This window comes from Streptomyces sp. MI02-7b (genome assembly GCF_033793585.1).
GTDB lineage: Bacteria > Actinomycetota > Actinomycetes > Streptomycetales > Streptomycetaceae > Actinacidiphila.
Genome location: NZ_JARAWX010000027.1, coordinates 1 through 56011 on the forward strand (window position 1 = coordinate 1; position 56011 = coordinate 56011).

Annotated in this window: 56 protein-coding genes, 1 pseudogene and 1 riboswitch (1 of these 58 cut by a window edge); of the genes and pseudogenes, 11 read left to right on the forward strand and 46 right to left on the reverse strand. The window is 72.6% G+C overall.

Going from position 1 to position 56011, the window contains the following annotated elements:
• The 3 genes and pseudogenes from PV364_RS33080 to PV364_RS33090 all read right to left on the reverse strand — a co-directional run.
• Window positions 1–99, reverse strand: a pseudogene (locus PV364_RS33080) (electron transfer flavoprotein subunit beta); the annotation flags it as partial.
• A 200-nt stretch (window positions 100–299) separates the two neighbouring features.
• Complete coding sequence (locus tag PV364_RS33085) at window positions 300–923, reverse strand: flavin reductase family protein (protein ID WP_319664269.1); 624 nt, start codon at window positions 921–923, stop codon at window positions 300–302.
• Window positions 924–1118: 195 nt separating this feature from the next.
• Window positions 1119–1532: a thioredoxin family protein gene (locus tag PV364_RS33090; RefSeq protein WP_319664271.1), complete on the reverse strand. Its 414-nt coding sequence runs from the start codon at window positions 1530–1532 to the stop codon at window positions 1119–1121.
• An 87-nt stretch (window positions 1533–1619) separates the two neighbouring features.
• Between PV364_RS33090 and PV364_RS33095 the strand changes: the two genes are divergently transcribed.
• Together PV364_RS33095 and PV364_RS33100 are read left to right on the forward strand one after the other, a co-directional pair.
• A complete protein-coding gene (locus tag PV364_RS33095; RefSeq protein WP_319664272.1) occupies window positions 1620–2036 on the forward strand; it encodes a DUF4395 domain-containing protein in 417 nt (138 codons plus the stop codon).
• 140 nt (window positions 2037–2176) lie between these two features.
• Window positions 2177–2917, forward strand: coding sequence for a lysophospholipid acyltransferase family protein (locus tag PV364_RS33100; protein ID WP_319664273.1), 741 nt, complete (start codon window positions 2177–2179; stop codon window positions 2915–2917).
• 36 nt (window positions 2918–2953) lie between these two features.
• Here the strand turns inward: PV364_RS33100 and PV364_RS33105 are convergent, their stop codons facing one another.
• The gene (locus PV364_RS33105) at window positions 2954–3553 is read right to left on the reverse strand and encodes a transglutaminase family protein (protein WP_319664275.1); all 600 of its coding nucleotides are present in this window, start codon (window positions 3551–3553) and stop codon (window positions 2954–2956) included.
• A gap of 85 nt (window positions 3554–3638) precedes the next feature.
• On the opposite strand from PV364_RS33105, the gene PV364_RS33110 reads away from it, so the two are divergent.
• A complete protein-coding gene (locus PV364_RS33110) occupies window positions 3639–4697 on the forward strand; it encodes a DUF3048 domain-containing protein (RefSeq protein ID WP_319664276.1) in 1059 nt (352 codons plus the stop codon).
• A gap of 3 nt (window positions 4698–4700) precedes the next feature.
• Here PV364_RS33110 and PV364_RS33115 read toward each other — a convergent pair whose 3' ends face one another.
• Both PV364_RS33115 and PV364_RS33120 read right to left on the reverse strand, forming a co-directional pair.
• Entirely contained in the window at window positions 4701–5096 is a 396-nt protein-coding gene (locus PV364_RS33115) for an STAS domain-containing protein (protein ID WP_319664277.1), read from the reverse strand.
• 134 nt (window positions 5097–5230) lie between these two features.
• The gene (locus PV364_RS33120; RefSeq protein ID WP_319664279.1) at window positions 5231–6397 is read right to left on the reverse strand and encodes a Xaa-Pro peptidase family protein; all 1167 of its coding nucleotides are present in this window, start codon (window positions 6395–6397) and stop codon (window positions 5231–5233) included.
• Window positions 6398–6460: 63 nt separating this feature from the next.
• Between PV364_RS33120 and PV364_RS33125 the strand changes: the two genes are divergently transcribed.
• The gene (locus PV364_RS33125; protein ID WP_319664280.1) at window positions 6461–7087 is read left to right on the forward strand and encodes a hypothetical protein; all 627 of its coding nucleotides are present in this window, start codon (window positions 6461–6463) and stop codon (window positions 7085–7087) included.
• Window positions 7088–7467: 380 nt separating this feature from the next.
• Window positions 7468–9372: an AAA family ATPase gene (locus PV364_RS33130; protein WP_319664282.1), complete on the forward strand. Its 1905-nt coding sequence runs from the start codon at window positions 7468–7470 to the stop codon at window positions 9370–9372.
• A 125-nt stretch (window positions 9373–9497) separates the two neighbouring features.
• On the opposite strand, the gene PV364_RS33135 is transcribed toward PV364_RS33130, so the two are convergent.
• The 11 genes from PV364_RS33135 to PV364_RS33185 all read right to left on the reverse strand — a co-directional run bounded on the left by PV364_RS33135 (window position 9498) and on the right by PV364_RS33185 (window position 19880).
• Window positions 9498–10592 carry a hemolysin family protein gene (locus tag PV364_RS33135; protein ID WP_319664284.1) on the reverse strand — a complete coding sequence of 365 codons (1095 nt, stop codon included), beginning with the start codon at window positions 10590–10592 and terminating at the stop codon, window positions 9498–9500.
• The gene (locus PV364_RS33140) at window positions 10589–11929 is read right to left on the reverse strand and encodes a hemolysin family protein (protein ID WP_319664285.1); all 1341 of its coding nucleotides are present in this window, start codon (window positions 11927–11929) and stop codon (window positions 10589–10591) included. The genes PV364_RS33135 and PV364_RS33140 overlap by 4 nt, the downstream gene beginning before the upstream one ends.
• A 136-nt stretch (window positions 11930–12065) precedes the next feature.
• Window positions 12066–12533, reverse strand: a complete 468-nt coding sequence (locus PV364_RS33145) for a PH domain-containing protein (protein WP_319664286.1) — start codon at window positions 12531–12533, stop codon at window positions 12066–12068.
• Between the two features lie 35 nt (window positions 12534–12568).
• Entirely contained in the window at window positions 12569–13423 is an 855-nt protein-coding gene (hisG, locus tag PV364_RS33150; RefSeq protein WP_319664287.1) for an ATP phosphoribosyltransferase, read from the reverse strand.
• A gap of 120 nt (window positions 13424–13543) precedes the next feature.
• Complete coding sequence (locus tag PV364_RS33155) at window positions 13544–13816, reverse strand: phosphoribosyl-ATP diphosphatase (RefSeq protein ID WP_319664288.1); 273 nt, start codon at window positions 13814–13816, stop codon at window positions 13544–13546.
• 33 nt (window positions 13817–13849) lie between these two features.
• Window positions 13850–14335, reverse strand: coding sequence for a 6,7-dimethyl-8-ribityllumazine synthase (gene ribH / locus PV364_RS33160; RefSeq protein WP_319664289.1), 486 nt, complete (start codon window positions 14333–14335; stop codon window positions 13850–13852).
• A gap of 75 nt (window positions 14336–14410) precedes the next feature.
• Window positions 14411–15700: a bifunctional 3,4-dihydroxy-2-butanone-4-phosphate synthase/GTP cyclohydrolase II gene (locus PV364_RS33165; RefSeq protein ID WP_319664290.1), complete on the reverse strand. Its 1290-nt coding sequence runs from the start codon at window positions 15698–15700 to the stop codon at window positions 14411–14413.
• Entirely contained in the window at window positions 15697–16353 is a 657-nt protein-coding gene (locus PV364_RS33170) for a nicotinamide mononucleotide transporter family protein (RefSeq protein ID WP_319664291.1), read from the reverse strand. The genes PV364_RS33165 and PV364_RS33170 overlap by 4 nt, the downstream gene beginning before the upstream one ends.
• Complete coding sequence (locus PV364_RS33175) at window positions 16350–16967, reverse strand: riboflavin synthase (protein WP_319664292.1); 618 nt, start codon at window positions 16965–16967, stop codon at window positions 16350–16352. The genes PV364_RS33170 and PV364_RS33175 overlap by 4 nt, the downstream gene beginning before the upstream one ends.
• Entirely contained in the window at window positions 16968–18059 is a 1092-nt protein-coding gene (gene ribD / locus PV364_RS33180) for a bifunctional diaminohydroxyphosphoribosylaminopyrimidine deaminase/5-amino-6-(5-phosphoribosylamino)uracil reductase RibD (RefSeq protein WP_319664293.1), read from the reverse strand. It abuts the gene before it with no gap.
• Window positions 18060–18230: 171 nt separating this feature from the next.
• Window positions 18231–18361: riboswitch (FMN riboswitch) on the reverse strand.
• Window positions 18362–18671: 310 nt separating this feature from the next.
• On the reverse strand, window positions 18672–19880 hold the full coding sequence (locus tag PV364_RS33185; protein ID WP_319664294.1) for an ROK family transcriptional regulator: 1209 nt from the start codon (window positions 19878–19880) through the stop codon (window positions 18672–18674).
• A 128-nt stretch (window positions 19881–20008) separates the two neighbouring features.
• Between PV364_RS33185 and PV364_RS33190 the strand changes: the two genes are divergently transcribed.
• The 3 genes from PV364_RS33190 to PV364_RS33200 all read left to right on the forward strand — a co-directional run bounded on the left by PV364_RS33190 (window position 20009) and on the right by PV364_RS33200 (window position 23209).
• A complete protein-coding gene (locus PV364_RS33190) occupies window positions 20009–21226 on the forward strand; it encodes an MFS transporter (protein WP_319664295.1) in 1218 nt (405 codons plus the stop codon).
• Between the two features lie 10 nt (window positions 21227–21236).
• Window positions 21237–21773 carry a GNAT family N-acetyltransferase gene (locus tag PV364_RS33195; RefSeq protein WP_319664296.1) on the forward strand — a complete coding sequence of 179 codons (537 nt, stop codon included), beginning with the start codon at window positions 21237–21239 and terminating at the stop codon, window positions 21771–21773.
• 746 nt (window positions 21774–22519) lie between these two features.
• Window positions 22520–23209: a DUF5995 family protein gene (locus PV364_RS33200; RefSeq protein ID WP_319664297.1), complete on the forward strand. Its 690-nt coding sequence runs from the start codon at window positions 22520–22522 to the stop codon at window positions 23207–23209.
• 13 nt (window positions 23210–23222) lie between these two features.
• Here PV364_RS33200 and PV364_RS33205 read toward each other — a convergent pair whose 3' ends face one another.
• The 5 genes from PV364_RS33205 to PV364_RS33230 all read right to left on the reverse strand — a co-directional run bounded on the left by PV364_RS33205 (window position 23223) and on the right by PV364_RS33230 (window position 28783).
• Window positions 23223–24929, reverse strand: coding sequence for a flavin monoamine oxidase family protein (locus tag PV364_RS33205; RefSeq protein WP_319664299.1), 1707 nt, complete (start codon window positions 24927–24929; stop codon window positions 23223–23225).
• Window positions 24930–24980: 51 nt separating this feature from the next.
• Window positions 24981–25781, reverse strand: coding sequence for a carbon-nitrogen hydrolase family protein (locus tag PV364_RS33210; protein WP_319664300.1), 801 nt, complete (start codon window positions 25779–25781; stop codon window positions 24981–24983).
• Window positions 25782–25933: 152 nt separating this feature from the next.
• The gene (locus tag PV364_RS33215) at window positions 25934–26389 is read right to left on the reverse strand and encodes an Lrp/AsnC family transcriptional regulator (RefSeq protein ID WP_319664301.1); all 456 of its coding nucleotides are present in this window, start codon (window positions 26387–26389) and stop codon (window positions 25934–25936) included.
• 240 nt (window positions 26390–26629) lie between these two features.
• Entirely contained in the window at window positions 26630–28078 is a 1449-nt protein-coding gene (locus tag PV364_RS33220) for a GuaB1 family IMP dehydrogenase-related protein (RefSeq protein ID WP_319664405.1), read from the reverse strand.
• Between the two features lie 576 nt (window positions 28079–28654).
• A complete protein-coding gene (locus tag PV364_RS33230) occupies window positions 28655–28783 on the reverse strand; it encodes a GMC family oxidoreductase N-terminal domain-containing protein (RefSeq protein WP_319664303.1) in 129 nt (42 codons plus the stop codon).
• 128 nt (window positions 28784–28911) lie between these two features.
• On the opposite strand from PV364_RS33230, the gene PV364_RS33235 reads away from it, so the two are divergent.
• Window positions 28912–29640 carry a helix-turn-helix domain-containing protein gene (locus PV364_RS33235; RefSeq protein WP_319664304.1) on the forward strand — a complete coding sequence of 243 codons (729 nt, stop codon included), beginning with the start codon at window positions 28912–28914 and terminating at the stop codon, window positions 29638–29640.
• 12 nt (window positions 29641–29652) lie between these two features.
• Here the strand turns inward: PV364_RS33235 and PV364_RS33240 are convergent, their stop codons facing one another.
• From PV364_RS33240 to def, 6 genes are all read right to left on the reverse strand, one after another.
• Window positions 29653–30687, reverse strand: coding sequence for a sugar-binding transcriptional regulator (locus PV364_RS33240; protein ID WP_415924636.1), 1035 nt, complete (start codon window positions 30685–30687; stop codon window positions 29653–29655).
• Between the two features lie 65 nt (window positions 30688–30752).
• A complete protein-coding gene (gene rpe / locus PV364_RS33245) occupies window positions 30753–31418 on the reverse strand; it encodes a ribulose-phosphate 3-epimerase (protein WP_319664306.1) in 666 nt (221 codons plus the stop codon).
• Window positions 31419–31678: 260 nt separating this feature from the next.
• Window positions 31679–31753, reverse strand: a complete 75-nt coding sequence (locus PV364_RS41395; protein ID WP_373297613.1) for a 50S ribosomal protein bL37 — start codon at window positions 31751–31753, stop codon at window positions 31679–31681.
• Between the two features lie 80 nt (window positions 31754–31833).
• Window positions 31834–33219: an RsmB/NOP family class I SAM-dependent RNA methyltransferase gene (locus PV364_RS33250; RefSeq protein ID WP_319664407.1), complete on the reverse strand. Its 1386-nt coding sequence runs from the start codon at window positions 33217–33219 to the stop codon at window positions 31834–31836.
• A gap of 184 nt (window positions 33220–33403) precedes the next feature.
• Window positions 33404–34336: a methionyl-tRNA formyltransferase gene (fmt, locus tag PV364_RS33255; RefSeq protein WP_319664307.1), complete on the reverse strand. Its 933-nt coding sequence runs from the start codon at window positions 34334–34336 to the stop codon at window positions 33404–33406.
• A 32-nt stretch (window positions 34337–34368) separates the two neighbouring features.
• Window positions 34369–34914: a peptide deformylase gene (def, locus tag PV364_RS33260; protein WP_319664308.1), complete on the reverse strand. Its 546-nt coding sequence runs from the start codon at window positions 34912–34914 to the stop codon at window positions 34369–34371.
• A 189-nt stretch (window positions 34915–35103) separates the two neighbouring features.
• Between def and PV364_RS33265 the strand changes: the two genes are divergently transcribed.
• Window positions 35104–35613, forward strand: coding sequence for a hypothetical protein (locus PV364_RS33265; protein WP_319664309.1), 510 nt, complete (start codon window positions 35104–35106; stop codon window positions 35611–35613).
• Between the two features lie 134 nt (window positions 35614–35747).
• On the opposite strand, the gene PV364_RS33270 is transcribed toward PV364_RS33265, so the two are convergent.
• From PV364_RS33270 to pyrR, 14 genes are all read right to left on the reverse strand, one after another.
• The gene (locus PV364_RS33270) at window positions 35748–37892 is read right to left on the reverse strand and encodes a primosomal protein N' (protein ID WP_319664310.1); all 2145 of its coding nucleotides are present in this window, start codon (window positions 37890–37892) and stop codon (window positions 35748–35750) included.
• A 172-nt stretch (window positions 37893–38064) separates the two neighbouring features.
• Entirely contained in the window at window positions 38065–39273 is a 1209-nt protein-coding gene (metK, locus tag PV364_RS33275) for a methionine adenosyltransferase (protein WP_319664311.1), read from the reverse strand.
• Between the two features lie 223 nt (window positions 39274–39496).
• Window positions 39497–40705: a bifunctional phosphopantothenoylcysteine decarboxylase/phosphopantothenate--cysteine ligase CoaBC gene (gene coaBC, locus PV364_RS33280; RefSeq protein ID WP_319664312.1), complete on the reverse strand. Its 1209-nt coding sequence runs from the start codon at window positions 40703–40705 to the stop codon at window positions 39497–39499.
• A gap of 101 nt (window positions 40706–40806) precedes the next feature.
• The gene (rpoZ, locus tag PV364_RS33285) at window positions 40807–41079 is read right to left on the reverse strand and encodes a DNA-directed RNA polymerase subunit omega (protein ID WP_005319902.1); all 273 of its coding nucleotides are present in this window, start codon (window positions 41077–41079) and stop codon (window positions 40807–40809) included.
• Between the two features lie 126 nt (window positions 41080–41205).
• Window positions 41206–41763, reverse strand: coding sequence for a guanylate kinase (gmk, locus tag PV364_RS33290; RefSeq protein WP_319664324.1), 558 nt, complete (start codon window positions 41761–41763; stop codon window positions 41206–41208).
• Between the two features lie 38 nt (window positions 41764–41801).
• A complete protein-coding gene (locus tag PV364_RS33295) occupies window positions 41802–42125 on the reverse strand; it encodes an integration host factor (RefSeq protein WP_018564176.1) in 324 nt (107 codons plus the stop codon).
• 224 nt (window positions 42126–42349) lie between these two features.
• Window positions 42350–43186 carry an orotidine-5'-phosphate decarboxylase gene (pyrF, locus tag PV364_RS33300; protein ID WP_319664325.1) on the reverse strand — a complete coding sequence of 279 codons (837 nt, stop codon included), beginning with the start codon at window positions 43184–43186 and terminating at the stop codon, window positions 42350–42352.
• Window positions 43183–44295 (reverse strand): quinone-dependent dihydroorotate dehydrogenase, encoded by a 1113-nt coding sequence (locus PV364_RS33305; protein WP_319664327.1) that lies wholly within the window; start codon window positions 44293–44295, stop codon window positions 43183–43185. Before PV364_RS33305 ends, pyrF begins: the two co-directional genes overlap by 4 nt.
• 77 nt (window positions 44296–44372) lie before the next feature.
• The gene (gene carB, locus PV364_RS33310) at window positions 44373–47684 is read right to left on the reverse strand and encodes a carbamoyl-phosphate synthase large subunit (RefSeq protein ID WP_319664329.1); all 3312 of its coding nucleotides are present in this window, start codon (window positions 47682–47684) and stop codon (window positions 44373–44375) included.
• Complete coding sequence (gene carA / locus PV364_RS33315) at window positions 47677–48816, reverse strand: glutamine-hydrolyzing carbamoyl-phosphate synthase small subunit (RefSeq protein WP_319664330.1); 1140 nt, start codon at window positions 48814–48816, stop codon at window positions 47677–47679. Before carA ends, carB begins: the two co-directional genes overlap by 8 nt.
• Window positions 48813–49385: a hypothetical protein gene (locus tag PV364_RS33320; protein ID WP_319664332.1), complete on the reverse strand. Its 573-nt coding sequence runs from the start codon at window positions 49383–49385 to the stop codon at window positions 48813–48815. Before PV364_RS33320 ends, carA begins: the two co-directional genes overlap by 4 nt.
• Complete coding sequence (locus tag PV364_RS33325) at window positions 49382–50680, reverse strand: dihydroorotase (protein WP_319664334.1); 1299 nt, start codon at window positions 50678–50680, stop codon at window positions 49382–49384. The genes PV364_RS33320 and PV364_RS33325 overlap by 4 nt, the downstream gene beginning before the upstream one ends.
• Window positions 50681–50682: 2 nt before the next feature.
• On the reverse strand, window positions 50683–51663 hold the full coding sequence (locus PV364_RS33330; RefSeq protein WP_319664335.1) for an aspartate carbamoyltransferase catalytic subunit: 981 nt from the start codon (window positions 51661–51663) through the stop codon (window positions 50683–50685).
• 121 nt (window positions 51664–51784) lie between these two features.
• A complete protein-coding gene (pyrR, locus tag PV364_RS33335; RefSeq protein WP_319664336.1) occupies window positions 51785–52366 on the reverse strand; it encodes a bifunctional pyr operon transcriptional regulator/uracil phosphoribosyltransferase PyrR in 582 nt (193 codons plus the stop codon).
• A 217-nt stretch (window positions 52367–52583) separates the two neighbouring features.
• On the opposite strand from pyrR, the gene PV364_RS33340 reads away from it, so the two are divergent.
• The gene (locus PV364_RS33340) at window positions 52584–53084 is read left to right on the forward strand and encodes a transcriptional regulator (protein WP_319134973.1); all 501 of its coding nucleotides are present in this window, start codon (window positions 52584–52586) and stop codon (window positions 53082–53084) included.
• Between the two features lie 153 nt (window positions 53085–53237).
• Here the strand turns inward: PV364_RS33340 and nusB are convergent, their stop codons facing one another.
• The 4 genes in view from nusB to PV364_RS33360 are tightly spaced (at most 58 nt apart) and all read right to left on the reverse strand, a layout consistent with a single transcriptional unit that may run on beyond the window.
• Complete coding sequence (nusB, locus tag PV364_RS33345; RefSeq protein WP_319664337.1) at window positions 53238–53684, reverse strand: transcription antitermination factor NusB; 447 nt, start codon at window positions 53682–53684, stop codon at window positions 53238–53240.
• Window positions 53685–53686: 2 nt separating this feature from the next.
• Window positions 53687–54253 (reverse strand): elongation factor P, encoded by a 567-nt coding sequence (efp, locus tag PV364_RS33350; protein ID WP_319664338.1) that lies wholly within the window; start codon window positions 54251–54253, stop codon window positions 53687–53689.
• Between the two features lie 53 nt (window positions 54254–54306).
• On the reverse strand, window positions 54307–55416 hold the full coding sequence (locus PV364_RS33355) for an aminopeptidase P family protein (protein WP_319664339.1): 1110 nt from the start codon (window positions 55414–55416) through the stop codon (window positions 54307–54309).
• Between the two features lie 58 nt (window positions 55417–55474).
• Window positions 55475–56011, reverse strand: the 3' portion of a protein-coding gene (locus PV364_RS33360; RefSeq protein ID WP_319664341.1) for an AAA family ATPase. Its footprint extends 240 nt past the window's final position; 537 of the gene's 777 nt are visible here — the last part of the coding sequence; its start codon lies off the right edge, out of view; its stop codon occupies window positions 55475–55477.

The window sequence follows — 56011 nt, forward strand, 5'->3', positions numbered from 1 at the left end:
GTCCACCGCATCACGATCCGTCGTCAGATCCCCCGCGAAGTGACGATCACCCGTGGCATCAGGCACGTACTTCACCGCTACAACGATCCTCAAGCTCACGCGTGCTCTCCTACTTCTGCGTCGGGTACGTCAACTGCCCAGTGAAAGGCAGCATAGGCGCCGTGGACGGCCGCTCCCCGCCGGGACGCTGCGGCGCTCCGGCAGAAATATTACTCGCCAGTACAGTCCGCTGCTTCCCCGTGCGCAAGGACGGTGAACTGTGACGTTCCCGACGTGGCCGGGCGGCTCCGCACCGGTATTCAGTGGCGCAGCGCGTTGAATCGTCCCTGGTGGTAGAGGAGTGGGCGGGCGGGGCCATCCGGGGCGCCGGCGACGGCCTGCGCGATGACGACCCGGTGGTCGCCGGCGGGTATGCGGGCCACCACGCGGGCGACGAGCCAGGCCGAGACGTCCTCCAGCAGGGGAACGCCGTAGGGACCGGGGCCCCAGGCCGTGGGCGGGGCGAAGCGGTCGGCGCCGCTGCGGGCGAAGGTTGCCGCGAGGTCCTCCTGGTGCTCGCCGAGGATGTGGATGCCGACGTACGCGACGTCGGCGACCGTCGGCCAGGTCGAACCCGTGGTGCTGATGCCGAACGACACCATCGGGGGTTCGGCGGAGACGGAGGTGAGCGAGGTGGCGGTGAAGCCGACGGGGCGCGCGCCCGGTGCGGTGATGACGGCGACGCCGGCTGCGTGGCGGCGGAAGACCGAGCGGAAGGCCGTGGTGTCGAAGGCGTCGGACACAGGCGCCGCGGAGGAGGCGGACGGCGGGAATCCCGCATCGGCGGCGGATCCGAGGAAAGCGGCGCCGGCCGGGTAGGGCGCCGCGGGCAACTGGGTGGGAGCGGGGCTCGCCGGGGTGCCGAAGTCAGGGGACATGGTCATGGAGTTGTCCTCTTGGTGCTGTCGAGCCGGAGGCCTACGGACTTCTGGACGCTCAGCGGCAATGACAGCGGGCGCTCGCGTGCCGACCGAGGTCGACGTCGAAGCGGGCGAAAAGAAGCAGGTCTCGCGACATAACGTCAGACTGACGATCAGGACGCCGCGCCGTCAAGGGCGCCTGGGCGGGCGGGACCGGCCTCATACCGCCGCGCCGAGGGCCGCGATGACGTCGGCCTTGCGGGGCTGCCCCGCCGCGCGCCGGACGATCGCGCCGTCCGCGTCGAGCACCAGGACGGTGGGGGTCTTCAGGATGCCGAGCCGCCGGACCAGGTCGAGGTGCGCCTCCGCGTCGATCTCGACGTGCGCGACGCCGTCGACCATCCGGACCACGTCCTCCAAGGTGCGGCGCGTCGCGCGGCAGGGGGCGCAGAACGCGCTGGAGAACTGGACGAGCGTGGCCCGCTCGCCGAGCTCCGCGCCGATCTCACCGGCCGTCAGCAGTTCGGCCGTGTCCTTGTCCCGCACACGTATCCTTCCGTCGCGCCGCCGGTGCACCAGTCCGAAGACCGCCGCCGCGGCGAGCACCGCGACGCATACCGCCACTCCGGTCATGTCCGCCCTCCCGGCGATTGCAGCGTTCACAGGACTGCCATCATTCCCGGGGTTCCGACCGGGCCGGCGTCCGGAATCATGACTGCCATGAGCACTCACGCCATTGATGCCCGAGGACCGCGCTTCGCCGCAAGCCTGACGACGGTCGTGCTGGCCGTCGTCCTCATCACCGGCAGCGGCTGGCTGCTCGCCGTCCAGGCGCTCGTATTCGCGGTGGGCGCCGCGGTGGGGGTGCAGCACTCACCCTATGGGCTGCTGTTCCGCACGGTGGTGCGCCCCCGGCTGGGCCCTCCGACCGAAACCGAGGACCCGGCGCCCCCGCGCTTCGCGCAGGCAGTGGGGCTGGTGTTCGCGCTGATCGGGCTGGTCGGCTGGTTCGCGGGCCCGCAGTGGCTGGGGCTGGCGGCGACCGGCTGCGCGCTGGCGGCGGCGTTCCTCAACGCGGTGTTCGCCTACTGCCTCGGCTGCGAAATGTACCTGCTGATGCGTCGTACGACCGGGTGACGTGATGAGAATCTCGCCCGGGGACGGGCACGCGGGATGACACGGCACCCGTTTACGGTGCACGATCAGCCCGCGGTCGCAAACCTACGGCCGCGTAACTTCCACCGGGGGCCAGCCCCTACGAAGAAGGGGCCCCACGCATGGCCGAACTCGTCTACCCACCCGTCATCGGCTTCGCCCGCACGATGTTCCGGGTGCAGGGTCTGCGCTTCGACATCTCCGGCACGGAGCACGTGCCGCGGAGCGGCGGCGCGCTGCTCGTCAGCAACCACATCGGCTACCTGGACTTCGTCTTCGCGGGTCTCACGGTGCTCCCGGCCAAGCGCCTGGTGCGCTTCATGGCCAAGGAGTCGGTGTTCCGGCACAAGGTGTCCGGGCCGCTGATGCGGGCGATGAAGCACATCCCGGTGGACCGCTCGGAGGGCATGCACGCGTACAAGCACGCCCTGTCCGCGCTGCGCTCCGGTGAGATCATCGGCGTCTTCCCCGAAGCCACGATCTCGCAGTCCTTCACGCTCAAGTCCTTCAAGTCCGGTGCGGCGCGCCTGGCGATGGAGGCCGGGGTGCCGCTGCTGCCGGTCGCCCTGTGGGGCACCCAGCGCATGTGGACCAAGGGGCAGCCGCGCCAGCTCGGCCGCAACCGCTTCCCGATCTCGATCCGCGTCGGCGAGCAGATGCAGGCCGGCGAGAACGAGAAGCCGGGAGCGCTGACCCGCCGTCTGCGCCTGCGCGTACAGGAGTTGCTGGAGGACGCGCAGCGCGCGTACACCGGCCGCCCGTCCGGTCCGGACGACCACTGGTGGCTGCCCGCGCATCTCGGCGGCTCGGCACCCACCCCGGAGGACGTCGCCGCCCAGGAGCGGTCCGCCACGGACAGCTGACGGCACGCGCCCGCGTGTCGGCGTCCCGACATCCGCTCACAGTTCGGTGGGCAGCAGCTGCCACAGGTGGGCCCGGTCGGCCGCGGTCCGCAGGGCACGGAGCACGGCCCGCGGCGGCCCGGGGTAGAGGCCCGGGTAGTCGCACTCGCCCCGTTCCGGCCGCGGCACCCAGGCGAGCCGTTCCTCCCGGAGCGAGAAACGGGCGTCGACCCCGGGCTTGTTGCCGCGCGGGTCCTGTCGGGCCCAGCGGTCATGGCCGGCGAGCCGGAGCGCGATGAGGCCGTGCACGAGCGGGTTGCTCCCGTCGTCGTCGGTGAGCCGCTGGTAGCACAGGCCCGCCGGGATGCCCTCGGCCCGCAGCAGCGCGACGAGGGCATGGGACTTGGCGTGGCAGATGCCGGTGCGCCGGTCCAGGACGTCGGACGCGCGCCAAGTGACGCGCGGGTCCCCGGAGTCGGCGGAGTGCGGGATGGTGTCCCGCACGAAGACGTAGGCGGCCCGGGCATAGTCATGCGGAGTCGGGGCCGCCGCTCGCAGCCGGGCGGCGGTCTCACGCACCAACGGGTGGCCGTGGTCGATCACCTCGTCAGCCGCGAGGTAATCGGCCGACGCGGCGCTCTGGGGTACCGGCTCCATGTGACGGATACTAGGAAGAAGCGAGCTACTTCCGCAATTGATTTTCCTGTAACGGTATATCTATGCAGTCCGAGAGGTGGCTGTGGTGGACCGTGGAGGAAGACGCGCCACGAACACGACCGTCGTGGCGGTGCTGGCCGCACTGGCCGTGCTGGTCGCGGGCCTGCTCTTCGCGCGCAACGGCGGCGCGGACCGCACGTCGAACGCGCCGCGCCCCAGCACGCCCCCGGCGGCCGCGCCGTCCGTGTCGCCCGCACCGTCGGCATCACCCCTGGGTGAGCGTTCACCGTTCACCGGGCTGCCCCAGGACCGGCCGCGTCCGGTGCTCGCCGTGAAGATCGACAACGTCGGCCCGGCCCGGCCGCAGACCGGGATCGACCGGGCCGACCTGGTCTACGTGGAGCAGGTCGAGGCGGGGCTCACCCGGATCCTCGCGGTGTTCTCCTCGTCCCCCTCCCATCTGCCGGACCGTGTCGGCCCGGTGCGCAGCGCCCGCGAGTCGGACCTGGAGCTGCTGCGCCAGTTCGGCCGGCCCGCGCTCGCCTTCTCGGGCGCGCAGACCAGGCTGCTGCCGGTGATCGCGGCCGCGCCCCTGTACGACGTCTCCCCCGGGCGCGCGGGCGGGGGCTACACACGGGACGGTTCCCGTCCGGCGCCGCACAATCTGTACGCCTCGCCGGCACGCCTGCTGGCCGCCGCCCCGGACGCCTCGGCGAGCCGTGACATCGGCTTCCGCTTCGGCCCCGCACCCTCCGGGGGCACCGCCGCGGCCACTCGCACCGTCCGTTTCCCGTCCGCCTCGGTCGGCCTGCGCTGGTCGGCCGAACAGCGGCGCTGGCTGGTCTCGTTCGACGGCAGGCCGGCCACCGCGACCGGCTCCGGGCGGCTCGGCGCGCCGACGGTGGTCATCCAGTACGTGACCGTGCGCGCCTCGCGGTACCACGACCGGTGGGGCAGCATCTCGCCGTACAGCGAGACCGTCGGCTCGGGCGAGGCGGAGGTGCTGCGCGACGGCGCGGCCTACCGGGCGCACTGGTCGCGCCCGGACGCGAGCAGGGGAACGCGGTTCACCACCGCGCAGGGGGCTCCGATGACCTTCGCGCCCGGCCAGGTGTGGATCGTGCTGGCGCCGCGGCCCGCGTAGGGCTCAGGCGATCGCGCCGCCGGTGGCCGCCGACGGGCCGGTGGTGCCGCGGGCGGCAAGGGCCGAGGCGAGGTCGCCGTGCACGGCGAAGACCCCGGTGGTGCGGGTCAGCCGTAACAGCCGCAGCACGGGAGGATGGTCGGCGACGAGGCCGAAACGCCCGCCGCGCTCCAGGGTGCGCCGGCGCGCGCGGATCAGCACCGACAGGCCGCTGCAGTCGAGGAAGCTGAGCCCCCGCAGGTCCACCACCACCTCGGGCTGCGGCCCGGCGCATGCCTCGTCCAGTCGTGCGCCGGCGCTCTCACCGGCATACAGATCGAGCTCCCCCGACAGCTCCATCACGGTGGTCCCGCCCACCACCCACTGCCGTACCCCGAAGTCGTGCTCGTTGTCGATCAAAGCCGGCCCCCCGACTCCCGCACCCTGCTGGGCCCCAGACGCTCCGGCGTACGCCGCGCGCATTTCAGCGCGCCGCGCACACCCCCGTGGGTCCGGAATACCCCCCAGCGGTACCCGGAGTCAACACATCGGGACTAACCCGGCAGGACGACGAGTTCGCGGGCTGTCTGGTTGAGTCGCTCCCCGCCGTCGGCGGTGCACACCGCGATGTCCTCGATGCGGGCGCCGAAGCGGCCGGGCAGGTAGATCCCGGGCTCGATGGAGAAGGCCATGCCGGGCTCCAGCGGCCGGGTGCTGCCCGCCACGATGTACGGCTCCTCGTGCGTCTCCAGGCCGATGCCGTGCCCGGTGCGGTGGATGAAGTGCTCCCCGTACCCGGCCGCGGCGATGATGTCCCGCCCCACCGCGTCCAGTTGCTCCGCCGTGACGCCCGGGCGCACGGCCAGCGTCTGGGCGTGCTGGGCGCTGAGCAGCACCTCGTACATCTCCCGGAACTCCGCGGGGGGCTCGCCCACGGAGTAGGTGCGGGTGGAGTCGGAGCAGTAGCCCTCCTGCGTGGTGCCGCCGATGTCGACCACGACGGGGTCGCCGGTGCGGATGACGCGGTCGGAGACCTCGTGGTGCGGGCTCGCCCCGTTGGGTCCGGACGCCACGATGACGAAGTCGACCGTGGTGTGGCCCGCTTCGAGCACCGCCTCGGCGATGTCGCGGGCGGCCTCCCGCTCGGTGCGCCCCGCGGTGACCCACTCGCCGATGCGCCGGTGCACCCGGTCGATGGCGGCGGCGGCCCGGCGCAGCGCGTCGATCTCGGCGGGGGTCTTGCGCATGCGCAGCTCGCGCAGCACCTCCCCGGCCAGGCTCTGCTCGGCGTCGGGCAGCGCCGCGCGCAGGGCGAGCACCTTCTCCGCCCACATGTGGTTGTCGACGGCGACACGGCCGCCGCCCCCCGTGCGGGGCAGACGGCGGGCGACGAGTGCGTACGGGTCCTCGGTCTCGGCCCAGCCGACGATCTCGACGCCGAGCCCGCCGAGCGGCGAGATCTCCGCTCCCGGCTTCTCCAGTTCGGGCACGACGAGGAAGGGCTCGCCGAGCACCGGCAGCACGAGGCAGACCAGGCGCTCGGTGAGGTGGGCGTGGTAGCCGGTCAGGTAGCGCAGATCGGGTCCGGGGGACACGAGGAGCGCGTCGAGTCCGGCGTCGGCTGCGGCCTTGCGGGCCAGATCGAGGCGTTCGGCCGGATAGAGGGCTGCCGAGGGGGCACCACGGCCGGGGGCAAGGGGGGTGTCGGTCACGACTCTCACCGTAGACGCCGCCGGCGCCCACCGCAGGCCGCCCGCGTCGACGCAGGTCGTAGGCTTGCACCGATGGACGAGCACACCGCCCCCGATCCCCTCCCGGCACTCGCCGCCCTGCTGCGCTCGCTGCCGCCCTCGTGCGGAGCGGTGCGCCTGGTCGCGGTCGACGGGCACGCCGGCGCCGGGAAGACGACCTTCGCCGGCGCGCTGGCCCGGGCACTCGGCGGGGCGCCTGTGCTGCACCTGGACGATCTGGCCACCCACGACGAGTTGTTCGCCTGGACCGGCCGGCTCCGCGAGCAGGTGCTGGAGCCGCTGAGCCGGGGCGGGACGGCACGGCCCGCGAAGTACGACTGGGTGGCCCGGTCCTTCGGCCCACTGCTGGAGGTGCCCCCGGCGCCGGTCGTCCTGATCGAGGGCGTGGGCGCGGGACGGCGGGTGGTGCGGCCGTGGCTGGCGCGCACCCTGTGGCTGGACGTTCCCCGCGACACGGCCCGGGAGCGCGGCGAACGGCGGGACGGCCCCCAGCTCGCCGCGTTCTGGACCGGTTGGATGCGCGCGCAGGACGCCCATTTCGCCGCCGACCCCACCCGACCCTTCGCCGAACTGCTGGTGCGGCAGGTGCCGAATGGGTACGAGGTACGCGAAATGCCCAACGGAACGGCCCTGGCGCACACGGTCACTCACCCAGCGTGACGACTGATTGCCGGTGTGCCCACGCCTCAGTCGGGCCCCCGGACGGGGCTCCGGGGTGGCTTGACCAAGGGGCCGTACAGGACTTACGTTCTGAATGCGCGGTCCTGTACGACCGCCCCTCGACGCGAAGCCCCCGGTTGTTCCCCCGTGACCGGGGGCTTCGTTCTGCCCTGGACGGGTGATCCGACCCCGTACGGCAGCGATTTGCTCACCCAACGTCACGGCCCGCGTGGCTCTACGGCACACCCCGCCTGCACGGGTACCATGCGATCGGGGTGCGAGGAGATGCGTTCGCGGCACGCACCCTGTATCAACTCCCGCTCCGGGTCGTGTGGTTGGGGCGGTGGGCGACACCGGGGGGAACGGTTGGTGGGGACCTGATGGATTTCGGCACGGAACATCCCGGCTCCCCTGCCGATCTCGCCTGGGTGCGGGCGGTGGACGCCTACACCATGGGCGCGTACACCCAGGCCGAGGAGGAGTTCCGGGTCGCGGTGCGGCTGGACCCCGGCATGGCCGACGCCTGGCTCGGCCTGCACGCCCTGCGCGCGGACACCGCCACCGCCCTGCTGCAGATGTACCGGCACCGCGACCGCTTCGGCGAGCAGCGGCGGGCCCGCCGCCGCTCCATGAACTCCTGGTACTGGCTGGGCTGGTGGGTGCAGCCCGTCCTGGAGACCCGTCGCGACCTGCTGCTGGCCCACGCCTCGCACTGGCTCGACGGACGCCATATCGCGGAACTGGACCGGGCGTTGGCAGAGTGCCCACCGGTCGACACCGACCCGCACGTCCGCTTCCTGCACGCCTGCCGGGCCTACCTGGTCAAGGACTGGGACCAACTCGTCCGGCACACCGAGCCGTTGCTCGGCGACCCGGTCCTCGGCATCGAGGCGGGCCTGTTCGGCGGCATGGCCCGGGTGCGTCTGGAGCTGTACGGGCAGGCCGAACCGCTGCTGGTCACCGCCCTGATGCGGTGCCGCAGCGAGCAGCCGCAGCGCAAGGAACTGCGCTACTGGCTGGCGCGCGCCTACGAGGGCACCGGCCGCACCGCGGCCGCGCTGCCGCTGTACCGGGCCGTGCACCGCGTCGACCCCGGGTTCATGGACACCTCCGCCCGCCTCACCGCCATCGACGAGTCGGACGGCCTGGGCGACGAGGCCGTCGACTACGCCTCCGTCGCCATGCCGGGCTTCGGGCAGACCGCCCCCGAGGGACTGTCGCCCGATCCCGATCCCCTGGACGTGCGCGGGGGTGCGATGGGCGTCGCGGGGGGCGGTACGGGCGGCTCCGTGCTGGACGACCCGCTCGGCGGCGCCGGCCCGATCGACGACGACATCCGGGAGAAGGCGATCCTGCCGGTCTCCCCCATCGCGCCGCAGGTGCCGGTGATCGCGCCGGACCCGGTGCTGCTCGCCCAGGCGCTGGCCGAGCTGGACCGCATGGTGGGCCTCGAACCGGTGAAGCGCCAGGTCCGCGCACTGTCGGCGCAACTGCGCATGGCCCGGCTGCGGGCCGGCCAGGGACTGCCGGTGCAGCCCCCGAAGCGGCACTTCGTCTTCTCCGGACCGTCGGGCACCGGGAAGACCACCGTCGCACGCATCCTCGGCCGGGTCTTCTACGCCCTGGGACTGCTCGGCGGCGATCATCTGGTGGAGGCCCAACGAGCCGATCTCGTCGGGGAGTTCCTCGGCCAGACAGCGGTGAAGGCCAACGAGCTGATCGATTCCGCCCTCGGCGGGGTGCTGTTCGTGGACGAGGCGTACGCCCTGTCGAACTCCGGCTACAGCAAGGGCGACGCCTACGGCGACGAGGCACTGCAGGTGCTCCTCAAGCGCGCCGAGGACAACCGCGACCGGCTCGTGGTGATCCTGGCCGGCTACCCCGAGGGCATGGACCGTCTGCTCGCGGCCAACCCCGGGCTCGGTTCGCGCTTCACCACCCGCGTCGACTTCCCGAGTTACCGCCCGCAGGAGCTCACGAGCATCGGCGAGGTCCTGGCCGCCGACAACGGCGACCGCTGGGACGAGGAGGCGCTGGAGGAACTGCTGGCGATCAGCGGCCACGTCGTCGACCAGGGCTGGATCGACGAACTCGGCAACGGGCGCTTCCTGCGCACGCTCTACGAGAAGAGCTGCGCCTACCGGGATCTGCGGCTGTCCGGCTACGCGGGCCCGCCGTCGCGCGACGACTTGTCGACATTGCGGCTGCCCGATCTGATGCAGGCGTACGGCGAGGTCCTGTCGGGCCGCGGTCCCGGGCTGTCACCGCCGGAGCCCCTGGACTGACGGGCCGGGCGGCGCCGGGGGCCGGGGGGACCGCGAGGACCGTCGGGACCGCGCCGGCCCCGGGGCACGCTCGCGCGCCGCGCACGAAGAAGGGCCCGGGCGATCGTCGCCCGGGCCCTTCCGCGTCAGCTCGCCAGCGCCTGCGGCGCGTGAACGCTCTCCCGTTCGGGTGCCGGTTCCCGCTCGGGGGCCGTCTCCCGGTGAGCCGGGTCGCGCACCTCGCCCACCAGCATCTCCAGCACGTCCTCCAGGGCGACCAGCCCCAGCACCCGCCCGCCGGCGTCCGCGACCGCCGCGAGGTGCGACGCGGCGCGCCGCATCTGCGTCAGCGCGTCGTCCAGCGGCAGCTCGGCCCGCAGGGTGGCCATCGGCCGCCAGAGCCGGGAGGGCACCGGACGGTCGGGATCGTCCAGGTCGAGGACGTCCTTGACATGCAGGTAGCCGAGGTAGACCCCGTCCGGTCCGGCCACCGGGTAGCGGGAGTAGCCGGTACGGACGGTCAGTTCCTCGATCTCCGCGGAGGTGACCGTCGCGTCGACCGTGACCAGCTCCTCCGGCGCGAGCAGGACGTCGGTGACCGGGCGGCTGCCCAGTTCGAGCGCGTCCTCCAGGCGTTCCTGCGCGTCGTCGTCCAGGAGGCCGGCCTGCCGGGCGTCCTCGACGAGCGCGGTGAGCTCCTCGCTGGTGAAGACCGCGTCGATCTCGTCCTTGGGCTCGACCCGGAACAGCCGCAGGATGATCTTCGCGCTCCAGCCGAGCACCGCGATGACCGGCCTGAACAGCCGGGCGAAGCCGACCAGTCCGGGGCTCAGCCAGAGCGCGGTCTTCTCGGGCGCGGCCATGGCCAGGTTCTTCGGGACCATCTCGCCGATGACCAGGTGGAGGAAGACCACCACGGCCAGCGCGATGACGTAGCCCGCCGGGTGGACCAGGCCCTCCGGGAGGTGGACGGCCAGGAAGAGCGGTTCCAGCAGATGGGCCACGGTCGGCTCGGCGACCGCGCCCAGCGTCAGGGAGCACACCGTGATGCCGAACTGGGCGGCCGCCATCATCTGCGGCAGGTTCTCCAGGCCGTGCAGCACGGTTCTGGCCCGCCGGTGGGTTCCGGCCAAAGGCTCGATCTGGCTGCGCCGTACGGAGACCAGCGCGAACTCGGCGCCGACGAAGAAGCCGTTGCCCAGCACCAGCAGGGCGGCGAGGAACAGTTGCAGGAAGCTCATCGGTCCCGCTCCTGCCCCGCCTGCGGCTCGTCGAACCCGACGCGCACCAGGCGAACCCTTTCCGCACGGTGGTGCGCCACTTCGCGCACCCGCAGCTCCCAGCCGGGCAGCACTGCCGTGTCACCGGGTTCGGGGATGCGCTCCAGCAGGTCGGCGACGAGGCCGGCCACGGTCTCGTAGGGACCTTCGGGCGCCTCGAGCCCTATGCGCTCCAGCAGGTCGATGCGGCAGCCGCCGTCGGCGTCCCAGGCGGGCCTGCCGCCTTCGGCGGGGACCTGGGCCAGCTCCGGCAGGTCGGCCGAGTCGTGCTCGTCGCGGACCTCGCCGACGAGCTCCTCGACGATGTCCTCCAGGGTCACCACGCCGGCCGTGCCGCCGTACTCGTCGACCACGACGGCGATCGGCTGCTCGCGCCGCAGCCGCTCCAGCAGCGGCTGGACGGGCAGCGTCTCGGGGACGAGCAGCGGCGCCACCGTGATCCGCCCGACCGGGGTGCGGTCGCGCTCGTGGGCGGGGACGGCGAGGGCGTCCTTGAGGCTCGCCATGCCGACGATGTCGTCCAGCCGCTCCCGGTAGACCGGGAAGCGGGACAGCCCGGTGGCCCGGGTCAGGTTGAGCACGTCGGCGGCGGTGGCGGTGTCCTGCAGGGCGCTGACCCGCACGCGCGGGGTCATCACGTTCTCCGTCGTCAGGTCGCCGAGCGAGATGGTGCGGACGAACAGGTCCGCGGTGTCCTGCTCGATCACGCCGGCCTGAGCGGAGTGCCGGGCGAGCGAGACCAGCTCGGTCGGGGTGCGGGCGGAGGCGAGCTCCTCGGCCGGTTCCACGCCGAGGGCGCGCACCAGGCGGTTGGCCGCGGTGTTGAGCAGTTCGATCACCGGGCGGAAGGCGGCGGAGAAGACCCGCTGCGGTCCGGCCACGAAACGTGCCACCTGCAGCGGGCGGGAGACCGCCCAGTTCTTGGGGACCAGCTCGCCGACGACCATCTGGACGGCCGACGCGAGGATCATGCCGATGACCACGGCGATGGCGGGCGCCGCCCCGGAGGGGACGCCGGTCGCGGTGAGCGGTCCGGACAGCAGGTCGGCCAGAGCGGGCTCGGCGAGCATGCCCACGACCAGCGAGGTGATCGTGATGCCGAGCTGGGTGCCGGAGAGCTGGAAGGAGAGCTTGCGCAGCGACTCGACGACGCTGCGTGCCCGACGATCACCCGCGGCGGCCGCACGTTCGGCGGCCGGTCGCTCCACGGTCACCAGGCCGAATTCGGCGGCGACGAAGAAGCCGTTCGCGAGGATCAGGACAAAGGCCGCCCCGAGGAGCAGCAACGAGGTGTTCATGCCGCCGCTCCGGGATGTCGGTGCGGAGGGGCGGCGCAGGTACTACCGGACGGTCCGTCCATCGTGGCTTGGGTGTCACTCCTCGGGTCGTTGCGGAGGTTCCAGAGTAATGAAGAAACGGGGCGCGGCGGCAGGTCTACCGTCCCGCGATCCTGCCCGAGCCGTGGACCTCGGCGAGAGCACGCAGTCCCCGCGCGTCGCGCAGTGCGCGGGCGCGGCCGATACCGGGCTGAATGCCCATGGCGGCCAGGCTTGTTCCGTCCGCCAGGTCGAGGAAGACCCAGGGATCGCCGGGGCGCAGGTTCACCCGGATCACCTGCGCCCATTCCAGGCGGCGCCGGGTGGTGAGATTGACCACGGTGACGCCGTCCCGGTCGGCGACGACCTTGGGCCGGCTGAGCAGCACGAGGACCGCGGCGATGAGCACTCCGGTGAGGACCATCCAGAGGCGGTCCGTGGTGTGCCAGGGGCGGGCCCCGTCGGCGGGCAGCATGACGGCGATCGCGACGAAGGCCGCGAGCAGCCCGACACCGAGGGTCAGCAGCACCGCGCGGGTACGCGTGGGCCGGAAGGTGACGGGCAGCTCGGGGAGGTCCGCGGGCACGGCGGGAGCGGCGGGCGGGGTCGGATGGGCGGGGATCACAGGCGGCAGGCGTGGATGCCGGTGGTGAGGATCGCCCGGGCACCCAGGTCGTAGAGCTCGTCCATGATCCGCTGGGCGTCCTTGCTGGGGACCATGGCGCGCACGGCGACCCAGCCCTCGTGGTGCAGCGGGGAGACGGTGGGCGACTCCAGGCCGGGCGTCAGGGCGATGGCCCGCTCGACGTGCTCGACCCGGATGTCGTAGTCCATCATCACGTAGCGGCGGGCCACCAGGACGCCCTGGAGGCGGCGCAGGAACTGCCGCACCTTCGGTTCGGCGGTCTCGTCGGTCTCCCCGGTTCGGCGGATGACGACGGCCTCGGAGTCGAGGATGGGCTCGCCGATGACCTCCAGGCCCGCGTTCCGCAGCGAGGTGCCGGTCTCCACCACGTCGGCGATGACCTGCGCGACACCGAGCTGGATGGCGGTCTCGACGGCGCCGTCCAGCCGGACGACGGAGGCGTCGACCGAGTGGTCGGCCAGGTGCCGCTGGACGACCGTCGGGTAGGAGGTGGCGATCGTCAGGCCCCCGAACTCCTTCACGTCCGTCACCGTGCCCGGCACGGTGGCGTAGCGGAAGGTGGAACGGGCGAAGCCGAGCTGCAGGATCTCCTCGGCGCCTGCGGCGGAGTCCAGCAGCAGGTCACGGCCGGTGATGCCGATGTCGAGGCGGCCGGAGCCGACGTACACGGCGATGTCGCGCGGGCGCAGGTAGAAGAACTCGACGTCGTTCTCGCCGTCGACGAGGACGAGTTCCTTGGTGTCCTTGCGCTGCCGGTAGCCGGCCTCATGCAGCATCGCCGACGCAGGTCCGGACAGTGAACCCTTGTTGGGAACGGCGATGCGAAGCATGGGAGCGATCCTTTGCGGCTCGGTCGTACGGCGGGAGGGGACGTCGTGTGTCGGGCTGTCGGGCTGTCGGGCTGTCGGGCTGTCAGGAACAGCAACGGGGCGTGCGCAGGGTGGCGCTGCTCACAGATGAGCGTATACGTCGTCGAGGCCGATGCCCCGGGCGACCATCATCACCTGCAGGTGGTACAGCAGCTGGGAGATCTCCTCCGCGGTGCGGTCGGCGCCCTCGTACTCGGCGGCCATCCACACCTCGGCGGCTTCCTCCACCACCTTCTTGCCGATCGCATGCACGCCCTTGCCGACCAGTTCGGCGGTGCGGGACGTGCTGGGGTCGCCGGTGGCGGCCTTCTGCTGGAGCTCGGTGAAGAGCTCCTCGAATGTCTTCTTGGCCATGGTGGTCCCACCCTACGCGGAAGAGCCCCTACCTCACCGCCACGGCTCGGACACCGAACGCAGGATGGTCGCGGTGGCGACCGCGGCGGTGACCGCCTCGTGCCCCTTGTCCTCGTTGGAACCGGGCAGGCCCGCCCGGTCCAGCGCCTGGTCCTCGGTGTCGCACGTCAGTACGCCGAAGCCGATGGGCACTCCGGTGTCGACCGAGACCTGCGTCAGCCCCTGGGTGACGCCTTGGCAGACGTACTCGAAGTGCGGAGTGCCGCCGCGGATCACGACGCCGAGCGCGACGATCGCGTCGTAGCCGCGGTCGGCCATCGCCTTCGCGGCGACCGGCAGTTCGAAACTGCCGGGCACTCGCAGCAGGGTGGGCTCGTCGATGCCCAGGTCGCTCAGCGCGCGCACGGCGCCGTCGACCAGCCCGTCCATCACCTGCTCGTGCCACTGGGCCGCGATCACGGCCACACGCAGGTCGCCGCAGTTCTTCACGGACAGTTCGGGGGCGCCCTTACCGCTCACGTGCTTGTTCTCCTTGTTCGTCGGTGGTTCGGTGGTTCGGTGGTGCTGTGCCGGGTGTCGCTCTACGGGACCGGACTACTGGTTGTGGTAGCCGGCGCTCGGGGCCGGGTCGAGCCACGGCAGGTCGTGGCCCATCCGGTCCCGCTTGGTGCGCAGGTAGCGCAGGTTGTGCTCGCCGGCCGCGATCGGCATGGCCACCCGTTCGGTGACCTTCAGGCCATGGCGCGTCAGTGCGTCGGTCTTGTCGGGGTTGTTGGTCATCAGGCGCACGGAGACCACGCCGAGGTCGACGAGCATCGCGGCGGCGGCGCCGTAGTCGCGGGCGTCGGCGGGCAGGCCGAGCTCCAGGTTGGCGTCGAGGGTGTCGCGGCCGCGCTCCTGGAGTTCGTACGCGCGCAGCTTGGACAGCAGCCCGATGCCGCGGCCTTCGTGCCCGCGGAGGTAGACCACGACGCCGCGGCCCTCGGTCGCCACTCGTTCGAGTGAGGCCTGGAGCTGCGGGCCGCAGTCGCACCGCTGGGAGCCGAACACGTCGCCGGTCAGGCACTCGGAGTGGACACGGGCCAGCACGTCCTCCCCGTCGCCGATCTCGCCCGCCACGAGCGCGATGTGCTCGATCCCGTCGGCGGTGTCACGGTAGCCGTAGGCCCGGAAGTCACCGTGGGCGGTGGGCAGGCGGGTCTCCGCCTCGCGGCGGACGGTGGGCTCGGCGGAGCGTCGGTGGTCGATGAGATCCTCGATCGAGATGATGGCAAGACCGTGCTTGCGGGCGAACGTCATCAGGTCGGGAAGACGGGCCATGGTGCCGTCCTCGTTGGCGATCTCCACGATCGCCGCGGCGGGGCGCAGACCGGCCAGCCGGGCCAGGTCGACACCGGCCTCGGTGTGGCCGTTGCGGGTGAGCACACCGCCGGCGCGGGCGCGCAGCGGGAAGACATGGCCGGGCCGGACGAAGTCCCCGGGCACGGTGCCTCCCGTGGCGAGCAGCCGGATGGTGGTCGCCCGGTCGGCGGCCGAGATGCCGGTGGTGACGCCGTGTGCGGCGCTCGCGTCGACGGAGACGGTGAAAGCGGTCTTCATGGACTCGGTGTTGGAGGCCACCATCTGCGGCAGCTCCAGCCGGTCCAGGTCGGACTCCTCCATCGGCACGCAGATCAGACCGCGGCACTCGGACATCATGAAGGCGACGATCTCGGGCGTGGCCTTCTCGGCCGCGATGACGAGGTCGCCCTCGTTCTCGCGGTCCTCGTCGTCGACGACGACGACCGGGCGGCCCGCCGCGATGTCGGCGATGGCGCGCTCGACGGTGTCCAGGACGATCGGCTCGTCCTTCACCTCGTACAGGCCGTGCAGTGCGGTGCTCATGCTGCTGCCGCTCCTTCCAGGGCAGGCGCCTTGGGGCGCGGGACGCGGGTCTGCTGCCACCAGGCGTGCATGCCGGCGATCACCAGGACGAAGTAGAGGACGTAGACGAAGGCCGAGAACTTCAGGCCGCTGTTCCAGGCCAGCGGGACGCCGACGACGTCGACGGCGAGCCAGGCGAACCAGAACTCCACCCAGCCGCGGGCCATGGCGACCATCGCGGCGACGGTGCCGACGAAGATGTAGGCGTCGGGCCAGGGGTTCCAGGACAGCGAGGGGTAGAGGGTGAACAGCCCCACGACCCCGAGCAGTCCGACGACGGTTCCGCCGGCGAGCAGGCCGCGCTCCCGCCACGTGGCGAAGCGGATCGCGATCCCGCCGGACGCCCGGGCGCCGCGCCGCCACTGCGCCCAGCCCCACACGGCGACACCGATCACCAGGAGCTGCTTGCCGACGCCACCGGTGAGGTGGGCGGACCAGTTGGCCGCCACCAGGACGACCCCGGACAGCAGTTGGACGGGCCAGGCCCACACCGAGCGGCGCCAGCCGAACGCGAGTCCCGCCAGGCCCAGGCCGTTGCCCACCACGTCGGTCCACAGGAACTGCTGGCCGAACGCGGAGAACGCGGACCCGTTCAGGGTGTCCAGGGCGCTCATTGCCCCGCCGCCCTCGGTGCCGTGACCCGGTCTCCGTAGAGCCGCTCGACGTACTTGGCGATGACGTCGACCTCGAGGTTCACCGGGTCGCCGGACTGCTTGAAGCCCAGCGTGGTGAGACCGAGGGTGGTGGGGATGAGGCTGACCGTGAAGGAGTCGCTGCCGGCCTCGACCACCGTGAGGCTGATGCCGTCGACCGTGATGGAGCCCTTCTCGACCACGTAGCGGGACAGCTCCGCGGGCAGCGAGATCCGGACGATCTCCCAGTGCTCGGCGGGGACGCGCTCCACGATCGCGCCGGTGCCGTCCACGTGGCCCTGGACGAGGTGACCGCCGAGGCGGCCGCCGAGGGCCATGGGACGCTCCAGGTTGACCTTGCTGCCTCCGCGCAGTGCGCCGAGGCTGGACCGCTTGAGGGTCTCGGCCATGACGTCGGCGGTGAACTCCCCCTCGCCGGTCTCGACGACGGTGAGGCACACGCCGTTGACCGCGATGGAGTCACCGTGCTTGGCGCCCTCGGTGACGAGCGGGCCGCGCAGACGGAAACGGGAGGCGTCGCCCAGGTCCTCGATGGCGACGACGTCGCCCAGCTCTTCGACGATTCCGGTGAACACTCAGTTCTCCTCAATTCGGCTCGGGTATGCGGTAATACGCAGGTCGGGGCCGATGTGTTCGGTCTCGGCGACGTCGAGCCGCAACGCCTGCGAGATGGTCGTGATTCCCGCGTCGCCGAGAGCGGCCGCTCCGGCGCCGAGCAGGACGGGGGCGAGGTAGCCGACGACCTTGTCGATCGCCCCCGCGGCGAGGAAGGCGCCGGCCATCGTGGGGCCGCCCTCGAGGAGTACCGAACGGACGCCGCGGCCGTACAGCTCGCCGAGCAGCGCGTGCACGGCGATGCCGTTGCCGGTGCGCGGGAGCCGCACGACGTCGACGCCGGGCAGGTGGTCGGTGTCGGCGTCCTCGGCGACGGCGATCAGGGTGGGCGCGGCGTCGTCCAGGACGCGGGCGCCGGGCCGGATCTTGGCGTTGGTGTCGACCACGACGCGCAGCGGCTGCGTGAAGGAGCCCGCGACGCCGCGTACGGCCAGATGGGGGTCGTCGGCGCGCAGGGTGCCGGAACCGACGACGACGGCGTCGGCCTCGGCGCGCAGCCGGTGGACGTCGGCACGGGAGGCCGCGGAGGTGATCCAGCGGCTGGTGCCGTCGGCGGCGGCGATCCGGCCGTCGAGGGTGCTCGCGTACTTCCAGACCACGAAGGGGCGCCGTTCACGGGCGGCGGTGAGCCACACCTCGTTGCCCCGGGCGGCCTCGGCGGCCAGCAGGCCGCTCTCCACGTCGATCCCGGCGGCGGTCAGGGTGACGCCTCCCCCGGTGGCCGCGGGGGTGGGGTCGCCGACGGCGTAGACGACGCGGGAGACCCCGGCGGCGATCAGCGCCTGGGCGCAGGGGCCGGTACGGCCGGTGTGGTTGCACGGTTCCAGGGTGACGACGGCGGTGCCTCCGCGGGCGGCGTCCCCGGCCGCGCGGAGCGCGTGGACCTCCGCGTGCGGGCCTCCGGCCCGCTGGTGCCAGCCTTCTCCCACCACCTGTCCGCGGGCGTCGAGGATCACGGCGCCGACGACGGGGTTGGGGCTGGTGGAGCCCAGACCGCGGGCGGCGAGCTCCACGGCCCGGCGCATCGCGTCGACTTCACCTGGTGTGGCCACCGGGTCCTCCTGCCTCTTCGGGCACGGACTCCGGGGCTGCGCGGGAATCAGAGCGGACGTACGGATCCGGGAGACGCCGGAGTCGGAGGGGTGGCCGCGCCAGTCCGTATCGTCGTATCCGGGGATACGCACTCGCGCTGCCGCCGACGGCGGCGTACCGGTTCCTGCCCGCCGCGCACTGCCTCCCATCCGGACTTTAACCGTCGGTCCAGGAATCTCACCTGGTCAACCGGCCGCTGGATGCGGACGGGTCGCGGACTGTAACCGCCGGTTCGGAGTTTCACCGACCCCGGAGTGCGCTGAACGTCACTGGTACTGCACTCAGTCTGCCACGAACGATCGATGCGTATGCAATAGGTTTCCTGTGGGGTCTCTCACAGGCGAGTGCTCCGCACCCATTGACGCCACTGGTCTAGTCCTCTTAGTCTGCCGCCAACGCCCTTGCCCGGCAGGCTCTTCCGGAGGTCCGACGTGCCCCCACGCACCCGCGCCGCCACCGCCGGGCCCCAGGGCGGTGCTTTCCCCGCACGCCAACTCCGCCCCAACCGCTGACACATCCCCCCACAAACGCCCGGCGGCGGTAGAACGCCTCCCCCGCCGTCGGGCCGGACCTCAGACGTCCGGCGTGAACAGCGCGTCCTGCGCGGCGTCCATCGCCGACAGCAGGGCGCCGCGGAGCACGGCACTGCCCGCGACCGTCCCCGCCCGCACCTCCGTCGGCAGCGGGGACATCCGCGCGAGCCGCTCGGCGACCCGTACGGACAGGTCCCCCGCGCCGGCCCGGCCGACCTCCCCGCCCAGCACGACGCAGCCCGGGTCGAGCACCGCGCACACCGCCGCCGCCCCTATCGCCACCCGGTCCGCCAGCGCGTCGAGGAACAGCTCGCCCCGCTTGCCGCCCGCCCGCGCCCGCGTGACCACCGCCTCCGCCGCCAGGGCGTCGTCCTCGTCCCCCGGGACCGGCAGCCCGTGCGCACGGGCCAGCGCGCACACGGCCGCGCTCCCCGCGAGCGAGTGGAACCCGCCCCCGCACCCGCTCGCCGTGGGCAGCTCGAACGTCCCCGGAACCGGCAGGAAGCCGATCTCGCCGGTACCGCCCGAGGCGCCGCGGCGCAGCACACCGCCCAGCACCACCGCGGCGCCGACGCCGTGGCCGAGCCACAGCAGCACGAACGTCTCCCGGTCGCGGACCGAGCCGAGGCGCTGCTCGGCGACGGCGGCGAGATTGACCTCGTTCTCCAGCAGCACCGGCACATCGAGCCGCTTGCGCAACTCGGCTACCAGGGCGGAGTGCCAGGCCGGCAGCTGACCGGTGGCGCGCAGCTCGCCGGTGGCCGGGTCGACCAGGCCCGGGGCGCCGACCGCGATCGTGTGCAGCGCCGCCGCGCCCGCGCGGCGCGCGGTGCGCTCCAGCAGGGCGACCGAACGGGAGACCGTCCGCTTGGGGTCGCCCAGCGGGTCGACGGGCAGCACGGTGCTGCCGATCGTGACGCCCAGCAGGTCGGCGACCTCGATGGCGACGCTGTGCGTACGCACGTCGAACGCGGCCAGGTGGGCCCGGTCGGCCACGATGCCGTACAACCGCGCGTTGGGGCCGCGGCGGTCGGCGCCGGTCTCCCCCACCACCGCCACCAGGCCCGCCTCCTGCAGCCGTTCGACGAGGTCGGCGACGCTCGGGCGGGACAGCCCCGTCAGCTCCTTCAACTGGGACGCGGTCAACGGGCCCTGCGCCTGCAGCAGTTCGAGCGCCAGCCGGTCGTTGATCGCGCGGGCCGTGCGGGGGGACGCGGTACGGCCCACGGGCGGGCGGAGGGCACTCATGACGGGGATCCTTCCAGAAGCCCCGGCTCGGTGGCCGGGAGTGGCTGCATTCCGGCTATCTTTCAGGAAGCCTGCCTGTTAATTTACAGGGGCTGCACCTTGGGGCGGGACACTGGGAGGGATCACCCATGGCGACGACCACGACGAGGAAGACCGAGCCGCGGCTGCGACGTGCCCACCTGGCCGTCGCCGCCATCTTCGCCGTGCACGGAGCGGTCACCGGCAGCTTCGCCACCCGGATCCCCTGGATCCAGGAGCACGCGGACCTCAGCGCGGGACAGCTCGGCTTCGCCCTCGTCTTCGCCGCCCTCGGCGCGTCCGCGGCCATGCCGCTGGCGGCGCGCATCGCGCACGTCCTCGGCATGCGCGCGGCGCTGCGCGTCCTGGTCACCCTGTGGTGCGCCTCCCTCGCGCTGCCGGCCCTGTCCCCCGGCCTGCCCTGGCTGTGCGGGGCGATGTTCGTCTACGGGGCCTCCGCGGGCATGGCGGACGTGGTCATGAACGCCCAGGGGGTCGAGGTCGAGGAACGCCTCGGCCGGTCGATCATGTCCGGCCTGCACGGCATGTGGAGCGCCGGCGCGCTGCTCGGCTCCCTCGTCGGCGTCGTCGCGGCCCACGCGGAGATCGACGCGCGCGTCCACCTCGCGACCGCCGCCGCCGTACTCGTCGCGGTCGGGCTGCTGGTCTGCGGCGGCGTCCTGGACCTGCGGCCCGCCCAGCACGACGAGGCCCCCGCCCGCTTCGCGCTGCCTCCGCGCTCCGCCCTGGTCATCGGCGCGATCGGCTTCTGCGCGGTCTTCGCGGAGGGCGCCAGCATGGACTGGAGCGCGGTCTACCTGCGCGACATCACCGGCGCCTCGCCCGGCGTCGCCGCCGCCTCCTACACCGCCTTCGCCTGCACCATGGCCGTCTCCCGGCTCCTCGGCGACCTCGTCGTACGCCGCTTCGGGCCGGTCCGCACGGTACGCGTCGGCGGCGTCCTCGCCACCGCGGGCGGTGTCCTGGTGGCCACCGCGGCCAACCAGATCGCGGCCATCGCCGGCTTCGCCCTCCTCGGCGTCGGCATCGCCGTCGTCGTGCCGCTGTGCTTCGCCGCGGCCGGGCGCAGCGGGCCCAACCCGAGCCAGGCCATCGCGGGCGTCGCCACCGTCACGTACACCTCCGGGCTCGTCGCCCCCGCCGCCATCGGCTCCATCGCGCAGGCCAGCTCCCTCCAGGCCTCGTTCGGCCTGGTCACCCTGCTGGCCGTCGGGCTCACCCTCGGCGCGGGCGTCCTGCGGGCCGCCGGCACGTCGGCGGCCGAACGCACCGACAATCCCGTCGCGGCGGCCGCGCCGCACGTCTAGCCTGCCCCGCATGCGGATCTTCCTGGAGACGGAGCGGCTGCGCCTGCGGCACTTCACCGACAGCGACGCGGACGCCGACCACCTCATCGGCCTCGACAGCGACCCCGAGGTCATGCGCTACCTCGGGCGCCCGACCCCCGCCGACGTCATCCGGCACGAGGTGCTGCCGCGCTTCGCGCGCTCCCAGGTCTGGGCCGCCGAGGAGCGCCCCACCGGGCACTTCGTCGGCTGGTTCGCCCTCACCCCGCGCGACGGCGGCCCCGCGGACGACCTCGAACTCGGTTACCGGCTGCGGCGCACCGCGTGGGGCCGCGGCTACGCCACGGAGGGCGCTCGCGCGCTGGTCGCGAAGGCCTTCACGGACCTGGGGGCGGGGCGCGTGTACGCGGAGACCATGTTCGTCAACGCGCGGTCGCGGCGCGTCATGGAGAACGCGGGGCTCTCGTTCGTGCGGGTCTTTCACGAGCAGTGGGGGGAGCCGTTGCCGGGGGCCGAGCACGGCGAGGTCGAGTACGCCCTCCTCCGGGCGGACTGGTCCGTCCCGTAGGTTCTTTTCCCCCGCCCTCCCGCCCGTGTGCCCGGCACGGTCTGGGCGCCCCGACGCGCGTTTCGTGGGGTGCCGGGTGCGGGGCCTCCGGGGCTGGCCATTCTGGACAGCACATTTAGGTGCCTCGGGCGCTCTCAACTGATCACCCCGGGTCGTGCACCCAAATATGCTCCACAGTCCAGAACATCCACCCTCCCCCAGCCTCCGGCCGGGGGTGCCCCCAACTCCCCCGCCCCCTCGTAAGTTGTCGCGCCTGATCCCCGGTGGGGGGTAGAAGCGGCACCGTGCTCGGGCCACCGTTGGCGCAGCGCCGTCCAAGGGCGCAGCCGTCACTGCCCACACACCGGGGGGATTCAGGCAACCGGGGTCACCCGGACCGCCCCCCACACCCCCACCGGGGATCAGGCGCATGGGCGGGGGAGGTGGGGGCACCCCCGGCCGGAGGCTGGGGGAGGGTGGATGTTCTGGACGCTGCGGGATATTTGTGCGCACCATCCGGGCAGGGACGGGATGAGCAAGTGCGGGAAACGCGCGTAAATATCCCAGTCCAGGACGTGCAGCCCCGGAGGCCCCGCACCCGGCCCCCACGAAACGCGCGCCGGGGTGACCTGACTTCACAGGGCTGGGGGCACCCCCGGCCGAAGGTTGGGGGAGGGAGGGCGGGCGGGGAAAAAAACGCACCCGTTCCGGGGACCGGACCCGCGCCGTGCCACGCCCCCACCACCCCGCACTGCAACGCTGACCGCATGACGACGGCACAGCGGGCCGCACCCGCACCCGTGGAGCAGGTGGTGGCGCGGATGCGGGCGGTGGGCGCGGGGCTGCCGCCCCGCGACGGCGTCGCGGTGTTCAACCGCGTCTATCTGTCGGTCACCGAGGAACTGTCCCGCCGGCTGGCCGCCGGCGCGTTCGGCGATCCCCCGGCCGCCGCCGAGCTGGCCGCCCGCTTCGCCGGCCGCTACCTGACCGCGGTCGAGGGCGGCCCGGACGGCCGCACCGTGCCGGCCTGCTGGCGGCCGCTGCTGCTGCTGCGCGGGCATCCGGGCGTGCGCCCGGTGCAGTTCGCGCTCGCGGGCATCAACGCCCACGTGGGGCACGATCTCGCGCTGTCGGTGGTGGACACCTGCGCGGCGCTGGGACGCGAGCCCGCCTCGCTGGAGGGGGACTTCGACCGGGTCGGGGATCTGCTGACGGCGGTCGAGGAGCGGGTCCGCGAGGAGCTGATGCCGGGCCCCGACCTGCTGGACCTCGCCGATCCGCTGACGCATCTGGCCGGTTCGTGGAGCCTGGACCGCGCGCGGGACGCGGCGTGGGCCGCGTCCCGCGTGCTGTGGTCGCTGCGCGGTCTGCCGGAGGTGTACGAGGAGTTCACCGAGAAGCTCGACGCGGGCGTCGGGCTCGTCGGGCGCTTCCTGCTGACCCCGTTGGACCGCTGAGGGCGGGCTGTGCTCAGTCCTCGTCGAGCACGACCGGCGCGATCTCGTCGTAGCGGTCGCCGGGGCCCGGGTTGGTCTCGTCGGTGGCGCCGCCGAACTGGTGCATGACGCCCCACACGGCGTTGAGCGCGGTCTGCACGGCGCCCTCGGCCCAGCCCGCCGTCCAGGAGATGTCGTCGCCGGCGAGGAAGATGCCGCGCTTGTCCTCGGGCAGCGTGTCCTGCATGAAGTGCGTGAACAGGCGCCGCTGGTAGCGGTAGTGGCCGGGCAGGTTGGCCTTGAACGCGCCCATGAAGTAGGGCTCGTTCTCCCAGGAGACGGTCACCGGGTTGCCGATGACGTGCCGGCGGATGTCGACCTTCGGGTAGATCTCGCGGAGCGACTTGAGCATGACCTCCATGCGCTCGGACGCGCTCAGCGGCAGCCACTTGAGGCTGTCGTCGCACCAGGTGTACGACAGGCAGATCACGGCCGGCCGGTCCGGGCCGTTGTCCAGCAGGTAGGTGCCGCGGGTCATACGGTCCGTGAGCGTCATGCTCATCACGTCACGGCCGGTCTCCTCGTCCTTGTCGAGCCAGAACGGCCGGTCCACGGGGACGAACAGCTTGCTGGACTCCATGTAGTGCGTGCGCTCGATCGCCGTCCAGTGGTCGATCGGGAAGAGCGAGTCGTCGCAGTCGATCTTGCTGAGCAGCATCCAGCTCTGCGCGGTGAAGATCGCCGCCTGGTAGGTGCGGATGGCGCCGTCGGCGTCGGTGACCGTGATGCGGTTGCCGGCGGTGCGGTGCAGGCGGGTGACGGCCGGCCGCGGGGTGCCGCCGTGCAGCGACTTCAGCGAGGTGCCGTAGGGCCAGTGCACGATCTTCTCGGGCTCGCGCTCCCACAGGCGCACCGGGAGCTGCTGGCTGCCGCCGACGATGCCGCGGTGGTGGTCGTCGGCCTCGGTGTAGACGACGCGCAGGATCTCCAGGATGGAGTTGGGGAAGTCGGTGTCCCAGCCGCCGGTGCCGAAGCCGACCTGACCGAAGATCTCGCGGTGGCGGAAGGACGTGAAGGCCTCGGAGTCGCACAGGAAGCCGTAGAAGGTCTGGTTGTCGAGCTTCTCGACCAGCTTCGACCAGATCTCGCGGATGCGGGGGACGTCGCGCTCGCGCATGGCGCGGTTCATGTCGCTGAAGTCCGCGCCCTCCTCCAGGCAGGTGTTCCAGGCGTGCGCGACGTCCCGGTAGACCTGCGGCAGGTCCTCGACGCTCTCGGCGTAGTGCGACTCGCCCTTGAGGTCGACGACGGTCGACGGGGTCTCGGGGGCGAGCGGGTTGGGGAAGGGCCTGGTCTCCAGCCCCACCAGGTCGATGTAGTGCTGCAGCGCCGTGGACGACGGCGGGAAGCGCATCGCGCCCATCTCCGCGGTCAGGCTCTCGTCGCAGCCCTCGAAGCCGACGGTGCGCAGCCGGCCGCCGATTCGGTCGGCCTCGTAGACGACGGGCTTGAGGCCCATCTTCATCAGTTCGTACGCGGCGACGATGCCGGACAGGCCGCCGCCGATGACCGCGACCTCGGTGCCGTGGGCGGTCGCCGGTATGGAGCCGAGGCCCGCCGGGTCGGCCAGGAAGTCGTCGTACGCGAAGGGGAAGTCCGGGCCGAACATGGTGATGGGCGGGGCCGACGGCACCTCGGGGTGCTGCTCGTCGTGGACCGCGGTGGGCACCGTGGACGTCATGGGGTGGCTCTCCTGGCAGTGGAACGGGGGCGGGGGCGCGAGGGGTGGGGTTCAGCCCAGCGAGCGGTAGAGCTCGGGGCGGCGGTCGGCGAGGTAGGGCGTCTCCTCGCGGACGGCGCGCAGGACGGCGGGGTCGGCGTCGGCGACGACCAGTTCCTCCGTGGTGCCGGCCCGGGCGCGGACCGCGCCGTCGGGGCCGGCGAGGCAGCTGAGCCCGGCGAAGTCGAACTCGCCCTCGGGCCCGCAGCGGTTGGCGTAGGCCACGTGCAGCTGGCTCTCGTAGGCGCGGGCCGGCACGAGGGTCTGGGGGACGAACTCGTACGGCCGCATGAGCGCGGTCGGCACGGCCAGCAGTTCGGTGCCGGCCAGGGCGTGCGCCCGCACCATCTCCGGGAACTCGACGTCGTAGCAGATCAGGATGCCGATCCGGGTGCCGTCGAGCTCGGCCTGGACGACGGCCTCGTCGCCGGGGGTGAACCAGGCGCGCTCGAAGTCGCCGAAGAGATGGGTCTTGCGGTAGTTGGCGAGGCGTTCGCCGTCCGGGCCGATCAGCTGGGCGGCGTTGAAGACGTCGTCGCCGTCGCGCTCGGGGTATCCGTAGACGATGCCGAGGCCGTACGCGGCGGCGATGCGCGCGATGCGTCCGGCCGTGGGGCCGTCGGAGGCCTCGGCGAGGGCCGGGACCGCCTCGCCGAGGGCGTAGCCGGTCGCGAACATCTCGGAGGTGACCAGCAGCCGGGCCCCCGCCGCGGCGGCCCTGCGCACGGCCGCGTCGAGCGCGGCCACGCTGTCGTCGACGGACGAGGGGACGCCGCTCGGGCCTTGGTACAGCGCGGTGCGCAGCGGCGCCATGGAGCCTCTTTCGCCTGGTGGGAAGCCGGTTCGGGTCTGTCTCGACGGTACGATTCCGGCCACGGCGGCGACAAGACGCGTCCATTGCGCACCAACCGTCGATTCGTTGCGCGCGGAGCGGTCTTTCCGGTGATTCGTTGCGTGGGCGCCGACTACGCCGGCGAGCCAGAGGTGTAGCGCCGCAGGAGCGGCGAGAGCACCAGGACCGATTTGGTGCGCTCCACGAAGGGCTCACCCGCGATCCGCTCCAGGACGCGTTCGAAGTGGCGCACGTCGGAGGCGTAGATCTGGACGACGGCGTCCGCCTCCCCCGTGACGGTCGAGGCGGAGGCCACCTCCGGGTACTTCGACAGGCCGCGCCGGATGTCCTCCGGCGAGGTGTTGTGGCGGCAGTAGAGCTCGACGAAGGCCTCGGTCTCCCAGCCCAGCGCCGAGGGCTCGACCCGGACCGTGAAGCCCGTGATGGCGCCCTCCGCCAGCAGGCGGTCGACCCGGCGCTTGACGGCCGGGGCGGAGAGGCCGACCACCGTGCCGATGTCGGCGTACGAGCGGCGGGCGTCCTCGGCGAGGGCGTGGACGATGCGTTCGTCGAGATCGTTCAGGCGCACGGGGGGTGGATCACTTCTCTTCGCGAGCGAGCTGGGAACGGCGCATGCCGTACGCGGGACAGACTACGAGCCCGGCCGCCGTCCCCCCGCCGAAGCGCTCCCGGCCGAGGCCTCGAATCGATCTCCGGAGCGACCCGGTGACAGGGCCGCGCCGAAGGCGCCCGGCGTGTCCGGGCGCCTCTGCCTCCGACCCCTCCCCCGCACGCCGGGGCGAACGGGGAGCGGTGGCAGGGGGGTCGGTCACTGCCAGCTGGCGTGCAGGGGCTTGCCCTCGGCGTAGCCGGCCGCGCTCTGGATTCCGACGACGGCCTTCTCGGCGAACTCGGCGAGGCTGGCGGCGCCCGCGTACGTGCAGGAGCTGCGGACGCCCGCGATGATCGAGTCGATCAGGTCCTCGACGCCGGGGCGGGCCGGGTCGAGGAACATCCGCGAGGTGGAGATGCCCTCCTCGAACAGCGCCTTGCGGGCCCGGTCGTAGGCGGAGTCCTCGCTGGTGCGGTTGGCCACGGCGCGGGCCGAGGCCATGCCGAAGCTCTCCTTGTAGACCCGCCCGTCGGCGGTCTGCTGGAGGTCGCCGGGCGACTCGTAGGTGCCCGCGAACCAGGAGCCGACCATGACGTTGGACGCGCCGGCGGCCAGCGCCATCGCCACGTCGCGCGGGTGGCGCACCCCGCCGTCGGCCCAGACGTGCTTGCCGTGCTTCGCGGCCTCGGCGGCGCACTCCATCACCGCGGAGAACTGCGGGCGGCCCACGCCGGTCATCATGCGCGTGGTGCACATCGCGCCGGGGCCCACACCGACCTTGACGATGTCGGCGCCCGCCTCGATCAGGTCGCGCACGCCCTCGGCGGAGACCACGTTGCCGGCCACGACCGGCACCTGCGGGTCCAGCGCCCGGACGGCCCTGACGGCCTGGAGCATCGTCTCCTGGTGGCCGTGCGCGGTGTCCACGACGAGGGTGTCGACGCCCGCGTCCAGCAGCAGCTTGGCCTTGCCCGCCACATCGCCGTTGATGCCGACGGCCGCGGCGATGCGCAGCCTGCCCCGCGCGTCGGTGGCGGGCGTGTAGAGGGTGGCGCGCAGGGCGCCCTTACGGGTGATGACGCCCGCCAGCCTGCCGTCCGCGCCGACGGCGGGGGCCAGCTTGCGGTTGGCCTCCTCCAGGCGGTTGAAGGCCTCGCGCGGGTCGATGTCCGCGGGCAGCAGCAGAAGGTCCTTGGACATGACCACGGACACCTGGGTGAAGCGGTCCACGCCGGTCAGGTCGTGCTCGGTGACGACACCGACCGGGCGGCCGTCCTCCACGACGACGGCGGCGCCGTGCGCGCGCTTGGGCAGCAGGGCCAGCGCGTCGGCGACGGTGGCGTGCCCTCCCAGGGAGATGGGCGTGTCGAGCACGAGGTGGCGCTGCTTGACCCAGCCGATCACCTCGGTGACCACGTCGATCGGGATGTCCTGCGGGATGACGACCAGGCCTCCCCGGCGGGCGACCGTCTCGGCCATGCGCCGGCCGGCGATCGCGGTCATGTTGGCGACCACCAGGGGGATGGTGGTGCCGGTGCCGTCGGGAGCGGAGAGGTCGACGCCCTGGCGCGAACCCACCGCGGAACGGCTGGGGACCATGAACACGTCGTCGTACGTCAGATCGTACGGAGGCTTTGCATCATTGAGGAAACGCACGTACTTGATTTTTGCACGGCTGGGGCGGCAACGGCCACGGACGAAAGTCCGGTGCTCAGGACGTTCTTTTGGGCTTTCCTCCAAAACCGTGGGGACAGCGGGCACCGTGGGACCACCGTGCCCGCCGCGGCACCGGCGGGGATCCTCCGCCGTTCGCGCCCCTGCATGGGCTCAGTGCGTACCGCCGTGCCGGCCCCGGATCCGGGAGGGCGGGAGCTCCTGCTCCGCCCACTCGAGCTTGCCCTCCGGCGTCAGCCGGGTCCCCCAGCGCCGGCCCAACCGGGCGACGAGGAACAGGGCGCGGCCCGACGGTGAGCGGGCCGCCGACGCCGCGCAGCGCGGGGTAGCGCCCGGCGGTGTTCTCGCTGCGCATGAAGTACGGCAGCAGGTCGTCGAAGCCCCAGCCCTCGGCTCCCAGGACCGGCCAGGCGCCGTAGCTTGACCGGTGCCCGCGCGCGAAGACCATGCGTTGATCGCGGAGCCGCCGCCCAGGAAGCGGCCGCGGGGCAGGAGGGCGGACGTGCCGGTGGCCGCCCGGGGGACGGTGGAATCGCCCCAGTTCGCCGGGCCCCGCACCAGGGACGGTCAGGCCGGCGGCGAGGTCATGGCCGCGGTGGGGCGGTGGCCTCCCGCCTCCGGCAGCAGCACGCGGACCCGGTCGTCCTCGGACATGCGCCCGGCGATCACGCTGCCGGCGGTACCGCCGCCCACCACGACGACGTCGTAGGTCTCGGTGTCGATCGCATGACGGATGCCGCCTTTCCTGGTGTTTCCGCTGCTATCACACGAAAGGTAACATTATTACCCAATCACGCTACGGTAGGTTCGATATCATTGAAACCATGGGAGAGGCGACAGCACAGGCGTCGGCGCCGGGAACGCGCGAACGGCTCCTGCGGGCCGCCGCTGACCTGCTGTCCCAGGGGGGCCGCGACGCGGTGTCGACCCGCGCCGTGAGCGCGGCGGCCGGGGTCCAGGCACCCACCCTCTACCGGGTGTTCGGCGACAAGGAGGGCCTGCTCGACGCCGTCGCCGAGTACGGCTTCCACGGCTACCTGGCGGAGAAGCAGGCGCTCGCCAGGACCGACGACCCCGTCGCCGACCTGCGGCGCTCCTGGGACCTGCACGTGGAGTTCGGACTGTCGATGCCGGCCTACTACCGGCTGATCTACGGGGACGCCCGCGCCGCGAAGGGCTCCGCCGCCCGCTCCGTGGAGCTGCTGCGCGACCTGGTCGCCCGGGTCGCGTCCGCCGGGCGGCTGCGCATGAGTGTGGAACGGGCGACCCGCCTCATGCACGCCAACGGGGTCGGGGTCGTGTTCACGCTCCTGGCCGACCCCCCGGAGGAGCGCGACCAGGGGCTGTCCGCACTCGCCCGCGACAGCGTGATGAGGGCGATCACGACCGACGGGGACGAGGGAAACCCGGCCGCGGGGCCCGCGACCGTGGCCGGCCGGGCCGGCGCGCTGCGCGATCCGGGCAGCCCCGCGCTGACGGCGGGTGAACGCGCGCTGCTGACCGAGTGGCTCGACCGCCTGGCCGACGCACCCGAGGGCACGCCGGGGGCGTGAACCGCCGATCGCCTACAGCCCGCCGGGGTCGGCGCGGTCCAGCGCCGGACGGGGCATGGGCACGGTCGACTCCAGCAGGAAGTCCGCCGCCGAGGTGTCGGTGACGATGCTGGTGACCAGACCGGAGCGGAGGACCGCGTCCACCGCGACCGCCTTGCGCCGGCCGCCGGCGATCGCCAGCACCTCCGGGATGCGGCGCAGCCGGTCCGCCTCGATGGTGATGCAGCGCTCCCCCAGGTCCCGCCCGACGAGGCGGCCCTCGGTGTCGAACAGGTGCGAGGACATCTCGGCGGCCACGCCCAGGGACGCGTAGTGCTCGCGCTCGTCGTCGGTGAGCGCGTCGTGCACCGTGGAGATGCCGGCCGCCCACGAGCCGATGGAGACGACGGCGACGGTGACCTTGTCGAAGTAGCTCATGGCGGCCGCGATACCGCTCTGGGCGCGCAGCGCGGCGGCCGTGGCCGGATCGGCCAGCACCATGGGGGCGTACATGGGGTGGGCCTCGCCCCCGGAGACGGCCGCGGCGGTACGCACCGCCTCGACCGACCCGCGGTCGGCGGTGCCCGCGTCGTACACGCCGGTCAACTGGACGACCGTGCAGGGCGGGAGCCGGTCGAGGGCGTTGGCCATGGTGATGATGGAGCGGCCCCAGGCGAGGCCCAGCACGTCGCCCTCACTGACCAGTTCACCGAGCAGCTGCGCGGCGACCGCGCCCAGGTTCTCCGGGTCGGGGCCGTCCGTCTCGTCGGCGGGGGATTCGACGACGACCGCGTGCCGCAGGCCGTACCGGGCGCGCAGGGCGTCGGAGCGTTCGGCGTCGAGCTCGGCGGGGACCCTGATCTCGATGCGCACCAGATCGCGTTCGAGGGCCGTCTCCAGGACCCGGGCCACCTTGAAGCGGCTCACACCGAACTCCTCGGCGATCTGGATCTTGGACTTCCCCTCCAAGTAGAAGCGGCGTGCCATCGCCGCGGCCTGGACCATCTCGCCGGGGCCCATGCGCACCCCTGTGCGGCCTGTGGTCACGTTCTCTCCCCAGTTGCCCATCTGATCGGCTCCGCGCTCATCCTCGCACGTACTGCCGGGTACCGGAGCACGCCGCCAAGGAGTGGTCAGTGGGCGCAGGCGGCCGCGGCCTGCTTGCGCAGCGCGCGCACGGCCTCGGCGGGATCCTCCGCGCCGTAGACCGCGGAACCGGCGACGAAGACGTCGGCGCCGGCCTCGGCGCAGCGCTCGATCGTGGACGCGGAGACGCCGCCGTCCACCTGGAGCCACAGCTCCAGGCCGTGCCGGTCGATCAGCTGCCGGGCCCGGCGGATCTTGGGCAGCATGATGTCGAGGAAGGCCTGGCCGCCGAAGCCCGGCTCCACCGTCATGATCAGCAGCATGTCGAGCTCGGGCAGCAGGTCCTCGTAGGGCTCGATCGGGGTGGCCGGCTTGAGCGCCATCGAGGCCCGGGCGCCCATGGCGCGGATCTCACGGGCGAGGCGCACGGGGGCGGCGGCGGCCTCGACGTGGAAGGTGACGGAGCCGGCGCCCGCCTCGACGTAGGCCGGCGCCCAGCGGTCCGGGTCCTCGATCATCAGGTGGCAGTCGAGCGGGGTCTCGGTCGCCTTGCGCAGCGACTCGACGACCGGCACACCGAGCGTGAGGTTGGGGACGAAGTGGTTGTCCATCACGTCGACATGGAGCCAGTCGGCTCCCTCGACCGCACGGGCTTCGTCGGCGAGCCGGGCGAAGTCGGCGGAGAGGATGCTGGGGTTGATCTGCACGGCCATGCCCCCAGTATGGCGGTGCGGACCCCCCGGCCGCGCATCCGGGCACGGCGCCTGTGGAAAACCCGGGGCCCGTCCGGCACGCTGCGCCCACGCGCGAGCCGCCGCCCGCCGGGTGTCAACACGACCGGCGCGACGGGCGGTTCGGGCCAGGGGTGGGCCGCGCCGGGCCCGGAACGGCGGTGACCGCCCGCGCAGGGATGCGGGCGGTCACGGACGGGACAGGACGTCCCCGGTCGGCCGGGCGGCGATGCGCCCGGGCCTCACGCGTTGGGACGCTTGCCGTGGTTGGCGCCCTTCTTCTTCCGGGCGCGCCTCTTGTTTCCTCGCTTGGACATGGTGCCCAATCCTCTCATCAAGGACATTTCAGCCGGGCCCAGTCTAGGAGCGGGGCACGCCGCAGGCGCGTTCCCCCCGCTCAGCCGGTGCGTCGCAGCAGCGCGAGGTACATCGCGTCCGTGCCGTGCAGGTGCGGCCACAGCTGGACGTCGGGACCGTCCCCGAGGTCCGCCACACCGGGCATCAGCGGCCGGGCGTCGACCCACTCGACGGCGACGGCGCCGGAGGCGCCCAGCACGTCCTCGACGACGGCCCGGGTCTCCGCCGGGTGCGGCGAGCAGGTGGCGTAGCCGACCACACCGCCGACGCGCACCGCGCGCAGCGCCGACTCCAGCAGCCCGCGCTGCAGCGGCGCGAAGCCCGCCAGGTCCTCGGCACGGCGCCGCCAGCGGGCCTCGGGCCTGCGGCGCAGCGCCCCCAGGCCCGTGCAGGGCACGTCGACCAGCACACGGTCGAAGGAGCCCGGCCGCCACGCGGGACGCGTGCCGTCGGCGACGATGACCTCATAGGGACCCGGGTTGCCGGCCAGCGTGCGAGCGACGAGGCGGGCACGGTGCGGCTGCTTCTCCGAGGCCACCAGGGCCGCCCCGCGCTGCGCCGCGAGCGCGGCCAGCAGCGCCGCCTTGCCGCCGGGGCCCGCGCAGCCGTCCAGCCACACCCGGTCCGGGCCGTCGCCGAGCGGTGCCGCGGCCAGGGCCGCGGCGACGAGTTGACTGCCCTCGTCCTGCACGCCGGCCCGGCCCTCGCGCACCGCCTCGACGGCCGCCGGGTCGCCGCCCTCGGCGAGACGGACCGCGTACGGCGACCAGCGGCCGGGCTCGGTGGCGTCCGGCGGCAGCGCGTCGGCCAATTCCTGCGGCGTGACGCGGCCCGGCCGGGCGACCAGCGTGACCTCGGGGCGCTCGTTGTCGGCCGCGAGCAGTTCCTCCATGCCGGCGCGGCCGCCGCCGAGGGCGTCCCAGAGGGCGGAGACGATCCACCGCGGGTGGGAGTGGACGACGGCGAGGTGGTCCTCGGGGTCCTCGTCGTAGGGCGGGGCGACCTCGTCCAGCCACGCGTCCAGGTCCTGCGCGGCGATGCGGCGCAGGACGGCGTTGACGAACTTCGCCCGCCCGTCGCCCAGCACGACCCGGGCCAGCTCGACGGTCGCGGAGACGGCGGCGTGCGTCGGGATGCGCGTGCCCAGCAGCTGGTGGGCGCCGAGGGAGAGCACGTCCAGCACCGGCGGGTCCACCTCGCGCAGCGGGCGGTCCACGCAGGCCGCGATCACGGCGTCGTAGGTGCCCCGGCGGCGGAGCGTTCCGTAGACCAGTTCGGTGGCCAGCGCGGCGTCCCGCCGGTCGAACTCCCTGCCCTTGCGCACCGCCTCGGCCTCGGCCTCGCGCAGCAGCGAGGGCAGGACGAGGTTGGCGTACGCGTCTCGCTCGTCGACGGCCCGCAGTGCCTCGAAGGCCAGGATGCGCACGGGGTCGCGCTGCGGCTTGCGGTAGGGCCGGCCGCCTTGCGGCGGCTCCCCCTGCGAGCGGCCCCGGCGGGCGGCGGGCTGGGATCGGCGGCGTGACGGTTCGCTCACGTGAAAGGTGCTCCGGAAGGGTCGGTGGTACGGCGGGGCGTCGTGCCCCGGTTCCGAGCGTACGTGGGACGCGCGCTCACGCGCCCAGCCGCTCCCCGGAGGGGACGCGGACGCCGCGCGCCCAGTCGGCGGCGGCCATCGGCTTCTTGCCCTGCGGGCGCACCTCGCCGAGCTCCACGGCATGGCTGCCGGTGCCGACGAGCACGGCCCGCTTGGTGACCTCCAGCTCGCCGGGCGCGAGACCGTCGTGCTCGGGCAGGAGGGTCACCGGGCCGATCTTCAGCCGTTCGCCGCCGAAGAGGGTCCAGGCGCCCGGGGCGGGGGTGCAGCCGCGGACCAGGCGGTCCACGCGCAGCGCGGGGGCCTTCCAGTCGATCCGGGCGTCCTCGACGGTGATCTTGGACGCCGTCGTGATCCCCTCCGCGGGCTGCGGGCGGGCGACCAGCGAGCCGTCCTCGATGCCGTCCATGGTGGCCGCCAGCAGCCTCGCCCCGCTGTGGGCGAGCCGGGTGAGCAGGTCGCCACTGGTGTCCCGGGGCCGCACGTCCTCGGTGACGACGCCGTAGACCGGCCCGGAGTCCAGGCCCTCCTCGATGAGGAAGGTGGAGGCGCCGGTGACCTCGTCGCCGGCCATCACCGCGTGCTGGACGGGCGCCGCGCCGCGCCAGGCGGGCAGCAGGGAGAAGTGCAGGTTGACCCACCCGTGGGCGGGCACGTCGAGGGCGACGCGCGGCAGCAGGGCTCCGTAGGCGACGACCGGGCAGCAGTCGGGCGCGATCTCGCGCAGCCGGGCCAGGAAGTCCTCGTCACGGGGCCGCGCGGGCTTGAGCACCTCGATCCCGGCCTCCTCGGCCCGCTGGGCCACCGGGCTGGCGACGAGCTTGCGCCCGCGGCCCGCGACGGCGTCGGGCCGCGTGACGACGGCGACGACCTCGTGCCGGCCGGAGGCGATCAGGGCGCCGAGGGCGGGAACGGCGACCTCGGGGGTGCCGGCGAAGACGAGCCTCATACGGGTGCGGTGCCTTTCTACAGAACGCGGCTCTACAGAGCGCGGCCGAAGGTGCTGTGCGGCGAGACGCGGACCTGGGGCTCGGGCTGCCCGGCCCACTCCGCCTCCCGTATCGCCTTCATGGCGGCCTTGCGCTGCTCCGGGTCGAGCCGGTCGATGAAGATGATCCCGTCGAGGTGGTCGGTCTCGTGCTGGATGCAGCGCGCGAGCAGCTGGGTGCCCTCGATGGTCACCGGGTCACCGTGCATGTTGAAGCCCCTGGCGACGACACCGTGGGCGCGCTTGGTGTCGAAGCGCAGGCCGGGCAGCGAGAGGCAGCCCTCGGGACCGTCCTGTTCCTCGTCGGTCAGGCTCAGGTCGGGGTTGACCAGGTGGCCCACCTCGCCGTCGACGTGATAGGTGAACACCCGCAGCGACACGCCGATCTGAGGGGCCGCCAGGCCCGCGCCCGGGGCGTCGCGCATGGTCTCCTCGAGGTCCTTGACGAGGGTGCGCAGTTCTTTGTCGAATACGGTCACCGGCTGCGCCTTCATGCGCAGCACAGGGTCGCCGAAGAGGCGGATCGGCTGGATGGACACGCGGCGGACTCCGTGGTGGACGACGGGTGGACAACTGCACCAGTCTATGGGCCGCCGGAGTGGGGGCGCGCACAGCTTCACGCGCCCCCTGGCGAGCGCGATGCGCCCCCGCTGCGTGACTCCCCGGGCGGCTGGCGCGTTGATGTCAAAGGAGATTGACCGACACGAGCCGGCTCGAGAGGCCAGTTGATGCCCGAACACGCAACTCACGACGCCCAGGCCAGGGCGAGCCTTCACCTGCTGGTGCGGGACATCGAGCGGGTCCGCCGACAGGTCGACGCGCTGCGCACCCTCACCACCCAGCTGGGCAATGTCTACCGCCCCCGGCGCAGCGGCCCGTCCGCCGGATTCGTCGTCTACGGCCGGGCGCCCGCCCCCACCGTACGACTCGCCCAGGAACTGCGGGACAGCGTCGAGACCCTGGTGACCGCGGCCGTGGAGTTCGACCGCTCCCTGGGCTTCTCGTGGGACGCCGTCGGCTCCGCGCTGGGCGTCACCAAGCAGGCCGTCCACCGTCGCTACGGCACCCGTCGTGCGACCACCGCCACCTCCGTGGAGGCACACGGCGAGCCCGCCTCCCCCGCACCGGCCGTCGCGGCGGTCCCCGCGCCCACCGTTCCCGCGGCCCGGACCATGCCCACACCCATGACCCGCGACGAGGGGCTTCCCGGCGCGGTCCCCGCCCCCCGTACCGGCTGACCCTCCCTCCTCCCTCAGACGCCCTCCCGCCCCGCCGCCCACCGCGCCTCACCGGCCGGACGCCGGGGCGGACGCGTCTGCGGACTCACTGCGCGGGCTCAGTCCGAGCGCGCGGGCGCCTCAGGGCGCAGGCCTCACCCGATGTCGGGCGGGTCGATGCGCACCCGCACCGGGTCGGCCTCCTTGCGGGCGATGCGGGCGGTCTGCGCGGCCTTGAGGGCGGCGGCGAGCGCCGCCCCGTTCCCCGGACGTACACGCAGCAGCACGCGGTCCCACCGCTCGCCGGGCGGGGTGTCCCCGCTGCGGCGCGGGCGCGCGGGGTCGACGACGGGCAACGGCACGGGCCCCAGGATGTCGGTGCCCTCCGGGAGGCGGACGGTCTCCAGCAGGTCGGCCACGGCAGCGGGACGCCCGCTCACCGAGGCCATCCGGGAGACCGGCGGGAAGCCGAGCTCGGCGCGTTCCGCCAGCTCCCGCACCGCATGGCCGACCGGGTCCCAGCGCACCAGGGCCTGCACCGGGCGGAGCGTGGGCTCCGCCATGACCACGACGGTGCCGCCCTCGCCGGCCGGGCGCACCAGCGCCGCGGCGTGGGCCCAGCGGCGCAGGGTCTCCTCCCCCGCGCGCAGGTCCGGACGGTTGAGCAGGGCCCAGCCGTCCAGGAGCAGCGCGGCCGCGTAACCCCCGTCGGCGACCGGCTCGGCTCCGGGCGTGGAGATCACCAGTGCGGGCGTCTCCGGCACCGAGGCCAGCACCCCGTCGCGGCCCGAGGTGCGGACGGGCACCTTGGCGAAGGCGCGGCCGAGTTCATCGGCGGTGCGGCGGACACCGACCACCTGGGCGCGCAGCCGGAAGCCGCCGCACTCCTTGCAGTGCCAGGCCGCCTCGGGCCGTCCGCACCAGCCGCAGTGCGGTGCGCTGCCGCCGTCGCCGAGCTGGAGCGGTCCGGCGCACTGCGCGCACCGCGCGGGTTCCCGGCAGCGCTCGCAGGCCAGCCGGGGCACATAGCCGCGCCGCGGCACCTGGACGAGCACCGGCCCCCGCTGGAGGGCGTCGCGGGTGACCTGCCATGCCACGCTCGGCAGGCGGGCAGCGCGCGCCGCGGCATCCCGCGCCTCGTCGCCCTCGCCGACGGTGCGCACCAGCGGTGCGGCGGCCCGGACCCGCTCGCGGGGCGCCGTGATGGGCAACGCCCACTGGCTGTCGATCAGTTGGGCACCCTCGACGGTGCAGGTGAGGCCGCCCAGCAGGAATCCGGCCGCTTCCTCGGTGGCTCGCAGCAGCAGGACGTCACGGGCGTGCGGCTGCGGCGCGTGCGGTTCGGCGTGGCTGGAGTCGCCGTCGTCCCACAGCACGGTCAGGCCGAGGTCCGCCACCGGGGCGAACATGGCGGCCCGGGTGCCCACGACGGCGCGTACGCTTCCACGGCTCACCGCGAGCCAGCGGCGGTAGCGCTCCTCGGGCCCGGCGTCCGCGGTGAGCAGCACATGGCGCCCGTCCCCGAGCAGCGCGGTCAGCGCGGTGTCGATCCGGGCGGCCGCGCGGCCGTCGGGGACGACCGTGAGCGCTCCGCGCCCGGAGGCCAGCGTCGCCGCCATGGCGCGGGCGACCTCCTCGGGCCAGGTCGGTCCCGGCAGGGCCGTCCACACCGCCCGCGGGGTGTCGCCGCGGGCGAGGGCCTGCAGGAAGGCGGGGCCGGTGGCGTACCGCCGCCACGTTCCGGGGTCCACCGGGGCGGGGGCCGGCAGCGGCTCTCGGGCCGGTTCGGCCTCGGCCTTCGCCCGCCGCGGTGGCACCGCGAGCTGGACGACGTCGGCGAGCGCTCCGGCATAGCGGTCGGCGACCGCCCGGCACAGCCGCAGCAGCTCGGGGGTCAGCACCTCCTCCGGCGACAGCACCTGGGCGAGCGGCGCGAGCGGCCCCCGGTAGTCGCTCTCGGCCAGCCGGTCGACGATGAAGCCGTCATGCAGCTCCCCGCCCTCACGGCGGCCCTTCACCACGCGCGCACCGAAGCGGACGCGCACCCGGACGCCCGGCCGCGCCTCGGCGTCCATCGCGGCGGGCACGGCGTAGTCGAAGTACTGGTCGAGGTGGAGCAGCCCCTTGTCGACCAGGACCCGGGCGACCGGCAGGCCGTCGGCCAGCGCGGCCCCCCGCCAGGTGCGCGGCTTGGCGCGGGGCTCCTTGGCCTTGCGCACCGTCTCCCGGATGAGCGCGAGCTGCTCTCCCCCCTGCGGCCCGTCCGCCGGGGGTGTCTCGTGGTGGTCCTCGCTGCTCACAGCCTCAGTGTTACCAGACCGCTCGGACAGCGTGCGCCCCTGCCGCCCGGCGGCGCTCACCAGCGGGAGGGAGCGGGAGGGGCAGCGACGGGGACGAGAAACGGGGACGAGAAGGGGACGGCTCCGGACCGTGCGGTCCGGGGCCGTCCCCGATGCCCTGTGCGACGCGGTGCTAGAGACCGACCGTCTCGCGCAGCGCCTCGACGCGGTCGGTGCGCTCCCAGGTGAAGTCGGGGAGGGCGCGGCCGAAGTGCCCGTACGCCGCGGTCTGGGCGTAGATCGGGCGGAGCAGGTCGAGGTCGCGGATGATCGCGGCCGGGCGCAGGTCGAAGACCTGGCTGATGGCCTGCTCGATCCGCTCGGGCTCCACGGTGTGGGTGCCGAAGGTCTCGACGAAGAGGCCGACCGGCTCGGCCTTGCCGATCGCGTACGCGACCTGGACCTCGCAGCGCGCTGCAAGGCCGGCGGCGACGACGTTCTTGGCGACCCAGCGCATCGCGTAGGCGGCGCTGCGGTCGACCTTGGACGGGTCCTTGCCGGAGAAGGCGCCGCCGCCGTGGCGGGCCATGCCGCCGTAGGTGTCGATGATGATCTTGCGACCGGTGAGGCCGGCGTCGCCCATCGGGCCGCCGATCTCGAAGCGTCCGGTCGGGTTGACCAGCAGGCGGTAGCCCTCGGTGTCGATCTTGATGCCGTCGTCCAGGAGCGCCCTGAGCTCCGGCTCCACGACGAACTCGCGGATGTCGGGCGCGAGCAGCGAGTCCAGGTCGATGTCGCTGGCGTGCTGCGAGGAGACGACGACGGTGTCCAGGCGCACGGCCTTGTCGCCGTTGTACTCGATGGTGACCTGCGTCTTGCCGTCGGGACGCAGGTACGGGATGGTCCCGTTCTTGCGGACCTCGGTCAGCCGCCGGGAGAGCCGGTGCGCCAGCGTGATCGGGAGCGGCATCAGCTCGGGGGTCTCGTCGCACGCGTAACCGAACATCAGGCCCTGGTCGCCGGCGCCCTGCTTGTCCAGCTCGTCCTCATCGCCCTCGACCCGGTTCTCGTACGCCGTGTCGACGCCCTGCGCGATGTCCGGGGACTGCGCGCCGATGGACACCGAGACGCCGCAGGAGGCGCCGTCGAAGCCCTTCTTCGAGGAGTCGTAGCCGATGTCGAGGATCTTGTTGCGCACCAGGGTCGCGATGTCGGCGTAACCCTTGGTGGTGACCTCTCCGGCGACGTGCACCAGGCCGGTGGTGATCAACGTCTCGACGGCGACGCGGGAGGTGGGGTCCTCCTTGAGCAGTGCGTCGAGGATCGTGTCGCTGATCTGGTCAGCGATCTTGTCGGGGTGACCCTCGGTCACGGACTCCGAAGTGAACAGGCGGCGGGACACATCGCTCCCTGGGGTTGCAGCGGCTGCTGGCTGATCATTGGTGGCTCGCGCGGGGCTGCGCCCGGCAGGCCAGGGGTCAGTTTATCGTTGGTGACGCGAAGATGGACACGGCATCTCGAACGTTGGGAACGCCGTGACCTGCAACACTGTCCATCACCCCGGGCGCGAACGCCAGTAGCGCGCTCGCGCGACACGCGGTGTCGTGCCCCGACCGGGGCACCGGTCAGGCAAGACGCCGGACGACCAGGTCCCAGACCTGCTCGGCAAGAGCCTCCTTGGGGCCGTGCGGCACCGGGGTCTCAGTGCCGTCGGCGCCGATGATCACGGCCTCGTTCTCCTCGGTCCCGAACGCCTTGTGGTCGCCGACCTCGTTGACGACCAGCAGGTCGCACGCCTTGCGGGCGAGCTTGGCGCGGCCGTTGGCCAGCACGTCGTCGGTCTCGGCGGCGAAGCCCACGACGACCTGTGCGGCGCTGGGCCGTTCGGCGGAGAGCTCGGCGAGGATGTCGGGGTTGCGCACCAGTTCGACAGGCGCGGGGTCCTCGCCGTCCTTCTTCTTGATCTTGCCCTCGGCGTAGTGGGCCGGGCGGAAGTCGGCGACGGCTGCGGCCATCACCACCGCGTCGGCGTCGGCGGCGGCCTTCAGAACCGCCTCGCGCAGCTGCACGGCGGTGCCCACCCGGACCACGTCGACGCCGGCCGGGTCGGCGAGCGCGGTGTTCGCGGCGATCAGGGTGACCCGGGCCCCCCGTGCGACGGCCGTGCGGGCCAGGGCGTAGCCCTGCTTGCCCGAGGAACGGTTGCCCAGGTAGCGGACGGGGTCCAGCGGCTCACGGGTGCCACCGGCGCTGACCACGACGTGGCGTCCTGCCAGGTCGGCCTCCGCGGCACGGGAGCCGCGCAGCAGCACCCGGCGGCACGCCTCGAAGATCTCGGCCGGGTCGGGGAACCGGCCCTTGCCGGTGTCGACGCCGGTGAGCCGGCCGACCGCGGGCTCGATCACGATCGCGCCGCGGCGGCGGAGCGTGGCCACGTTCTCCTGGGTGGCCGCGTGCTCCCACATCTCGGTGTGCATGGCGGGCACGAACACCACCGGGCAGCGCGCGGTCAGCAGTGTGTTCGTCAGCAGGTCGTCGGCCAGCCCGTGGGCCGCCTTGGCCAGCACGTCGGCGGTGGCGGGGGCGACCACGACCAGGTCGGCGCCCTGCCCGATGCGCACGTGCGGCACCTCGTGGACGGACTCCCAGACCTCCGTCGAGACGGGGTTGCCGGACAGCGCGGACCAGGTGGCCTCGCCGACGAAGTGCAGCGCCGAGGCGGTGGGCACGACCCGTACCTCGTGGCCGGACTCGGTGAACCGGCGCACCAGCTCGCACGCCTTGTAGGCGGCGATCCCGCCGCTCACACCCAGGACGACCTGTGGCTTGCCCATCGTCTCTCCCGCGCTGTGTGGACCGTGTGCGTACCTGCCCATGACACACCACGGGCCCGGCGGCTCGGCCGCCGGGCCCCCTGATGCGTGCCTGGGTCGTGCTACTGAGCCGGGCCCTCGATGGCCTCGGAGGTCAGCAGACCCGCGTTGATCTCGCGCAGCGCGATCGAGAGCGGCTTCTCGTGCACGTGGGTGTCCACGAGGGGGCCGACGTACTCGAGCAGGCCTTCGCCCAGCTGCGAGTAGTACGCGTTGATCTGACGGGCGCGCTTGGCCGCGTAGATCACGAGGCTGTACTTCGAGTCAGTGGCCTCGAGCAGCTCGTCGATCGGCGGGTTGATGATGCCCTCGGGCGCGGTGATGGAAGAGGACACGCTCTACCTTCCGATGGGATGGACTGGATGAACCTGGATCAACGTCGACGACCTGCTGTGCTCCGGGCCGGTCCGCGAGCCGCGTTGCTCGGCTCCCGGGTCGCATCCGGAAAAGACCACAAAAGATCAGTCCACGGTCATCAAGGCTAGCAGCTCGCGCGCCACGTCCTCGACGGACGTGTTGACCAGGGTGATGTCGAACTCCGTCTCGGCCGCCAGCTCGACCCGGGCGGCCTCGAGACGGCGCTCGATGACCTCCGGCGGTTCGGTGCCGCGACCGGTGAGCCGGCGGACCAGCTCGTCCCAGCTCGGCGGTGCGAGGAAGATCAGCTGGGCGTCGGGCATCGACTCCCGGACCTGGCGCGCGCCCTGCAGGTCGATCTCCAGCAGGACCGGCTCGCCGGCGTCCAGCCGCTCCAGGACGGCCTGGCGCGGGGTGCCGTACCGGTTGCCGGCGAATTCGGCCCACTCCAGCAGTTCGCCGTTGGCGACGAGCTTGTCGAACTCGTCACTGTCGACGAAGAAGTAGTGCACCCCGTGCTCCTCCCCGGGCCGCGGCCTGCGGGTGGTGGCCGAGACCGAGAGCCAGACCTCGGGGTGGACTGTGCGCATATGAGCGACGACCGTGCTCTTGCCGACCCCCGAGGGGCCGGAGAGCACGGTCAGCCGCGGACGTTCACTCATGGAGCGATTATCCCGGTTCCCGGAGGGTGCTGGGAACGTCAGGCAGCGGGACTGCCGAACTCGCGCTCCAGGGAGGCGATCTGGTTGGAGCCGAGCCCACGGACCCGGCGGCTCTCGGAGATGCCGAGCCGCTCCATGATCTGCTTGGCGCGGACCTTGCCCACGCCGGGCAGGGACTCCAGGAGGGCGGAGACCTTCATCTTGCCGATGACGTCGTTCTCCTGGCCCTGCTTGATGACCTCGTGCAGCGAGGCGCCGGAGTGCTTGAGCCGATTCTTGACCTCGGCGCGCTCCCGGCGAGCCGCGGCGGCCTTCTCGAGCGCGGCAGCGCGCTGTTCAGGGGTAAGGGGCGGAAGAGCCACGCCTACGTCACCTCGGAAGTAGAACTGTCGGATACGGATCGGTGTGGAACCTAGCTGCCCCCCACCTGCAGGGGCAACGTGAAACGCGCACCTTGCGCGCTCTCGTCGGAGACTAGCGGCCCGAACGCTCACAGTCAGCGCAAACAAGAAGAAAAGTCCTGGTCAGCGTCAATCGACCAGGACTTTCCGGACAAATCTGAGCAGGTTTCCGGACGTCTTGACTCCTACTTGACGGCTTCGGCGAGCTGAACGGCCTCCTGCCGGGCCGCTTCACGCAGCGCGGAGACCGACGGGCCGTGCCGCAGAACACCCCGGCTCACGCTGGGTACGACGTTGCGCACCGCGTCCCCGAACACCCTCGGGAGGTCCTTGGCCGTGGCCCCCTGGGCCCCGATTCCGGGGGCGAGGAGGGGGCCGTTCACGGCCAATTCCACGCCGGCCCGGTCCAGGGTGGCGCCGACGACCGCGCCGACCGAGCCGAGGGGCGTGGCGCCCGCGTTCTCGGCGGCGATGTGGTCCAGCATCACCTGTGCGAGCGACCTGCCGTCCGGCGCGGTTGACCGCTGCACCTCCGCGCCCTCCGGATTGGAGGTCAGCGCCAGCACGAAGACGCCGCTGCCGCTCGCGCGCGCCGCGTCCAGGGCCGGGCGCAGGGAGCCGAAGCCCAGGTAGGGGCTGACGGTGACGGCGTCGGAGAAGAGCGGGGACGCCGGGTCGAGGTAGGTCGCGGCGTACGCGTCCATGGTGGAGCCGATGTCGCCGCGCTTGGCGTCCATCACCACCAGGGCGCCCGCGGCGCGGGCGTCGGCGACCGCCCGCTCCAGGACGGCGATGCCGCGTGAGCCGAAGCGCTCGAAGAAGGCGCTCTGCGGCTTCAGCACGGCCACGCGGTCGGCGAGGGCCTCCACGACGGTGCGGGTGAAGCGTTCCAGGCCCGCGATGTCGTCGCCCAGGCCCCAGGCGGTGAGCAGGGAGGAGTGCGGGTCGATCCCGACGCACAGCGGGCCGCGGGTGTCCATGGCGCGGCGCAGGCGTGCGCCGAAGGGCTCGGGGCTGGTCACGGGGTGGCTGCCTTCCGGGTGTCGGCGCCGACGGCGTCGGCGAGGGTGGCGTACGGGCTGTTCTTCAGGCGGCTCGCGAGGCCGCGGTGGACCGTGCGGCACCAGAAGGGGCCCTGATAGATGAAGGCGCTGTAGCCCTGGACCAGGGTCGCCCCGGCGAGGATGCGCTGCCACACGTCGTCGGCGGTCTCGACGCCGCCGACCCCCACCAGCGTGATCCGGTCGCCGACCCTGGCGTACAGGCGGCGCAGCACCTCCAGGGAGCGTTCCTTCAGAGGGGCGCCGGACAGGCCGCCCGTCTCCTTGACCAGGCCGGGGTCCGAGCGCAGGCCGAGGCCGTCGCGGGCGATGGTGGTGTTGGTGGCGATGATGCCGTCCAGGCCGAGTTCGAGGGCGAGGTCGGCGACGGCGTCCACGTCCTCGTCGGCAAGATCGGGCGCGATCTTGACGAGCAGCGGGACCCGGCGGCCGGGCACCGTGCGGTCGGCGGCCTCCCGCACGGCGGTGAGCAGCGGCCGCAGGTGGTCGACGGCCTGAAGGTTCCGCAGTCCGGGGGTGTTGGGCGACGAGACGTTGACGACGAGGTAGTCGGCGTGCCGGGCCAGCCGCTCGGTGGACGTCACGTAGTCCGCGACCGCCTCACCCTCGGGGACGACCTTGGTCTTGCCGATGTTGACGCCGACGGTCGTCGGGAAGACCGCCGTGCGGGCGGCCAGGCGCTCGGCCACCGCGGCGGATCCCTCGTTGTTGAAGCCCATGCGGTTGATCAGCGCCCGGTCCTCGATCAGGCGGAACAACCGCTGCCGGGGGTTGCCGGGCTGCGGCTGGGCGGTGACGGTGCCGATCTCGACGTGGTCGAAGCCGAGCATGGTCAGTCCGTCGATGCCGACGGCGTTCTTGTCGAAGCCGGCGGCGAGCCCGAAGGGGCCGTGCATCCGGCGGCCGAGGGCCTCGGTGCGCAGTTCCCGGTACCGGGGCGCGAGGAGCGCGGCGACGAAGGTGCGCAGCACGGGGACGCGGGCGGCGCGGCGGATCCAGCCGAAGGCGAGATGGTGGGCCTGCTCAGGATCCAGGCGTTTGAAGATCAGGCGGAACAGGAGCGCGTACATGGTGCCTCCACGGCGGACGAAGGGCGGGCGGCTCGCCACGAGGGGGGACACCGCGTCGGTGTCCCCCCTCGTGGCCCCTACGCCTCGCGGGCGGCGGTGAGGCGTTCCGCGTGCTCCTGCAGGGAACGGACCCCGACGTCGCCCCGGGCCAGGGCGTCCAGCCCCTGCACCGCGGCGGCGAGCGCCTGCACGGTGGTCAGGCACGGCACGCCGCGGGACACGGCGGCGGTGCGGATGTCGTATCCGTCGAGGCGGCCGCCGGTGCCGAACGGGGTGTTGACGATGAGGTCGATCGCACCGTCGTGGATGAGGTCCACCACGGTCGGCTCGCCGTTCGGGCCGGTGCCCTCGCTCTTCTTGCGCACGACGGTGGCCTCGATGCCGTTGCGCTTGAGCACCTCGGCGGTGCCGGAGGTGGCCAGCAACTCGAAGCCGTGCTCCACCAGGGCCCGGGCCGGGAAGATCAGCGCGCGCTTGTCGCGGTTGGCCACCGAGACGAAGGCGCGGCCCTTGGTCGGCAGCGCGCCGTAGGCACCGGCCTGCGACTTGGCGTACGCCGTGCCGAAGACCGAGTCGATGCCCATGACCTCGCCGGTGGAGCGCATCTCCGGGCCGAGGACGGTGTCCACGCCGCGGCCGTGCACGTCACGGAAGCGGCTCCACGGCAGTACGGCCTCCTTGACGGAGATCGGCGCGTCGAGCGGCAGGGTGCCGCCGTCGCCGTGGGCCGGCAGCAGGCCCTCCGCGCGCAGTTCGGCGACGGTGGCGCCGAGCGAGATGCGGGCGGCGGCCTTGGCCAGCGACACCGCGGTCGCCTTGGAGGTGAACGGCACGGTGCGGGAGGCGCGCGGGTTGGCCTCCAGCACGTACAGGATGTCCCCGGCCAGGGCGAACTGGATGTTGATCAGGCCCTGGACGCCGACGCCCTTGGCGATGGCCTCGGTGGAGGCGCGCAGCCGCTTGATGTCGTGGCCGCCCAGCGTGATCGGGGGCAGCGCGCAGGCGGAGTCGCCGGAGTGGATACCGGCCTCCTCGATGTGCTCCATGACGCCGCCGAGGTAGAGCTCGTGGCCGTCGTAGAGGGCGTCGACGTCGATCTCGATGGCGTCGTCGAGGAAGCGGTCGACCAGGACGGGGCGGTCGGGGCCGATCTCGGTGGACTCCGCGATGTAGGAGGCGAGGCGGGTCTCGTCGTAGACGATCTCCATGCCGCGGCCGCCGAGCACGTACGAGGGGCGCACCAGGACCGGGTAGCCGATCTCGTCGGCGATGGCCTTGGCCTCCTCGAAGGTGGTCGCCGTGCCGTGCTTGGGGGCGGGCAGGCCGGCCTTCGCCAGGACCCGGCCGAAGGCGCCGCGGTCCTCGGCGAGGTGGATGGCCTCGGGCGAGGTGCCGACGACGGGCACGCCGTTGTCCTTCAGTGCCTGCGCGAGGCCCAGCGGGGTCTGGCCGCCGAGCTGGACGACGACGCCCGCGACCGGGCCCGCCTGCTGCTCGGCGTGGACGATCTCCAGGACGTCCTCCAGGGTGAGCGGCTCGAAGTAGAGCCGGTCGGAGGTGTCGTAGTCGGTGGAGACGGTCTCCGGGTTGCAGTTGACCATGACGGTCTCGTAGCCCGCGTCGTGCAGCGCGAAGGAGGCGTGCACACAGGAGTAGTCGAACTCGATGCCCTGGCCGATGCGGTTCGGGCCGGAGCCGAGGATGATCACGGCGGGCCTCTCGCGCGGCGCGACCTCGGTCTCCTCGTCGTAGGACGAGTAGAAGTACGGGGTGCGGGCGGCGAACTCGGCGGCGCATGTGTCGACCGTCTTGTAGACCGGGCGGACGCCGAGCGCGTGCCGGACCTCGCGGACGACGTCCTCGCGCAGCCCGCGGACGGCGGCGATCTGGGCGTCGGAGAAGCCGTAGCGCTTGGCCTCGGCCAGCAGCTCGGGGTCGAGCTTGCCGGCGGCGGCCAGTTCGTCGGCGATCTCCTTAATCAGGAAGAGCTGGTCGACGAACCAGGGGTCGATCCTCGTCGCGTCGAAGACCTCCTCCGGCGTGGCTCCGGCCCGGATCGCCTGCATGACGGTGTTGATCCGGCCGTCGGTGGGGCGCCCGGCGGCGAGCAGCAGCTCGCCCTTGTCGCCCGGTTCGCCGGCGAAGGCGAACTGGCTGCCCGCCTTCTCCAGCGAGCGCAGCGCCTTCTGCAGCGCCTCGGGGAAGTTGCGGCCGATCGCCATGGCCTCGCCGACCGACTTCATGGTGGTGGTGAGGGTGGAGTCGGCGGCCGGGAACTTCTCGAAGGCGAAGCGCGGCACCTTGACGACGACGTAGTCGAGCGTCGGCTCGAAGGACGCCGGCGTCTGCTCGGTGATGTCGTTGGGGATCTCGTCGAGGGTGTAGCCGACGGCCAGCTTGGCGGCGATCTTGGCGATCGGGAAGCCGGTCGCCTTCGAGGCGAGCGCGGAGGAGCGGGAGACCCGGGGGTTCATCTCGATGACGATGACCCGGCCGTCCTCGGGGTCGACCGCGAACTGGATGTTGCAGCCGCCGGTGTCCACGCCGACCTCGCGGATCACGGCGATGCCGATGTCGCGCAGGGTCTGGTACTCGCGGTCGGTCAGCGTCATCGCGGGCGCCACCGTGATGGAGTCGCCGGTGTGCACGCCCATGGGGTCGAAGTTCTCGATGGAGCAGACGACCACGACGTTGTCGTTCTTGTCGCGCATGAGCTCCAGCTCGTACTCCTTCCAGCCGAGGATGGACTCCTCCAGGAGCACCTCGGTGGTCGGGGAGAGCGTGAGTCCCTGGCCGGCGATGCGGCGCAGCTCCTCCTCGTCGTGGGCGAAGCCGGAGCCGGCGCCGCCCATGGTGAAGGAGGGGCGGACGACGACCGGGTAGCCGCCGAGGGTGTCGACGCCGGCGATCACCTCGTCCATGGTGTGGCAGATGACCGAGCGGGCGGACTCGCCGTGGCCGATCTTGGCGTTGACGGCCCGGACGACGTCCTTGAACAGGTCGCGGTCCTCGCCCTTGTTGATGGCCTCGACATTGGCGCCGATCAGCTCGACGCCGTACTTGTCGAGGACTCCCGCCGTGTGCAGCGAGATCGCGGTGTTGAGCGCGGTCTGGCCACCCAGGGTGGGCAGCAGCGCGTCCGGGCGCTCCTTGGCGATGATCTTCTCGACGAACTCCGGGGTGATCGGCTCCACATAGGTGGCGTCGGCGATCTCCGGGTCGGTCATGATCGTGGCCGGGTTGGAGTTGACCAGGATCACCCGCAGGCCCTCGGCGCGCAGGACGCGGCACGCCTGGGTGCCGGAGTAGTCGAACTCCGCTGCCTGGCCGATAACGATCGGGCCGGAGCCGATGACCAGGACGGACTGGATATCGGTGCGCTTAGGCACGCTGGCCCTCCATGAGCTTCACGAAGCGGTCGAACAGGTACGCGGCGTCGTGCGGACCCGCTGCGGCCTCGGGGTGGTACTGGACGCTGAAGGCGGGGGTGTCGAGCAACCGCAGGCCCTCGACCACGTTGTCGTTGAGGCAGACGTGGGAGACCTCCACCCGCCCGTACGGGGTGTCGGTGACCTGGTCGAGCGGCGCGTCCACGGCGAATCCGTGGTTGTGGGCGGTCACCTCGACCTTGCCGGTGGAACGGTCCTGCACCGGCTGGTTGATGCCGCGGTGGCCGTACTTGAGCTTGTACGTGCCGAAACCGACCGCCCGGCCGAGGAGTTGGTTGCCGAAGCAGATGCCGAACAGCGGGGTCTTCCGCTCCAGGACGCCCCGGATGACGGTCAGGTCGGCGGTGGCCGGGTCACCGGGGCCGTTGGAGAGGAAGACGCCGTCGGGGCCGGCCGCGTAGACCTCCTCCAGGGAGGCGCCCGCGGGCAGGACGTGCACCTCGATGCCACGCTCGGCCATGCGCTGCGGCGTCATGCCCTTGATGCCGAGGTCCAGGGCGACGACGGTGAACTTCTTCTCGCCGATGGCCGGGACGACGTACGGCTCCTTGGTGGCGACCTCCGCGGACAGGTCGGCACCCGCCATCTGCGGGGCGGCCTGCACCTCGGCCAGGAGCGCGGCCTCGTCGGTGTGCGCCTTGTCGCCGGAGAAGATACCGACGCGCATGGCGCCGCGCTCGCGCAGGTGGCGGGTGAGGGCGCGGGTGTCGATGCCGCTGATGCCGACGACCCCCTGCCGGGTCAGTTCCTCGTCCAGGGTGCGCCGCGCGCGCCAGTTGGAGGACACCCGGGCGGGGTCGCGGACGACGTAGCCGGCCACCCAGATGCGGGAGGACTCCGGGTCCTCGTCGTTGACCCCGGTGTTGCCCACGTGCGGGGCGGTCATCACGACGACCTGGCGGTGGTACGAAGGGTCGGTCAGCGTTTCCTGGTAGCCGGTCATGCCGGTGGAGAAGACGGCCTCGCCGAAGGTCTCCCCCACGGCCCCGTAGGCGCGGCCGCGGAAGGTGCGGCCGTCCTCCAGGACGAGTACGGCAGGGACCCTGGCGGGCCGCTGGGTGGAGGTCGTCATCGTGCGCCTTCCTGCTCGTGCGTAAGGGTGTTCAGGGCCTCGACCCACGCGATGTGCTCGGCGGAGCGGTCGGAGCGGAAGCCTGAGTCGATCTCCCGGTCGCCGTGCGCCCAGGTGATCACCAGCAGGCCGCCCTCGGTGAGGACCTTGCCCGCGATGCCCTTGTCGAGGCGGGCGCCGCGCAGGGCACCGGCCGGGATGAAGAAGTCCGGCGCGCCGGTGCGGACGACGTCGACGCCCCGGTCGGTCAGGGTGAGCTCGGCGCGGCTGCGCACGCCCAGCCCCTGGGCGACGATGCGGTCCAGCCACTGCCCCGCGGTGGTGCTGCCGTGGTAGCGGCCGTCCATGGTCAGCAGGACCGGTCGCGGCTCGCCCTGCTCGTCGGGGGCCGTGGGGAGGGTCGGCACGTCGCCCTGGAGGGTGCCACGCCACTTCCAGCCCTGCCGCATCAGCCAGTAGACGAGGACGATGAACAGCAGCAGGCCGACGACCCAGCCGATGCGGGAGGACCAGTCGGTGACCTGGGCGGAGTGCTTTCCCTCCGCCGCGATGAGTACCAGAGGTGTCACGAGAGCTTCCCGTCCATGACCGTCGCCTTGCCCCGCAGGAACGTGGCGAACACCTGGCCCGGCAGCTCCAGACCCTCGTAGGGGGTGTTGCGGCTGCGGGAGGCGAAGCCCGCGGGACTCACCACACCACGGTATGCCGGATCCACGAGCGTCAGGTTGGCGGGCTCGCCGGCCGAGACGGGACGCCCGTGGCCGGACAGCCGCCCGATGGCGGCCGGGCGGAAGGACATGCGGTCGGCGACGCCGGCCCAGTCGAGCAGCCCGGTGTCGACCATGGCGTGCTGGACGACCGACAGCGCGGTCTCCAAGCCGATCATGCCCATGGCCGCGGCGCCCCACTCGCAGTCCTTGTCCTCGTGCGGGTGGGGGGCGTGGTCGGTGGCCACGCAGTCGATGGTGCCGTCGGCCAGCGCCTCGCGCAGGGCCATGACGTCGGCCTCGGTGCGCAGCGGCGGGTTGACCTTGTAGACGGGGTTGTAGGTGCGCACCAGCTCGTCGGTGAGCAGCAGGTGGTGCGGGGTGACCTCGGCGGTCACGTCCCAGCCCTTGGACTTGGCCCAGCGGACGATCTCCACCGAGCCGGCCGTGGACAGGTGGCAGATGTGCACACGCGAGCCGACGTGGGCGGCGAGCAGCACGTCGCGGGCGATGATCGACTCCTCGGCGACGGCCGGCCAGCCGGTCAGCCCCAGCTCGCCGGAGACGACGCCCTCGTTCATCTGGGCGCCCTCGGTCAGCCGCGGCTCCTGGGCGTGCTGGGCGACGACGCCGTCAAAGGCCTTCACGTACTCCAGGGCGCGGCGCATGATGACCGCGTCGTCCACGCACTTGCCGTCGTCGGAGAAGACCCGCACCCCGGCCGCGGAGTCGGCCATCGCGCCGAGCTCGGCGAGCTTCTTGCCCTCCAGGCCCACGGTGACGGCGCCGACCGGCTGGACGTCGCAGTAGCCGTGCTCGCGGCCGAGCCGCCAGACCTGCTCGACGACGCCGGCGGTGTCGGCCACCGGGAAGGTGTTGGCCATCGCGTGCACGGCGGTGTAACCGCCGACGGCCGCCGCCTTGGTGCCGGTGAGGACGGTCTCGGAGTCCTCGCGGCCGGGCTCGCGCAGATGGGTGTGGAGGTCGACCAGCCCCGGCAGCAGGACCATGTTCCCGGCCTCGACGACGGCGGCACCCTCGGGGGCGGTCAGCCCCACGCCGATTCCGGCGATCGTCTCGCCCTCGATCAGGACGTCCTGCGGGTCTCCGCCCAGGATCCTCGCGCCGCGGATCAGCGTCCTCGGGGTCGCGCTCATGTTCACTTGTTCTCCTCAGCGGTGCGGGCGGGGGCGGGGCCGGAGACGGCGGGCTCGGCGCCGCCGAGCAGCAGGTACAGGACGGCCATGCGGATGCTCACGCCGTTCCTGACCTGCTCGACGGCGGTGCAGCGCGGCGAGTCCGCGACGTCGGCGGTGATCTCCATGCCGCGGTTCATCGGTCCGGGGTGCATGACGACGGCGTGCTCCGGCAGGGCGGCCATCCGTAGGCCGTCGAGGCCGTAGCGGCGGGAGTACTCGCGCTCGGTCGGGAAGAAGGCGGCGTTCATGCGCTCGCGCTGGACGCGCAGCATCATGACCGCGTCGGTCTTGGCGAGCACCGCGTCCAGGTCGTACGAGACCTCGCAGGGCCAGTTCTCGACGCCGATCGGCAGCAGGGTGGGCGGCGCCACCAGGGTGACCTCGGCGCCGAGGGTGTTCAGCAGCAGCACATTGGAGCGCGCCACACGGCTGTGCAGCACGTCGCCCACCACGGTGACGCGCCGGCCCGCCAGGTCGCGGCCGGGGCCCGACAGGTGGCGGCGCATGGTGAAGGCGTCCAGCAGTGCCTGGGTGGGGTGCTCGTGGGTGCCGTCGCCCGCGTTGACCACGCTGCCGCCGATCCAGTCGGAGTACGCGAGGCGGTGCGGGGCGCCGGACATGTGGTGCCGGATGACGACGGCGTCGGCGCCCATCGCCTCCAGGGTGAGGGCGGTGTCCTTCAGCGACTCGCCCTTGGAGACCGAGGACCCCTTGGCCGAGAAGTTGATCACGTCGGCCGACAGTCGCTTGGCGGCGGCCTCGAAGGAGATGCGGGTGCGGGTCGAGTCCTCGAAGAAGAGGTTGACGACCGTGCGGCCGCGCAGGGTGGGGAGCTTCTTGATGGGGCGGTCGGCGACGCGGGCCATCTCCTCGGCGGTGTCGAGCACGAGGAGGGCGTCGTCGCGGGTGAGGTCGGCCGCCGAGATCAGGTGGCGCTTCATCGGTCACTCCGGAGGATGCGTGCGGGGGCGGGCAGAGGGGCGGCACGCGGCGTCTCCCGGACGGCTCGTGCCGGGGGACGGGCGGGCATGGCTGTGCCCCGGGAGACGGGGCGGAGCCGCGCTACTCGTCCGCCGGGGAGCCGTCGCGTACGCCGAGCAGGACGCAGTCGCGCCCGTCCTCCTCGGTCAGGTGGACCTTGACGGTCTCGCGCAGCGAGGTGGGGATGTTCTTGCCGACGTAGTCGGCACGGATGGGCAGCTCGCGGTGGCCGCGGTCGACCAGGACGGCCAGCTGCACCGCGCGCGGGCGGCCGATGTCGTTCAGCGCGTCGAGGGCGGCCCGGATCGTGCGGCCGGAGAAGAGCACGTCGTCCACGAGGACGACCAGGCGGCGGTCCACGCCGTCGGCAGGGATCTCTGTGCGGGCGAGCGCGCGGGCCGGGCCGAGCCGCAGGTCGTCGCGGTACATGGTGATGTCGAGCGAGCCGACCGGGACCTTGGCCCCGGTGATGCCGTCGAGCTTGTCGGCGAGTCTGCGGGCCAGGTGGACGCCGCGGGTCGGAATGCCGAGGAGCACCACGTCGTCGGCGCCCTTGGCGCGTTCGACGATCTCGTGGGCGATGCGGGTCAGCACCCGCTCGATGTCCTGCGCCTCCAGCACGGGCCGGGACGGCACCGTTGAGGCCTCGCTGTGTGCGGCCATGGAAAAGGGACCCCCTTCCCCGCCTCACAGGACGGGTCTTAAAGGACGCCAAAACGTACAGGAACACCGTACCAGCCCCGCTGACCTGCCCGGTCGCGGGTGACGCGCCGATGACCTCGCTCGTCCGGGGGACCGGTGTGGACCATTCGGCTTGACGGATTCCAATTACGCTGCGTAACCTCACAGTGAGTTACTGAGTTTCCGTCCGGGGAGCGTTATGTCCAGCGATTACGCCAAACAGCTCGGAGCGAAGCTCCGTGCCATCCGCACACAGCAGGGACTCTCCCTCCACGGCGTCGAGGAGAAGTCCCAGGGGCGCTGGAAGGCCGTCGTGGTCGGCTCGTACGAGCGTGGGGACCGCGCGGTCACGGTGCAGCGGCTCGCCGAGCTCGCCGACTTCTACGGCGTGCCGGTCCAGGAGCTGCTGCCCGGTTCCGCGCCCGGTGGTGCTGCCGAGCCGCCGCCGAAGCTCGTCCTCGATCTCGAGCGCCTCAGCCAGGTGCCGTCCGACAAGGCCGGCCCGCTGCAGAGGTACGCCGCGACGATCCAGAGCCAGCGCGGTGACTACAACGGCAAGGTGCTGTCGATCCGCCAGGACGACCTGCGCACCCTCGCCGTCATCTACGACCAGTCGCCCTCGGTCCTGACCGAGCAGCTCATCGGCTGGGGCGTCCTCGACGCGGACGCACGGCGCGCGGTGCAGCACGAGGAGGGCTGACACCCTCGGGAAGCAGAAACGTTCACGCCCCTGTGCGGTGGCCTTTCGGACACCGCACGGGGGCGCTTGTGTTCCGGGCCGGAAGACCCCGGACGGCGGCACGCAGCGGGCCCGGAACGCGATGGCGTTCCGGGCCCGCGGGCTCTGGGAGGCTCAGTCCTCGTCCGTGCGCGGAACCTCGCGCAGGCTCGGCTTGAGCTCCTTCAGGCGCGCCAGCAGGCCGTTCACGAACGACGGCGAGTCGTCCGTGGAGAACTCCTTGGCCAGCTGCACGGCCTCGTCCAGGGCGACGGCGTCGGGGACGTCGTCCTCCCAGATCAGCTCGTAGGCACCGAGCCGCAGGATGTTGCGGTCGACGACCGGCATCCGGTCGAGGGACCAGCCCACGGCGTGCTTCGAGAGCAGTTCGTCGATCCGCTTCGCCCGTTCGGCGTAACCCTCGACGAGTTTCATGGTGTATTCGCTGACCGGCGGCTGCCGGTCGTCGGTGCGGGCGAGCCTGATCCAGTCCGCCATGGCGGTCTTGGGGTCGACGCCCCGCTGCTCCGCCTCGAAGAGGATCTGGAAGGCGCGCTTGCGGGCCTTGTTGCGGGCGGCCACGGTTAGCTGGTCACCCGGCCGAGGTAGTCACCCGTGCGGGTGTCGACCTTGATCTTCTCACCGGTGGTGATGAAGAGCGGGACGCCGATCTCGTAACCGGTCTCCAGCTTGGCCGGCTTGGTGCCACCGGTGGAGCGGTCGCCCTGGACGCCCGGCTCGGTGTACTCGATGACCAGCTCGACCGCGGCCGGGAGCTCGATGTAGAGGGGCGCGCCCTCGTACATGGCGACGACGGCCTCGAAGCCCTCCAGGAGGAAGTGGGCGGCGTCGCCGACGACCTCGGGGGTGATGTAGATCTGGTCGTACGTGTCCATGTCCATGAACACGAAGCTCTCGCCGTCCTTGTAGGAGAACTGCATCCCGCGCTTGTCGACGTTGGCCGTCTCGACCTTCACGCCGGCGTTGAAGGTCTTGTCGACGACCTTGCCGGAGAGCACGTTCTTGAGCTTCGTACGGACGAAGGCGGGGCCCTTGCCGGGCTTGACGTGCTGGAACTCGACTACGGACCAGAGCTGGCCGCCGTCGAGCTTGAGCACGAGGCCGTTCTTGAGGTCGTTCGTGGTGGCCACGGTTGCGGAATCTCCTGCACTGCTGCTTCGGGGACCAAACAGGTGCCCGCCCGCTACAGGGCGAGCAGCTCCTTGGTCGTGATGGTGAGTAGCTCGGGCCCGCCGTCCGTCGGGGGACGCACGACGAGTGTGTCGTCGATCCGGACACCGCCGCGGCCCGGGAGGTGGACCCCCGGTTCGACGGTGACCGGCACGCAAGCGTCCAGTTTACCCATGGCGGCAGGCGACAACCGAGGGTCCTCGCCGATCTCCAGGCCGACCCCGTGTCCCGTGCTCTCCCCCAGGGCGTCGCCGTACCCGCCCGCCTCCAGGACGTGCCGGGCGGCATGGTCCACGTCGCGGCACGCGGCCCCCGGCAGCAGTGCCTCCCGGCCGGCCCGCTGGGCGGCGAAGACGAGGTCGTACAGCTCGATCTGCCAGTCGGCGGGGGACGTGCCGATGACGAAGGTACGGCCGACCTCGCAGCGGTAGCCGCGGTAGCAGGCGCCCAGCCGCACGGTCAGGAAGTCGCCCTCCTCGACCCGCCGGTCGGTGGGCAGATGGCGCGAGGCGCCCGAGTGCGGCCCGGTGCCGACGCAGGTGGGGAAGGCGGGACCGTCGGCGCCGTGGTCGATGAGGCGCCGTTCCAGCTCCAGTGCGAGATGGCGCTCGGTGCGCCCGACCAGGATGGACTCCAGGAGCTCGCTGAGGGCCTGGTCGGCGATCTCGGCGGCGATGCGCAGGGCGGAGATCTCCTGCTCGTCCTTGACCAGCCGGAGCTGCTCCACGGCCGTCCCGAGGTCGGTGAGGCGGACACCGGGTGCGGCCGCGCCCATCGCGCGGTGCCGGGCCACGGTGAGGTGGTGCTCCTCCACGGCCACGGCCTCGGCCTTGCGCTCGGCGGCCAGGCCCGCGGCGGCGACGGCGGGGTCGGCGTCGGGGGACGGCAGTACGACCGCGCGCACGTCGTCGGGGAGACGGCCCTCGGCGAGGTCGCCGGAGGGGTGGCGCCCGTGCACCAGGACGTCCTCGGGGCCCGGGGTGAGCAGCAGCACCGTGCCGGGCGGGGCGCAACCGGTCAGGTAGCGGACGTTCGCGGGGCGGGAGACCAGCGCCGCCGCCGCTCCGGACGCCGCGCATCGGTCCCGCAACCGTTCCCTGCGGGCAGCGTGCACCTCGGACATGTGGTGAGCGTACGTCGGGTCCCGCCGCTCGGCCTGTCGAGCCGGGCCGCCGGACGGGCTACCAGGCGGGCGGGCCCTGCGCGCTGCGGGTGACCACGCTGTCGAGGGCGGCGGCCGCCGAGGGCACGTCCAGGTGCGAGTTGTCGATGATCGGCAGCCCGGAACCGTACCAGCCGGCCATCCGGCCGTGGATGCGGGCGACCTCCTCGTCGGTCAGCCGCCGGTTGCCGGTGCGCTGGGCGTTGCGGGCGAGCACGACGTCGAGGCCGGGGAGCAGCACGACGGGCAGCAGGCCTGGGCCGACGTGGCGCTTCCAGCCGCCGAGGCCGACCACGGGCCGGTCGGGGAAGACCGCGTCGTCGATGATGCAGGAGATGCCGTTCGCCAGGAAGTTGCGGGCGGCGAAGCCGCAGGTACGGCGGGCGAGACGGTACTGCGCCTCGGAGTGGTCGTTCCAGCCCGACTGGGGGTCGGCGAAGCCGGAGCGGACCCATTCGCGCACGTCGTCCAGGCTGATGTGGGCGGTGGGGACACCGCGGTGGTCGGCCCAGTGGCGGGCGATGGTGGTCTTCCCGGCCCCCGCGGCGCCGATCAG

Bases quoted from the DNA above. Each gene is read 5' to 3' on its own strand.
- PV364_RS33235 (WP_319664304.1), top strand. From the start codon at position 28,912: ATGGGAGAGGCGACAGCACAGGCGTCGGCGCCGGGAACGCGCGAACGG.
- PV364_RS33190 (WP_319664295.1), top strand. From the start codon at position 20,009: ATGGCGACGACCACGACGAGGAAGACCGAGCCGCGGCTGCGACGTGCC.
- PV364_RS33100 (WP_319664273.1), top strand. From the start codon at position 2,177: ATGGCCGAACTCGTCTACCCACCCGTCATCGGCTTCGCCCGCACGATG.
- PV364_RS33210 (WP_319664300.1), bottom strand. From the start codon at position 25,781: ATGGCGCCGCTGCGCACCGCGCTGTACCAAGGCCCGAGCGGCGTCCCC.
- PV364_RS33125 (WP_319664280.1), top strand. From the start codon at position 6,461: ATGGACGAGCACACCGCCCCCGATCCCCTCCCGGCACTCGCCGCCCTG.
- PV364_RS33140 (WP_319664285.1), bottom strand. From the start codon at position 11,929: ATGAACACCTCGTTGCTGCTCCTCGGGGCGGCCTTTGTCCTGATCCTC.
- PV364_RS33105 (WP_319664275.1), bottom strand. From the start codon at position 3,553: ATGGAGCCGGTACCCCAGAGCGCCGCGTCGGCCGATTACCTCGCGGCT.
- hisG (WP_319664287.1), bottom strand. From the start codon at position 13,423: ATGCTTCGCATCGCCGTTCCCAACAAGGGTTCACTGTCCGGACCTGCG.
- pyrR (WP_319664336.1), bottom strand. From the start codon at position 52,366: ATGGCCGCACACAGCGAGGCCTCAACGGTGCCGTCCCGGCCCGTGCTG.
- PV364_RS33185 (WP_319664294.1), bottom strand. From the start codon at position 19,880: ATGAGTGCCCTCCGCCCGCCCGTGGGCCGTACCGCGTCCCCCCGCACG.
- carA (WP_319664330.1), bottom strand. From the start codon at position 48,816: ATGACGACCTCCACCCAGCGGCCCGCCAGGGTCCCTGCCGTACTCGTC.
- PV364_RS33305 (WP_319664327.1), bottom strand. From the start codon at position 44,295: ATGTACGCGCTCCTGTTCCGCCTGATCTTCAAACGCCTGGATCCTGAG.
- PV364_RS33200 (WP_319664297.1), top strand. From the start codon at position 22,520: ATGACGACGGCACAGCGGGCCGCACCCGCACCCGTGGAGCAGGTGGTG.
- PV364_RS33205 (WP_319664299.1), bottom strand. From the start codon at position 24,929: ATGACGTCCACGGTGCCCACCGCGGTCCACGACGAGCAGCACCCCGAG.
- PV364_RS33165 (WP_319664290.1), bottom strand. From the start codon at position 15,700: ATGAGCACCGCACTGCACGGCCTGTACGAGGTGAAGGACGAGCCGATC.
- PV364_RS33195 (WP_319664296.1), top strand. From the start codon at position 21,237: ATGCGGATCTTCCTGGAGACGGAGCGGCTGCGCCTGCGGCACTTCACC.
- PV364_RS33340 (WP_319134973.1), top strand. From the start codon at position 52,584: ATGTCCAGCGATTACGCCAAACAGCTCGGAGCGAAGCTCCGTGCCATC.
- PV364_RS33240 (WP_415924636.1), bottom strand. From the start codon at position 30,687: ATGGGCAACTGGGGAGAGAACGTGACCACAGGCCGCACAGGGGTGCGC.
- PV364_RS33135 (WP_319664284.1), bottom strand. From the start codon at position 10,592: ATGAGCTTCCTGCAACTGTTCCTCGCCGCCCTGCTGGTGCTGGGCAAC.
- coaBC (WP_319664312.1), bottom strand. From the start codon at position 40,705: ATGGGCAAGCCACAGGTCGTCCTGGGTGTGAGCGGCGGGATCGCCGCC.
- rpe (WP_319664306.1), bottom strand. From the start codon at position 31,418: ATGGCCGTGCAGATCAACCCCAGCATCCTCTCCGCCGACTTCGCCCGG.
- PV364_RS33095 (WP_319664272.1), top strand. From the start codon at position 1,620: ATGAGCACTCACGCCATTGATGCCCGAGGACCGCGCTTCGCCGCAAGC.
- fmt (WP_319664307.1), bottom strand. From the start codon at position 34,336: ATGAGGCTCGTCTTCGCCGGCACCCCCGAGGTCGCCGTTCCCGCCCTC.
- PV364_RS33090 (WP_319664271.1), bottom strand. From the start codon at position 1,532: ATGACCGGAGTGGCGGTATGCGTCGCGGTGCTCGCCGCGGCGGCGGTC.
- PV364_RS33170 (WP_319664291.1), bottom strand. From the start codon at position 16,353: ATGAGCGCCCTGGACACCCTGAACGGGTCCGCGTTCTCCGCGTTCGGC.
- PV364_RS33355 (WP_319664339.1), bottom strand. From the start codon at position 55,416: ATGTCCGAGGTGCACGCTGCCCGCAGGGAACGGTTGCGGGACCGATGC.
- PV364_RS33155 (WP_319664288.1), bottom strand. From the start codon at position 13,816: ATGGCCAAGAAGACATTCGAGGAGCTCTTCACCGAGCTCCAGCAGAAG.
- PV364_RS33085 (WP_319664269.1), bottom strand. From the start codon at position 923: ATGACCATGTCCCCTGACTTCGGCACCCCGGCGAGCCCCGCTCCCACC.
- gmk (WP_319664324.1), bottom strand. From the start codon at position 41,763: ATGAGTGAACGTCCGCGGCTGACCGTGCTCTCCGGCCCCTCGGGGGTC.
- PV364_RS33130 (WP_319664282.1), top strand. From the start codon at position 7,468: ATGGATTTCGGCACGGAACATCCCGGCTCCCCTGCCGATCTCGCCTGG.
- PV364_RS33325 (WP_319664334.1), bottom strand. From the start codon at position 50,680: ATGAGCGCGACCCCGAGGACGCTGATCCGCGGCGCGAGGATCCTGGGC.
- PV364_RS33265 (WP_319664309.1), top strand. From the start codon at position 35,104: ATGCCCGAACACGCAACTCACGACGCCCAGGCCAGGGCGAGCCTTCAC.
- PV364_RS33330 (WP_319664335.1), bottom strand. From the start codon at position 51,663: ATGAAGCGCCACCTGATCTCGGCGGCCGACCTCACCCGCGACGACGCC.